At 48.9% G+C, this 57,671-nt stretch carries 51 protein-coding genes and 1 tRNA gene (1 of these 52 only partly in view); 19 read left to right on the forward strand and 33 right to left on the reverse strand.

Annotated features, from left to right (window positions below; genetic code table 11):
- Positions 1 to 1,354 precede the first annotated feature (1,354 nt).
- Positions 1,355 to 1,813, forward strand: coding sequence for a phage integrase Arm DNA-binding domain-containing protein (locus ACJJIC_RS19870; RefSeq protein ID WP_444908802.1), 459 nt, complete (start codon positions 1,355 to 1,357; stop codon positions 1,811 to 1,813).
- Positions 1,814 to 1,888: 75 nt separating this feature from the next.
- The gene (locus ACJJIC_RS19875) at positions 1,889 to 2,317 is read left to right on the forward strand and encodes a hypothetical protein (protein ID WP_444908801.1); all 429 of its coding nucleotides are present in this window, start codon (positions 1,889 to 1,891) and stop codon (positions 2,315 to 2,317) included.
- A gap of 375 nt (positions 2,318 to 2,692) precedes the next feature.
- On the opposite strand, the gene ACJJIC_RS19880 is transcribed toward ACJJIC_RS19875, so the two are convergent.
- From ACJJIC_RS19880 to gltX, 13 genes are all read right to left on the reverse strand, one after another.
- A complete protein-coding gene (locus ACJJIC_RS19880; RefSeq protein ID WP_445357725.1) occupies positions 2,693 to 3,574 on the reverse strand; it encodes a putative selenate ABC transporter substrate-binding protein in 882 nt (293 codons plus the stop codon).
- A gap of 540 nt (positions 3,575 to 4,114) precedes the next feature.
- Entirely contained in the window at positions 4,115 to 4,534 is a 420-nt protein-coding gene (locus tag ACJJIC_RS19885; RefSeq protein ID WP_444908799.1) for a lysozyme inhibitor LprI family protein, read from the reverse strand.
- Positions 4,535 to 4,678: 144 nt separating this feature from the next.
- Positions 4,679 to 5,053, reverse strand: a complete 375-nt coding sequence (locus ACJJIC_RS19890) for a hypothetical protein (RefSeq protein ID WP_444908798.1) — start codon at positions 5,051 to 5,053, stop codon at positions 4,679 to 4,681.
- 71 nt (positions 5,054 to 5,124) lie between these two features.
- A complete protein-coding gene (locus ACJJIC_RS19895) occupies positions 5,125 to 5,580 on the reverse strand; it encodes a DMT family transporter (protein WP_444908797.1) in 456 nt (151 codons plus the stop codon).
- 114 nt (positions 5,581 to 5,694) lie between these two features.
- On the reverse strand, positions 5,695 to 5,985 hold the full coding sequence (locus ACJJIC_RS19900) for a hypothetical protein (RefSeq protein ID WP_444908796.1): 291 nt from the start codon (positions 5,983 to 5,985) through the stop codon (positions 5,695 to 5,697).
- 95 nt (positions 5,986 to 6,080) lie between these two features.
- Positions 6,081 to 6,521: a GNAT family N-acetyltransferase gene (locus tag ACJJIC_RS19905; protein ID WP_444908795.1), complete on the reverse strand. Its 441-nt coding sequence runs from the start codon at positions 6,519 to 6,521 to the stop codon at positions 6,081 to 6,083.
- A gap of 445 nt (positions 6,522 to 6,966) precedes the next feature.
- Complete coding sequence (locus tag ACJJIC_RS19910) at positions 6,967 to 7,263, reverse strand: hypothetical protein (protein WP_252084716.1); 297 nt, start codon at positions 7,261 to 7,263, stop codon at positions 6,967 to 6,969.
- Between the two features lie 104 nt (positions 7,264 to 7,367).
- Entirely contained in the window at positions 7,368 to 7,700 is a 333-nt protein-coding gene (locus ACJJIC_RS19915) for a YnfA family protein (RefSeq protein WP_444908794.1), read from the reverse strand.
- Positions 7,701 to 7,784: 84 nt separating this feature from the next.
- The gene (locus ACJJIC_RS19920) at positions 7,785 to 8,456 is read right to left on the reverse strand and encodes a hypothetical protein (RefSeq protein ID WP_445357726.1); all 672 of its coding nucleotides are present in this window, start codon (positions 8,454 to 8,456) and stop codon (positions 7,785 to 7,787) included.
- Between the two features lie 180 nt (positions 8,457 to 8,636).
- Positions 8,637 to 9,212, reverse strand: coding sequence for a hypothetical protein (locus ACJJIC_RS19925; RefSeq protein ID WP_444908792.1), 576 nt, complete (start codon positions 9,210 to 9,212; stop codon positions 8,637 to 8,639).
- Between the two features lie 345 nt (positions 9,213 to 9,557).
- Entirely contained in the window at positions 9,558 to 9,797 is a 240-nt protein-coding gene (locus tag ACJJIC_RS19930) for a hypothetical protein (protein ID WP_445357727.1), read from the reverse strand.
- A gap of 376 nt (positions 9,798 to 10,173) precedes the next feature.
- Positions 10,174 to 10,249 (reverse strand) — tRNA-Ala (locus ACJJIC_RS19935).
- 142 nt (positions 10,250 to 10,391) lie between these two features.
- On the reverse strand, positions 10,392 to 11,867 hold the full coding sequence (gltX, locus tag ACJJIC_RS19940) for a glutamate--tRNA ligase (protein WP_445357728.1): 1,476 nt from the start codon (positions 11,865 to 11,867) through the stop codon (positions 10,392 to 10,394).
- A gap of 275 nt (positions 11,868 to 12,142) precedes the next feature.
- Here gltX and ACJJIC_RS19945 point away from each other — a divergent pair, with 275 nt between their 5' ends.
- From ACJJIC_RS19945 to ACJJIC_RS19970, 6 genes are all read left to right on the forward strand, one after another.
- Positions 12,143 to 12,670 carry a hypothetical protein gene (locus ACJJIC_RS19945; RefSeq protein WP_445357729.1) on the forward strand — a complete coding sequence of 176 codons (528 nt, stop codon included), beginning with the start codon at positions 12,143 to 12,145 and terminating at the stop codon, positions 12,668 to 12,670.
- A 48-nt stretch (positions 12,671 to 12,718) separates the two neighbouring features.
- A complete protein-coding gene (locus ACJJIC_RS19950) occupies positions 12,719 to 15,235 on the forward strand; it encodes a TcfC E-set like domain-containing protein (RefSeq protein ID WP_445357730.1) in 2,517 nt (838 codons plus the stop codon).
- Positions 15,222 to 16,172, forward strand: a complete 951-nt coding sequence (locus tag ACJJIC_RS19955; RefSeq protein WP_444883876.1) for a hypothetical protein — start codon at positions 15,222 to 15,224, stop codon at positions 16,170 to 16,172. Before ACJJIC_RS19950 ends, ACJJIC_RS19955 begins: the two co-directional genes overlap by 14 nt.
- 406 nt (positions 16,173 to 16,578) lie before the next feature.
- Positions 16,579 to 17,106: a hypothetical protein gene (locus ACJJIC_RS19960; protein WP_444883875.1), complete on the forward strand. Its 528-nt coding sequence runs from the start codon at positions 16,579 to 16,581 to the stop codon at positions 17,104 to 17,106.
- 140 nt (positions 17,107 to 17,246) lie between these two features.
- Positions 17,247 to 19,676: a TcfC E-set like domain-containing protein gene (locus tag ACJJIC_RS19965; protein ID WP_444883874.1), complete on the forward strand. Its 2,430-nt coding sequence runs from the start codon at positions 17,247 to 17,249 to the stop codon at positions 19,674 to 19,676.
- The gene (locus ACJJIC_RS19970) at positions 19,618 to 20,589 is read left to right on the forward strand and encodes a hypothetical protein (protein ID WP_445357731.1); all 972 of its coding nucleotides are present in this window, start codon (positions 19,618 to 19,620) and stop codon (positions 20,587 to 20,589) included. Before ACJJIC_RS19965 ends, ACJJIC_RS19970 begins: the two co-directional genes overlap by 59 nt.
- 256 nt (positions 20,590 to 20,845) lie before the next feature.
- Here the strand turns inward: ACJJIC_RS19970 and ACJJIC_RS19975 are convergent, their stop codons facing one another.
- On the reverse strand, positions 20,846 to 21,529 hold the full coding sequence (locus tag ACJJIC_RS19975; protein WP_444888093.1) for a fimbria/pilus periplasmic chaperone: 684 nt from the start codon (positions 21,527 to 21,529) through the stop codon (positions 20,846 to 20,848).
- 182 nt (positions 21,530 to 21,711) lie between these two features.
- Entirely contained in the window at positions 21,712 to 22,035 is a 324-nt protein-coding gene (locus ACJJIC_RS19980; protein WP_444883871.1) for a hypothetical protein, read from the reverse strand.
- 271 nt (positions 22,036 to 22,306) lie between these two features.
- Between ACJJIC_RS19980 and ACJJIC_RS19985 the strand changes: the two genes are divergently transcribed.
- Positions 22,307 to 22,999, forward strand: a complete 693-nt coding sequence (locus ACJJIC_RS19985; RefSeq protein WP_444883870.1) for a glycerophosphodiester phosphodiesterase family protein — start codon at positions 22,307 to 22,309, stop codon at positions 22,997 to 22,999.
- A complete protein-coding gene (locus ACJJIC_RS19990) occupies positions 22,983 to 24,191 on the forward strand; it encodes a glycerol-3-phosphate dehydrogenase/oxidase (RefSeq protein WP_444883869.1) in 1,209 nt (402 codons plus the stop codon). Before ACJJIC_RS19985 ends, ACJJIC_RS19990 begins: the two co-directional genes overlap by 17 nt.
- 45 nt (positions 24,192 to 24,236) lie before the next feature.
- On the opposite strand, the gene ACJJIC_RS19995 is transcribed toward ACJJIC_RS19990, so the two are convergent.
- Positions 24,237 to 24,665, reverse strand: coding sequence for a GNAT family N-acetyltransferase (locus ACJJIC_RS19995; protein ID WP_444883868.1), 429 nt, complete (start codon positions 24,663 to 24,665; stop codon positions 24,237 to 24,239).
- A 656-nt stretch (positions 24,666 to 25,321) separates the two neighbouring features.
- Between ACJJIC_RS19995 and dusA the strand changes: the two genes are divergently transcribed.
- From dusA to ACJJIC_RS20010, 3 genes are read left to right on the forward strand one after another with little or no spacing between them, the layout of a single operon-like run.
- Positions 25,322 to 26,299, forward strand: a complete 978-nt coding sequence (dusA, locus tag ACJJIC_RS20000; protein ID WP_444883867.1) for a tRNA dihydrouridine(20/20a) synthase DusA — start codon at positions 25,322 to 25,324, stop codon at positions 26,297 to 26,299.
- A gap of 56 nt (positions 26,300 to 26,355) precedes the next feature.
- A complete protein-coding gene (gene tal, locus ACJJIC_RS20005; RefSeq protein ID WP_444888090.1) occupies positions 26,356 to 27,351 on the forward strand; it encodes a transaldolase in 996 nt (331 codons plus the stop codon).
- A complete protein-coding gene (locus ACJJIC_RS20010) occupies positions 27,332 to 27,790 on the forward strand; it encodes a tellurite resistance TerB family protein (RefSeq protein WP_252084695.1) in 459 nt (152 codons plus the stop codon). Before tal ends, ACJJIC_RS20010 begins: the two co-directional genes overlap by 20 nt.
- Positions 27,791 to 27,839: 49 nt before the next feature.
- Here ACJJIC_RS20010 and ACJJIC_RS20015 read toward each other — a convergent pair whose 3' ends face one another.
- From ACJJIC_RS20015 to hrpA, 7 genes are all read right to left on the reverse strand, one after another.
- Positions 27,840 to 28,358, reverse strand: coding sequence for an STAS domain-containing protein (locus ACJJIC_RS20015; RefSeq protein ID WP_252084694.1), 519 nt, complete (start codon positions 28,356 to 28,358; stop codon positions 27,840 to 27,842).
- Positions 28,359 to 28,563: 205 nt separating this feature from the next.
- Positions 28,564 to 29,742, reverse strand: coding sequence for a PP2C family protein-serine/threonine phosphatase (locus tag ACJJIC_RS20020; protein WP_444899001.1), 1,179 nt, complete (start codon positions 29,740 to 29,742; stop codon positions 28,564 to 28,566).
- Positions 29,743 to 29,780: 38 nt separating this feature from the next.
- Complete coding sequence (locus ACJJIC_RS20025) at positions 29,781 to 30,680, reverse strand: MlaA family lipoprotein (protein WP_444908780.1); 900 nt, start codon at positions 30,678 to 30,680, stop codon at positions 29,781 to 29,783.
- A gap of 173 nt (positions 30,681 to 30,853) precedes the next feature.
- Positions 30,854 to 31,636, reverse strand: a complete 783-nt coding sequence (locus tag ACJJIC_RS20030; RefSeq protein ID WP_252084691.1) for an HvfC family RiPP maturation protein — start codon at positions 31,634 to 31,636, stop codon at positions 30,854 to 30,856.
- Positions 31,617 to 32,462 (reverse strand): HvfB family MNIO-type RiPP peptide maturase, encoded by an 846-nt coding sequence (locus ACJJIC_RS20035; RefSeq protein WP_445357732.1) that lies wholly within the window; start codon positions 32,460 to 32,462, stop codon positions 31,617 to 31,619. The genes ACJJIC_RS20030 and ACJJIC_RS20035 overlap by 20 nt, the downstream gene beginning before the upstream one ends.
- Before the next feature lie 81 nt (positions 32,463 to 32,543).
- Entirely contained in the window at positions 32,544 to 32,912 is a 369-nt protein-coding gene (locus tag ACJJIC_RS20040; protein WP_445357733.1) for an HvfA family oxazolone/thioamide-modified RiPP metallophore, read from the reverse strand.
- Positions 32,913 to 33,145: 233 nt separating this feature from the next.
- Positions 33,146 to 37,060, reverse strand: a complete 3,915-nt coding sequence (hrpA, locus tag ACJJIC_RS20045; protein ID WP_445357734.1) for an ATP-dependent RNA helicase HrpA — start codon at positions 37,058 to 37,060, stop codon at positions 33,146 to 33,148.
- A 167-nt stretch (positions 37,061 to 37,227) separates the two neighbouring features.
- Here hrpA and ACJJIC_RS20050 point away from each other — a divergent pair, with 167 nt between their 5' ends.
- A complete protein-coding gene (locus tag ACJJIC_RS20050; protein ID WP_444891251.1) occupies positions 37,228 to 38,721 on the forward strand; it encodes a peptide MFS transporter in 1,494 nt (497 codons plus the stop codon).
- Positions 38,722 to 38,847: 126 nt separating this feature from the next.
- On the opposite strand, the gene ACJJIC_RS20055 is transcribed toward ACJJIC_RS20050, so the two are convergent.
- The 10 genes from ACJJIC_RS20055 to dnaX all read right to left on the reverse strand — a co-directional run bounded on the left by ACJJIC_RS20055 (position 38,848) and on the right by dnaX (position 47,517).
- Positions 38,848 to 40,029: a vWA domain-containing protein gene (locus ACJJIC_RS20055; protein ID WP_252084687.1), complete on the reverse strand. Its 1,182-nt coding sequence runs from the start codon at positions 40,027 to 40,029 to the stop codon at positions 38,848 to 38,850.
- Positions 40,030 to 40,129: 100 nt separating this feature from the next.
- A complete protein-coding gene (locus ACJJIC_RS20060) occupies positions 40,130 to 40,975 on the reverse strand; it encodes an AAA family ATPase (protein WP_445357735.1) in 846 nt (281 codons plus the stop codon).
- 140 nt (positions 40,976 to 41,115) lie between these two features.
- Positions 41,116 to 41,796 carry a YEATS-associated helix-containing protein gene (locus ACJJIC_RS20065; RefSeq protein ID WP_252084685.1) on the reverse strand — a complete coding sequence of 227 codons (681 nt, stop codon included), beginning with the start codon at positions 41,794 to 41,796 and terminating at the stop codon, positions 41,116 to 41,118.
- Positions 41,797 to 42,160: 364 nt separating this feature from the next.
- Positions 42,161 to 42,541, reverse strand: coding sequence for a hypothetical protein (locus tag ACJJIC_RS20070; RefSeq protein ID WP_252084684.1), 381 nt, complete (start codon positions 42,539 to 42,541; stop codon positions 42,161 to 42,163).
- Positions 42,542 to 42,600: 59 nt separating this feature from the next.
- Positions 42,601 to 43,050: a YcgN family cysteine cluster protein gene (locus ACJJIC_RS20075; RefSeq protein ID WP_445357736.1), complete on the reverse strand. Its 450-nt coding sequence runs from the start codon at positions 43,048 to 43,050 to the stop codon at positions 42,601 to 42,603.
- Positions 43,051 to 43,059: 9 nt separating this feature from the next.
- Complete coding sequence (locus ACJJIC_RS20080) at positions 43,060 to 43,347, reverse strand: YcgL domain-containing protein (RefSeq protein WP_252084682.1); 288 nt, start codon at positions 43,345 to 43,347, stop codon at positions 43,060 to 43,062.
- Entirely contained in the window at positions 43,344 to 44,474 is a 1,131-nt protein-coding gene (gene rnd / locus ACJJIC_RS20085; protein WP_445357737.1) for a ribonuclease D, read from the reverse strand. Before rnd ends, ACJJIC_RS20080 begins: the two co-directional genes overlap by 4 nt.
- Before the next feature lie 5 nt (positions 44,475 to 44,479).
- A complete protein-coding gene (gene recR / locus ACJJIC_RS20090) occupies positions 44,480 to 45,088 on the reverse strand; it encodes a recombination mediator RecR (protein WP_445357738.1) in 609 nt (202 codons plus the stop codon).
- A gap of 28 nt (positions 45,089 to 45,116) precedes the next feature.
- On the reverse strand, positions 45,117 to 45,461 hold the full coding sequence (locus ACJJIC_RS20095; protein WP_152451685.1) for a YbaB/EbfC family nucleoid-associated protein: 345 nt from the start codon (positions 45,459 to 45,461) through the stop codon (positions 45,117 to 45,119).
- Between the two features lie 61 nt (positions 45,462 to 45,522).
- The gene (dnaX, locus tag ACJJIC_RS20100; protein WP_445357739.1) at positions 45,523 to 47,517 is read right to left on the reverse strand and encodes a DNA polymerase III subunit gamma/tau; all 1,995 of its coding nucleotides are present in this window, start codon (positions 47,515 to 47,517) and stop codon (positions 45,523 to 45,525) included.
- Positions 47,518 to 47,752: 235 nt separating this feature from the next.
- On the opposite strand from dnaX, the gene ACJJIC_RS20105 reads away from it, so the two are divergent.
- The 5 genes from ACJJIC_RS20105 to ACJJIC_RS20125 all read left to right on the forward strand — a co-directional run.
- On the forward strand, positions 47,753 to 48,280 hold the full coding sequence (locus ACJJIC_RS20105; protein WP_252084678.1) for an RNA polymerase sigma factor: 528 nt from the start codon (positions 47,753 to 47,755) through the stop codon (positions 48,278 to 48,280).
- Positions 48,281 to 48,570: 290 nt separating this feature from the next.
- Positions 48,571 to 49,614 (forward strand): FecR family protein, encoded by a 1,044-nt coding sequence (locus ACJJIC_RS20110; RefSeq protein WP_444908773.1) that lies wholly within the window; start codon positions 48,571 to 48,573, stop codon positions 49,612 to 49,614.
- 112 nt (positions 49,615 to 49,726) lie between these two features.
- Positions 49,727 to 52,636, forward strand: coding sequence for a TonB-dependent receptor (locus ACJJIC_RS20115; protein WP_444908772.1), 2,910 nt, complete (start codon positions 49,727 to 49,729; stop codon positions 52,634 to 52,636).
- 232 nt (positions 52,637 to 52,868) lie between these two features.
- Positions 52,869 to 55,586 (forward strand): TonB-dependent receptor plug domain-containing protein, encoded by a 2,718-nt coding sequence (locus ACJJIC_RS20120; RefSeq protein ID WP_444908771.1) that lies wholly within the window; start codon positions 52,869 to 52,871, stop codon positions 55,584 to 55,586.
- A 1,185-nt stretch (positions 55,587 to 56,771) separates the two neighbouring features.
- A protein-coding gene (locus ACJJIC_RS20125; RefSeq protein WP_444899016.1) for a TonB-dependent receptor plug domain-containing protein crosses the window boundary here: on the forward strand, positions 56,772 to 57,671 show its 5' portion. Its footprint extends 1,842 nt past the window's final position; only the first 900 of its 2,742 coding nucleotides appear in the window; its start codon is at positions 56,772 to 56,774; its stop codon lies off the right edge, out of view.

The raw sequence follows: 57,671 nt of genomic DNA on the forward strand, positions 1-57,671 counted from the left end.
CTGACAGCCTCATCTACCACGAAAAGCCACAATCGCATGAGTCCCGAGGTGGGAGTGAAGCACGTTCCAGGCCGCATTGATATTAACGGGCGCCCAGTATTGTTGATAAAAGCCAAGGATAAGATATCTAGCTGGCGGCATTGGTGGGCGATCATCCAAGCTGTTAACCACCCACGGAACAAAAAAATAAGCAGTCAGTGAGCCTAGCGGTGAAATGGATAGATAAAGCAAAATCAGGCACTGTATAATACCATAAGCTTCGGTAACGGATACTAATTTTGGATCACCAGCCGATCGACTAAATATAATTTTTAAAATTTATTTTACTAAGCTGTAGCACTCCTAAGAACGGAAGTTAGATGAGAATGCCAAGGGGTTGTTGAAGTGTTTCTTCCCAACTAGATGAGAGTGGGCAAGCTCTCGAAAACCAGATTGACCATTAGGTCTTCCGTATCAATGCCCCGCTGAGAAAAGTATTAAATTACTGGATCCCATTAGAATTTTAGCGGGACTGTTGTGGCCCTGGAACTGAACAAATTCAACTTTACCCGCTCAGCCGAGGACAAAAGAGTGGCTATGCCCAGCTCTGTTCCTTGCCCCTACTGGCAGAGATCAGTATTGTCGCTGCCGTTAGGTTTCTAAGCACCCACTGTGAAAAGCAGCAATTGTAACAATCTGGTATACCAATCTCTCCTATAGCAGAATAACCCCCTAAACTCATAGGTATTAAATCTTCAGTATATCAGCTTTCTCGGCCAGGCTATCATCACCTGTATAACGGGCCCTGGTTACGCTATTCGCTTTTAATATCGATGCAACGGTAGCTAAAGGCCCCACAACATAGCTGTAACAGCCCGAAGCAACAAGACCAAGCCAGCCTCCTGAACGAAGAAAAGCAACTATTGACCCAGTCCATCCGCGCCAGCGAATTCGGGCACAAGCCAGTGATGCTCAACATCATTAACGATATGTGTCTCAGACACCCCACTGTTGAACCCTTTTTCGACGCCCTATAACAGACAGGCACAACTACACGCAGCGGCCAGGGGTTTGCCCTAGTACACCATGGAGGGCTGTCCAATGAGTAAGCTGGTAAAAGGAACAGCCTGGGCCAAAGAGCAATTCGAAAAGTCTCCCGCCCCGGCAAAGATAAAATCCCCGAGTGGATTGTGGCCGAGCATATCCCCGGCTAGATCATCACCGAGGAGCCCTATTTGGATGCCGACAGTTCGCCATACGCGATCACAGCGGAAAAACCCCAGCACAGAACACCGCCGCCAACGCTGGTCAGCCCAGAAGCGGGTTAGACCTGTTGGCAGGCTGAGAGCAGATTAAGCAGTAGCCGAGCAAAGAAATGGCCAGACCTAAAAAGTCCCACATATGGGGCGATATACCACTCCCAGAAAACCTCTACCCAGATGCTCGCGGCGGGGAAAAATATTGGCGTTATCGTCGCCCAGACCCGAAGGATAAAGTCTTCTCTGCATCACCTGAAGAAGCAATCCGAATGGCCGAGCAAGCCAATACTCAGCGTGGTTTGAAGGTAGAACGCAAGCCAGCAAAAGCTCCTGATAGAGCTAGCTTTACCTACCACGCTGCATGCTATATAGACTGGCACATTGAAAATTACCAACGCCTATCCAACAAGTCCATCTGGCGCAATCATTGTAGCGCCCTGAAAAGGTTTGTCGGAGACTTCGAAGCCATCTCTATACATAAAGCCAAATTAGTAGATCTACGCAAATGGTGGGAATCTCTCACCTATCACCAACAGCACGCACACCGCGCCTACTGGACGATTAAAAAACGCTAACGCTTAACCCTGGAAGCTTACTGGACCATCTATGAAAAAGCCGAGGAATTAGGCTATGCAGCGCTACAGATTGCTATGGGTATCAGTATGCTACCCACCATGCGCCGCGCCGATATTTGTGAGCTGAACTTTGAGAAACAACTGCAAGGTGACCACCTTCGCAAAACGATTAATAAATCTGAAGCGCAAAGGGGTAGCCTCGCCGCCAGCCATTTGAGTTTTAATTTAAAAACCCACCAACAACTTGACAAACTTATTAGTCGCGCCAGAGAATTCAGCCCAAGAAATTACCGCTGCCACTACATACTGAGTCATATACCTATGCAACGGCGAACGGGAAAAATTAAAGAGCATGTTTGCCAAGTAATACCCGACCGGTTAAGTGATATGCTTACCGAAGCCCGCAACGCTACCGGGCTCTATATCGGCTTCCCCAAAAACCAAACGCCACCCAGCTTCCATGAAGTGCGCAGCCTGGCCTCAGACCGGTTTAAGCGAGTGTGATTCGACGTGCAGTCATTGCAGCAATTGATGGCACATACTGATGAGCGGGTTACTCAGTCTTATTAAGCGCGACACGGTATTGATTATGAGGAGATTAGTATCTATTTGGATAGGCAAGTAATAGGAAGGGAGTTTTAATAGGGGAAATTTTTAACACTAAGATAAATACTAGTCCAGCACCTAGACTAGTTAGAATTATAATAAATTTACTAAAGCTCTATTCTGCCCAAAGTTTCAATATTATTACTGGGCTCTAAGTAGCATATCTTCTTTGATCGGTTCAGCTTGTAATAGCCAAGATTTTTCATGACTCTTCATGAGGCCTCTTAGGTAAACAATACACCGTTCAGAAGGGAAAATTTGAACCCAATTCGCTTACTCATTATTCAACAAGCCAATTTCGTGGGCAATCTCCACGATTGGTTGGTACATTGAGTTATCGGCTTTGATAAACTCTTTACGAGGAAATGCGGCAAGTAGTTTTGGATCACGCATATTCAAAATCGCCTGTTGTACCTTGTCTGTGAATCCATCACCCCAGGTATCATCGACATCTCCACGAATTGTCCAGTTGTAATCTGGATATCCCGGAGTTTTCCAGATCACTTGTACTTTACTCTCATCCACTTTGCCAGCTTTCTTTTCATTCTCCCACACTTTGTGATTCAGGGCTCCAACCTGATATTTCCCAGACTGCACATGATCCAAGGTATTGGAATGGTGGCCACCAAAACCAACGTGGCTAAACACATCGGCTGGAGACTTACCGAATGCCTTTCGGATAAAATATTCCGGCATTAGTCGTCCAGAAGTAGAGTGTTCTGAACCGAAAGTAAACGTCATACCCTCTATACCACGGGGAAAGTCTTCTGACGGTTTGAGTCCGGTGCTTTTATTGGCAATAAAGTAGGAAGTAAAATTTTGATCTTCTTCACCTTGAGCAATGGCTTTGGCGCCAGGATCCGCAATACGAGCCTGCACCCCAGTAAAACCACCGAACCAAGCCAATTGAACTTTATTATTTTTAAAAGCTTCGACCGTATCGCTATAAGACTCTACTGGTAAGTACTTAACCTCAACCCCTAGCGTATCAGATAAATACTGTGCAACTTTGCCAAAACGTTTCTGTAAGCGTACCGGATCCTGATCCGGGATGGCAGTAAAAACAAACGGCTTTATATTTTCTTGGGAAAATATGAGGGATATGCCGAATAGCATTATGAGACTGAGAATAGACACGGTTAAACGTTTTAACATTCTATTGGTCCTCTATAGATCCACAATTCGAAACTTATAGACTAAAAGTAAGGGAGTAAATATAAGTGTTATATATAGGTCAGAAAATGTAACCAAATTGTATGGTGTTATTTAGGTTTATCAAGAGCGAGATATATTTTCACCATTATAAGTATTATCTAAAATGTTAATATAAAGACGGCGGGGAATACTTTGACGGAGGTATACGGAGGCGAAAACCTGCACCACTTTGCGCAGATCCCCTTTCCTCCGTTGATTACCCTGCTGTAATCCAAGCTACCACAGGGGTTTAGCCGGGTTATTTTAAGAATAGCTAACCGTTATAGAAGCGATCGACGATAACGCCCCACTAACGCACAGCCAACCCCGCATGCTTGATGCTTGATGCTTGATGCTTGATGCTTGATGCTTGATGCTTGATGCTTGATGCTTGATGCTTGATGCTTGATGCTTGATGCTTGATGCTTGATAATGTGAGCGAAACAACCTCACATAAAATGTACAATGTTGATCGCCGGCCTACAGCATTTGCATGGCATGTCACCATGGACAACCATTACAGCCCATGGCGTAATTAGTATTGAAGTTTTCTAACTCTTTAAGTCTCTGAATTGTCCTTTCTGACAAACATATATTCATTCGAATTGCCTGCCCATCACTATAAAAATTGCAATCGGAATCTCTAAACTTGACCCAAGTTCTCTGTGTACTTACAAGTCTTTTCTTATGGGTTTTATTCTCTAAGCCATCTAAATATTGCATTAGCTGAGAATATTCTTTATTAAGAAATTTATCACTTTCATTATAAACCTCTGAAAAACAAACCTCAATTTCTGGATAGTTTGTAAATCCTCCGCATTTCGCAAATTCCGACATTAAATTCTCAGATTGTTCGCCAGCATAAATTATTGGCACATAAAATATAAATATGCTAAAAAAAACCTTCAGAAATCGGTGCATCTTATTTTCTCCTTGAATGCCCGGCGCACAGAACAAAAGCCTAAATCGCAGTTTTTTAACACGCAATATTGAATAAATTGGATACATATTGAAACGACCGAAGACATAGGTCTTGCACATCGTTCTGATAAGTCTTACCCATCTTCAACTTTCTCCAAGATTATACATATCTCTAAAGAAAATTAAGTCTTTAACAAAAGGAAGATCAGGTGATTTTTTCTCAAGCTCGTCAAATACCGCGCGCACTTTTTCATAACGCCACTTAAATTCATCCACAATCCAAAGCTCATCTTCACTCTCATAGGAGAGCGTATGTTGATGATTTTCTGCCAATCTCATAAATGCTATATATGATACGACAAACTCTTCATGCTCAGATCCACGATTGATTACATACTCGTCAGCATAGTGCAGAGATTGCCCATCATTAAGTCCCATGTGCTTCTTTGAATAGTCATAGTGAGACTCTAGATCTTTAATAATGCCATTATAAAAATTAGACTTTAAAACAGAGTTCACAAAACCTAACCCCAATAGTTAACACTTTGCTAAACGATAGCCGTAACGAATTTCAGCAACTTGTTATATGCCTACCGACGTGCCACCAATAGTACACCTGCTATTATAAGTAGCGCGCCACACACCCTTGAAATTGACAATTCTATCTTGGGATACCCAAGCCATCCGTTATGATCTAGCACTAGAGACGCTATAACTTGGCCACAAACAATAGAGATTGCCAAAACTAGCGCTCCCAGCTTTGGAGCCAAAAATACAGACATTGCAATATTGAATGCTCCGAAAGCGCCACCAAGCCAAGCCCACCATGGTATGGAAGTAATTGACTCTTTAGTAAACCAGCTTTCACTTTGAAAAAGTGAGATAGATCCTAGTATGAGCGTGCCTATCAAGAAAGAGATAAATGCCGCTTGGATGGGAGTATGGAGAGCTACACGAAGCTGTGAATTCACCCCCGCTTGTGATGCAAGAGAAGCTCCAACAATCAGAGCAAAAACCAGTAAGGTATACGTACTTAAACTATTCAACTTACAATACTCTTTACTACTTATCGCACTAAGCGCTAAGCGCTTATCGTAGGAGCGGAAACTCGTCCAACGATTTTGGGGACCGGGCCTGTAGGGCCGTACTGCCGGTACTTATTATATGCTCTTACTATCATTTAGACTCATTGCTGCTTTTACTAAGATTCTCTCTACTTCCTTGTTTCTACACTCGAAGTATCGATGAACATCAAGGGCAACTAATGCAGGGGCATTTTCTTTAATAGCATCGAGAATAGCAGCCCGTTGTTCTGAGTTTGCGCTTTCTAGCTTGGCAATATTTTTTATAGTAGCAGCAATAGTTCCTTTTCTTACTCTTACCCCTTTAATAGTTTTGTAATCCTCATCATCCTTGAGTAAATCTTGTGCCTTAACTAGTCTTTCATCCATACAGTTCGACTCCTTCATCGCGAAATACTCGCAACACATAACGTCGCCAGCAGGGGCTGGAGCAAGCAGTGCGGAAGTCCCTCTGGCTTGCCTTATTAAACATTGCTTTTCAGTTTTTGAACATACTTGTACGAAGTTTTGGTGAAACCAATACTTTCATAAAACTGTTGAGTCGACTCACGTTTGAGCGATGTTGTTACTTCAAGTGTACTACAACCTTTTGCGGCAGCATTATCTCGCGCGAAATCAATTAGTCTTGTACCCACACCATACCCCCTGACATCTGAATCCACGACAATGGCTGTAATTCGGCAAAACCTTTCAGCTGAAGGAAAATAGTCAAAGTAGATGACAGACATAACGCTTACGACAGATTTGTCTAAAATTCCAACAACCGTTTCATAGCTATCGCAAATGGGATTTGATATCAGCGATTCAATTGCCTGAATGGATGGCTCATATCCTAGCTGTTGCAGCAAGCTCACAACGACTTGAATATCATTTTTCTCAACTTTTCTTATTTCGAAATTAGCCATAACTTTGAGCGATGTTTAACAACCAGCTTTGGGGCAACCAGAAGGCAGTGTAGGCTGTCCTAGCCATGTGGAGCATGGCGACAACAGCGTTTTTTATGTGTTTTTGGCATGTCGCCTAATCAGAACCTTATTGAGTATCATTGCTGATAGCACTAGGGCGAATGACAAGGCTATGCCACATGTAACCCAGAACTCTACGTATTGAAACCCGTGATTATTAGCATACAAATCTGGCGACGGATTCCTAGCCAGTTCCTCCATTATTTTGGAAGCATATATTTCGCCAAGAAAATGAATACTAACAGTTCCCAGAACAATATATATCGCAACACAGATTCCCCTAATCCTCTTACTCATTGTTGCCTCGGATTACACATAACATTGCGAGAAGGGGCGGCACGTATGCGGCGTCCACTGCCTTACCTTGTATGGTTGTTCTTGCCCTCTAAAAATCTTCCGAATCAGAATCTAGTCTGACCTGCAACTCTTCCATCGTACTAAACTTTTCTGTTCTAGGATAAGGAGCTTCCTCCTCCTTACCAGACCAAGTTAGATGAACTATATAGAATGCACTCTGGTCAGTTAAGAGTATATCGTCTTGGTCTTCACGCTTTGCGAGAGCTTGAAGCTCAATCCCATACAAGCAATGATCTTTCGAGAGTTCCTTAAACAACTCTCGCTGTAAAGCCTTGCTATGACTTTCAACGTATTCATTTATATCTGACCAAGGTTCCTTGTACATCACTACCTCTCAAGAGGCATAACGCCGCCAGCAACGGCCGCAATGTAGGGGGGGAAGGTTCCGTAAGCCGTCCCGCCCCGATAGAGACGAACAAGGTGCGCTTTTTAAGCATGACGTGGCCCAAGCATGATGATTGCCATCCCAATTAGGCAGAATATAACACCGATAAAGTCCGTGACTACTGGTCGAGTTGATTCTACTGCCCAAAGCCAAAGTAGCGCGACTGAAACATAGACGCCACCATATGCTGCATATGTACGGCCTGCAGCTTGTGGATGTAAGGTAAGCAACCAAACGAACAATGCCAAGCTTAATGCAGCAGGAACGAGCATCCAAATAGAATAACCTTGACGCAACCAAAGGTATGGGAGATAACAGCCCACAATTTCCGCTATGGCAGTAGCTATAAAAAGAAATAATACCTTTAATATTTCCATAGTTCTTTATGAATGCTTAACGCCTCAAGAAGGGGGCTAGTTACGGCGTCCCGCTTCCTTAATTTGTTAGTACCTTTGACGAATTTAGGGAGCCAAATAATTAGTGATAGTAATACTTTGAATATCAATTAAACCTGAGGAACCATCATAATCACGGATATTATCATTCAACTCTCCAGGTTGATCAGTAAACTCATTCACCCGCGGGTAGTAGTCCCTTGATAAAACAGTTTCTTTATTTGGCCCAGAGAAAAGAATTGCTTCTACATTTGTTAAGACGTTACCGCTAACGAGATTATCAAATGTGCTCTTAGTAAATTTTCCATGATAGCTCATAGTTAAATGTAAGTACCCATCTACATTCGTGAGTTCATACGAAAGGTCGCGCCCTCCAAGAGTGCAGCACCAGCCTATAATATCTCCATAGCTCCAGGTAAAGAAGTAATCTGTCTGATCGCAATCTTCATAGCCGCTTGGACAATCCATATTATAAAATAGGGCAAAGTCCTGCCCCATAATATCACCAGCTCCATCGGTAGCCACCACAACTTTTACTCCTATATCGAGAGCGTCTTCTCGCGATACGTTCTGTGAAAATCGTACAACAACTTCAAAAGAAGGAGGATCAATTGAAAGTATTTCGGAGGAGGTAAAGCTTTCTATTTCAGCGGGCATCTCTACTGGATCAGAACTATCTCCGCCGCTGCCACCGCTGCATGCGAGCAGAAGGCCCGCAAAAGAAGCTAGAGAGATCAAATGTAGAATTTTTTTAGTATATATAACATCTAAGTTTAGGCTAATTTATTTTTGGTATCACTACTAACGCCGTGTTAACTGGCCCAGTGTAGCGAAACCAGCGTGTGGCAACGTGAGCGAAAGCGAGCCACATGCTGGTAGAACGTAGCTGGATCCACGTTCAACACTTAGCTAGAAACATCATATGCCGCTTTCTGGCTTTAATCTCTGCTTATCACTTTCAGCTTTCTGTTGCCACTTAGGCAGATACTTAGATTTCAATTTTTCAATTTCACTTGCTTTGTTTTTTGCCCAATTTAAACCAGTCTCGTTAGGCACAACTTCAGCCGTGCTATTGTACCAGCTATCAATCTGTTGTTGAGATACGTCTCCACTTGCAGGATTTAAACTAAACCTAGCCTTCCATACTCCCATTCTGGGCGACACCAAAACATAGTATGTTTTATTTTCCAAAAGATTCGCTTCAAGAAAATCTGCATTTTCTCCAATTACCATAAACATATGCTTGCCCGGTTCCGCTTGGTAGGCAACTCTTGTTTGCGCTGATACTGTACCTAGATAATTAGAGTCATTATAAATCGTCGACTGAATTGCTCCGCCATAATTGGAAGGCCTCATGAAATGAACCAACGCCTTACCGTCTTCAGGTTTTGTTACAACGGATTCCGGTGTAACTCTTGTCATATGATTGCTTTGGGTTGTACAGCCTGAAAAAAACAAAACCCCAAGAAATACAATTATCAACCTATTAAACATCTATCTTTCCTCTTTCTGTGAATGAAAATTTTTTCTAACCGCTTATTAAAGAGTCAGGGGCTCACTATCCTTTTGGCTACTATTTCTGGGATGGAGGCTTCAAGCTCCACAAAAAAGCCTTTATTTACAGCAGGCTATAAACCACTGTCTAAATAGCAACCAGGGATAGTGAGCCACTGACTCAAGTCGTCCGACTCAACTTCCCGTTCTTAAACACACTTTACCCATAATTCAACCAATAAGTTAGGGAGCACCTTTCTGTAGATGTAAGCCATGGCTCTATAATTCGGGCCCTCACACCGGCGACACGCTTTCTCCACTGTCCAGTTTTTCGCTCGAAAGAACTTATCCAGAAACTAAAGCTACAAGCTTTCTTCTTCCTTCCTTTACACGAACACGAAATAGTTCAGGGTGAGCCTCTGCCAACTCTATCCATGAACCTGCTGATTCTGCTTTTCTTTGAAGCTGTCCCCCCACCCCCTCTTCGCTTCTACTCGTGCCTTTATGATATGCAAGGACTTGTATTAACGACAAAACCTCTCCCAACCGTGCAAGCTCTAAATAAAATGATTTTTTGCCACTCATACCATCTTCCTTAATGCGCAAAAAATTAATTCAATAGAAACTTCGTTATGTGCAAGTATCTTCGCTGCTATAGAACACCTTGAGCCCCCTTAAAAAATCAACTGAATAGCACCTCTACCAGTGAATGGGTGAGTGAAGACGCTGTTGATTCTAATTAACCCAGGCAAAGAGCTTGATGTTGCACATGAGAAGAAATCAATATTTGTCCAGGCAAGCGAGTGACTAAAAGGGATTTTTTGTGAAAAGGTAAAATTTCAGACGAAAAAAAAGGGCCTAAAGGCCCTTTTTTCTTTCTTGTGAGTTTTGTCCGGTTTTTACTCACCGGATAAGAGATCATTACCCTCTTCTCACAACCCCTTGAAGTACAGGGGAAATTTGGTGGAGCTAAGCGGGATCGAACCGCTGACCTCAACACTGCCAGTGTTGCGCTCTCCCAGCTGAGCTATAGCCCCAAATCCTTTTTGCTTAACGTTTCCGTTGAAAGCGAGGCGCATTTTAGCAAGGTTTAGACGCCTGTCAACAGAAAAAATAACTTTTTAATCAATTAGTTAGCAACTTAGCCGGCACAGCCCCCTAGCGGGGGCTGTGGGGTACTTAGGAGAGTGAGGCGTACTCTTTCTCCCAACGTTTGAGGACTTTTTTCCCGGCGCCGCCCAGGGCGTCGATGGCCTGGCGCAAGCGGGCGCGGCTGAGGTCTGGGCCCAGGAGTACCATGGCGTCCATCACAGAGAAGGAGGCGGTGGTGCCACTGATGGCGACAAACAGGGGCGCGTTGAAGTCCTTGAGCTTAATCTCCATGGACGTGGATAGAGTCTTCACTGCCTGGAAAATACTGTCGCGGTCCCAGGCACGCAGGGCTTCCAGACGCCACAAGGCGAATTGCAGCAATTTCTTCTGCTCATCCAGCTCCAACTTATTGCCACTGAAGCTCTCCTCGGTGAGCGGCAGCTTACCGGAGGCAAGGAAGCTCACCAGCGGTGCGAAATCGCCGAAAGTCTCCATACGCTCTTTGGCATGGGGCAGTACTTTGAGCAGATTCTCGCGGTTAAACATCCAGTCCATAAGGCGGTCGGCAAGCTGCTCATTTTCCAACTCACGAATCCACAGGCCGTTCAGCCAGGACAGCTTTTCTACATCGAACACCGGGCCGCCCAGGGAAACGCGGTGGATATCGAAATGTTCGAGCATTTCCTCCAGAGAAAACTTCTCGCGCTCATCCGGCATGGACCAGCCCATACGGCCCAGATAGTTGAGCAGCGCTTCGGGCATAAATCCGGCACGCTGGTAATAAAGAATAGAAGTCGGATTTTTGCGCTTGGACAGTTTGGTTTTATCCGGGTTGCGCAGCAGCGGCAGGTGGCAGAGCACCGGCATTTCCCAACCGAAGTATTCATATAGCAACTGGTGCTTGGGTGCGGAGTTAATCCATTCCTCACCGCGCAGCACATGGGTGATCTCCATCAGGTGATCATCCACCACGTTGGCCAGGTGGTAAGTGGGCATGCCATCGGACTTGAGCAGAATCTGCGCATCAACCTGGGCCCAGTCGATCTCAATAGTACCGCGCAGCAGATCTTCCACTACACAGGTACCGCTTTCCGGTACGTTCATGCGCACTACATAGGGGGCTCCGGCGGCGCGACGCTTCTCTACTTCCTCTTCCGACAGCGCCAGGTCACTGGGCTTCAGTGAGGTGCGGCCGGCTTCGCGCAGTTCTTCGCGCAGCTGCTCCAGCTCTTCGGCGGTGCGGTAACAGTGGAAGGCATGGCCTTTCTGCACCAGTTCATCGCAGTAAGTTTTGTAGATATCACCGCGCTCACTCTGCCGATAGGGGCCGTGGGGACCGCCTACGTCTGGACCTTCCTGCCAGTCCAATCCGAGCCAACGCAGGCTATCGAGAATCGCCTGCTCGGATTCCGGGGTGCTGCGCTGCTGGTCAGTATCTTCGATACGCAACACAAACTGGCCGCCCTGGGCGCGGGCAAAACACTGATTAAACAGGGCAATATAGGCGGTACCAACGTGGGGATCACCGGTTGGAGACGGTGCGATTCGGGTTCTTACGGTCATGACAAACCTGATTGAAGATAAATAAAGGACTCTAAAGGCGCGGGATTATAGCGCTGGCCGCGCGTCGGGCACAGACACAAGCTGGTCGCCAATAAGATCTTTTAGGCGCCATAAATCGAAAATTACCCGCAAATGACGTGACTTGCATCACAAAAAAAGTATGATCCCCGCCATAAAGATGGAATAGCTTGACTAACGCATTACCCCTGACAAGTGCAGGATCTTCGCGAGCGGCTTTTCACAGAACGATAACCAACGGCTCAGGAAGATACGCCATGCACAAAAATGTAGTTCGTTCACTGGCCTCTGCTCTCGCAGCAGGCATGCTTTTCAGCGCTTCGGCCGCCACCATGGCAGCCACCAATAGTGCCAATAGTGATATCACCCTTACCTTTAACCCAAGCATTGTAATTGCCGATGTCGGCGATATCACAATTACCAACCCTGCCCTGGGTACCGATGCCGTTGCCAGCGATGCCTTTTGTATCGGCGGTTTTGGCTTTCCCTCCTTCAGCATCACTTTTGCAAGTAGTAACGGTGCTGCTGATGATGCCTTCATCCTTTCCGGCAACGGCCTAGACGTTCCCTACAGCGTCGGCTTCGACAACAGCACTAACGGTTCCTTTATTGTGGTTAATGAGGGTGAGCCACTAACTGGACTAGATCGTAACGCCGCTTCTTGCAGTGGTTCCGACAATGCCAGATTCCAAATCACTGTTGCCAATAGCGCTTGGCAGACCAATGATGTGCTGGATGGCACCAGCTACACCGATACGCTGCTGATCACTGTAGCCTCAGAATAATTTTGTGGCGTGGCCGGATAGGATTTCCAGCCAAACCCATCGCAGTTTATGGCAGGACGTCTTAACCAATGGCATGCGCTGGCATTTTGTCTGGCGCAGGCCATTCACGCCGATTGCTTTGCAGCAACAGCAGCCACTTTTCTGCTGGAGACCTCTGCACCGGAAGGGTTTGATTCACTGACCGAACCACAGCAGTTATTGGCAGACCTCTACTATGGCGGCCGCCAAATAGGCGCAGCGCCAATTACTGTTAACCCCACCCATATCCAATTCGACGAGCCAGAGCAATTGCTCCCTCTTCTACCTGAATTATTAGATAGAGAGACCGTAATAGCGGCGCTGGCCGAGCCTTTGCCCAGAAATTCACAGTATCTCTGTCGTTCAAGCTGGCAGCGAAAGTGTGGCTATCTAGTGCCTGAGCAGGTGGCGGTCATTTACGATGAAAACCGCTATCGGCTCGATTTATTTTTCTCCGCAAAGTTACTGCCACAAGAAGCCGCCATCAGCGACCCCTATCTCCCGGCCTCCACCAGTGAATTTTCCATTGTTCAAAACCTCAATGGCGCCTGGAGTGGTGTGGAGAGTAATCTCGGTAAAAACAGTCATAACGCCACTTTGAATGGCAACACCATTATCAGCTTTGGCGAGAGCGCCCTACACGCCCAGTGGTCGGCTGCCACTGCGCAGCACAATCAGATTAGCGCCTTACACTGGTCCAGGGATTATCGTGGAAAAGCCTATTCGATTGGCTTACTACAACCCCAAGGGGGCTGGCACTATTTCGGTAACCACAGCAGCCTGTATGGGTTAGAGATGCGCAGCTCCCAGCTCAGCCGTACAGACATTAAATATCGGCAGGGCAGCCCACTGGAAATCAATATGCCGGTACGCGGGCGTGTGGAAATTTACCGGGATCAGCGGCTGATCCACACAGAAATGCTGGAGGCCGGTAACCGGTTGCTAAACACCAGCACCCTGCCGCATGGTTCCTACGAAATTGAGGTGCGAACTTTTGATGAAATGGGGCGCTCGCTGCACAGCCACTCAGAGTTCTTTACCAAAGACTCCCTGCTACCGGCCCCAGGGGAATGGTCCTGGAATTTTTATGCAGGGCAACCCGCGCACAATTACAGTAACTATCAGACGCTACCCGAGCGCTACGAGGATGTGCTGGCTCAGGGATCTATAGCTCGACGCTTAAGTGGCAATCTGGGGTTCTTTGCCTCGGCAGCCTCAACCCGTGAGCAACAACTTTACGAGATTGGCGCCCGCTGGATAGGTGGCTTCTTCGAAGTTTCGCCGAGCATAGTGACTAACAAGGATGGACGCAGTGGTCACAGGGTTCAGGCGCTGTTGAAAACCCCATTCGCCACACTGAGTGCTATTGATACCAGGCTGGATGACGCTGCCGATTTTGATCAAACCAAGGGTCTGCAACTGCTACCACTAGGTTACTCGCAGCGCAGCCTGGCTCTACAGAGCAATCTACTGGGAGGGCAACTCTCTCTGCGCTTGCGTGAGCGAGACAGCGGGTATCGCTTGTTGCCCGGAGAGCAAGTCGACAAATTAGATAATGCGAGTAAGCTCACCAGCCTATCCTTCAAACGCAACTTCTTACAAAGTGCTAAGTGGCTGGGCAGTGCCACTTTCTCACACCATAAGGCCGACGGGCAGCAGTATACTGGCCTGGAGATAGAACTCCGACGCCGCGCCAAACACTGGCAGCACAGCGCCAATCTACACAGTGAGCGCAGTAATCACAGCAATCACGAACAGCGCTTGCTCCTGGAGAGTCGCTGGCACGATAGGGACCTATGGGCAGCGGAATTTGAGCAACAAATCACTGCAGAAAAAAGCACGCATGGCCGTTATCTTGAGAGCAGCAGCCATCTCGCCGGCCACTTCGGATATTTAAACAGCACTCTCAGCTTTAATAACGTTAACCATAGCAAGGCTTTCAATTATCTGGGTGGCTTCAATACCAACCTAATTGTTGCAGAAAATACCTTCGCCTGGGGTGGTGAACGCGCACTGGAAAGTGCTGTAGTTATTGAAATCGATGGCAGCGACCAACAGAATTTTGAAGTATTAGTTGATGGCAACCGGCGCGGCTATGCCAAAGGCGGTGATAGGTCTGTAATCAACTTGCCGGCATTTCAGAGTTATGACTTGTCTCTGCGCCCATTGGATAATGGTTTCTTTGATTACCGCGAACAAAGTAAAACCTTCACCCTATATCCCGGTAATGTTAGTTCCACAACTTATCAGATAGAGCAACAGCTGCTTATTTTGGGGCGTCTAACCGATATGGGTGAGGGATTGCCTAATACCCGATTATTTATCGGTGAACACAGTACCACCACCGATCGGTACGGCGTTTTCCAATTAGGTATAAATACCAACAAGAAGAGCCTGCTTACTCAAGCATTAACTTGGGATCACTGTCAGGTTCCCATAAAAATTCTATCTTCTGGGGATAGCTGGTTGAATCTAGGCAGCATTGAACAATCCAAGGCCAACTGCCACATCGAAACTACTGCGGGGTTAACCAGTGCGCAGCATTAAACACTTAATTGGAAAACTCCTTTGGCTGGGTGTTCTTTTTTTACATTGTCATAATCCGGCCAAGGCACAAAGCTGCTCCAGCAATGACAGCTTGCGCACCTGTAATCTGGGCGGCACACACACCCTAAATTACCAGTCCAATAGCCAAGTAGTTCCCTTCACCTTGCGCAGTCGCAGCGCATTCAGTGGCCGCGCCCTAGCTTACTACGCGGAGCTCACTCCTTTAAGTGGTAGCACTTACTCTCTAACTGCCGACAATGGCGACACTTTGGATATCTCCTTTACATTAAACCCCAGCAATAGTGATGCACAGCTACTCACACTGAACAATCTCGTTGGCCCCTTTAACGGTAGTAGCAATGATGTCAACGCCTCCTTAACCCTGAACATAGACGATACTAAAACGCCCTCCTCTAATCGCTACAATGGTAGTTTTCAAATCACCCTAGAGCAGTACTTCCTTATTTTCCTTGTTGATAGCGAAACAGTAGAGTTTGATATTGTTTTACAGGTAGAGCCCCGTATTGCAATTCGTAACCTGGGGGATATTAATCTCAGCAACTCGGGTATTTCCTTCGGCCAGGCAATTGAAGGACAGGAAGTTTTCTGTATTGGCGGTATTGGGTTTGACCGCTATACCGTAAATTTATCTAGCAGTAATGGAAGCACAGGTGGAACTGGGAATCAGCCTTTTTCCCTTAAAGGTGTTAATGAAAATATTACCTATTCGGTTGGCTTTAGTAATACGTTAAACAGCAACACGTTCAATAGTCCTAATAGTCAGGGTGATATCGCGGGGTCATTTACTAGACAATCAGATGAAGCTTGTACTATTGATAACGCCAGAGTATCTATCTCAGTTGCTCCCTCAGATTGGGAACAGGTCGGGGAACCTGTATATACTGATGTACTGACAATTACGGTTAGTAGCCAATAATAACTTTTACAACTTCTTACTGACCGCCAGCTTTGTAAAACAACTTTAGTATTAAATAAAATAATTACGCCAACCAAAAAAACTCCATTAGCTGGCGCTAATCCATCAAAACTCTTATACACCTCCCTCATTAGCGCTTCTATGGGAATCGCTCTGCTAACACCCCTCTCAAATTCCATGGGCGCCGCATAAGAACTCTTGATTCATATAAAACGGCATTTTAAATACTCTAAAAACCCCTCAAATCCAGGCAAGCAAATATTGTGACAATTCAGGCGCACCATTTATCCAAAAATAAGAAATTATCACTATTTTCTACCGACCCACTGGGAAATTTTCCCTATTCTTTTAGCCGCAAGATCAACTATACCCTTCTCCGCTCACACTTAACAAAAGGACATCAATAATGAAGCACATGTTAAGAGGTTGTGTCATCCCTGTGGCGATGGCTGCTATATCCACCGTTGGGGCACAATTTGCCCTAGCAGCCACTGATCAGGCCAATACAGAAATAATGCTAAAGTTTAATGAGTCGATTGATATAAATGGCCTCGAAAACCTCACCTTTGAAGACCCCGCCCCAAGTACTGATGCCGAGGGCTGGGTGGATTTTTGTATTCGAGGTATTGGATTCACAAACTTCGAGATTCAATTTGACAGCCTCAATGGAGACGGTGCATACATACTAAGTAATGGCTCCACGGATATCGCCTACCAAGTTAGCTTTAGAAATGTTTCGGGAGGAAGCTTTTCTCCCACAAATGAAGGTGTAGCCCTGAACGGACAAATTCTTCAAAATCCTGGCAACTGTAATGGAGCTCCAGATAACTCCACCTTTGAAGTATTAATTCCAAATGCAAATTGGGAAAATCCCAATGTTTTAAGCGGCACTATATATACCGACGTTTTGACAGTGACAGTTACGTCAGAATAACCAATAGAAATAATAAAATATAATTTTGGTCAGGGAACAACCTCCCTATGGTAATGGTAAATAAAAGCAACGTCGGGAAGTTTCCCTGGATGCTCTTACCGCTATGGCTCTGGCATACAACTGCAGTATCAACAGAACCAATGCATCTCGTAAGCACAGATGTACCTGCAGGTTTTGCAGATCTAACCAAGCCCCAAAGGATTGTGGCAGACCTGTACTATGGCGGGCGCAGTTTGGGCTCGGCGCTAATTATTGCCGAGCCTGAATTCGTGCGTTTTGTAGAACCTGAGGAGGCTATCAAGCTTCTCCCTGTCAGCCTAAACCCCGAGCGCCTGCTGCTTTCATTACAGGCTTCACTGGAAAAAAATAGTGATCGAATTTGTCGTGATAACTCCCAAACAGATTGTGGATTTATAAATCCAGAATACTTCGCAGTAATCTATGACGAAGAGAGGTATCGACTGGATGTTTTTTTCTCACCAGAGCTACTTCCTCAACAAGAGGCCCTGACCGACCGATACTTGCCCCCAGCCAGCAATAGTTTTTCCATTGTGCAAAATATCAGTGGTTCCTGGTCGGGAGCACAAAGCGATGAAGTAGACAGCAACACACAAACTACTTTATCTGCTACCAGCATTATTGGATTTGGTGAGAGCGCTATTTACGGGGATTGGTACACAGCCAACGAAATTGGTACTCGTGTCAGTAGCTTGCATTGGGAAAGGGACTTCCGCGGAAAAGCCTATAGCCTGGGATTACTGCAACCAAAAGGAAATTTCAGTACTTTCCAATCATTACATCGTCTCTACGGATTTGAGCTCCGTGACTCTCAGTACAGCCGCACAGACATCGGTTATCAACACTCCGCCCTGGTAGAAATAAACATGCCAGTGCGTGGCCGGGTGGAACTGTACCGAGATGGTCGTATGATTCACTCCGATTTAATGGAAGCTGGAAATCACTTACTGGATACCACCACCTTACCACATGGCGCTTACAACATAGAAATTCGTATTTACGACGAAGCTGGCAGATTAATTAATAATACTACTGAATTTTTTACCAAGGATTCACAACTGCCCGCACCGGGTGAGTGGCGCTGGAGCCTGCAGGGAGGAATGCCAGTAAAACCTGAAATATCCTCCGGAATGCCGGATCATTATCAGCAAGAGTTACTGCAAGGATATATTGCCCGCCGCCTTTCAAAAAATTTTGGCGTTTTCTCTACACTAGCAGCCACAGAAGGTCAGCAATTTATGGAGGTTGGTGGCCGTTGGGTAAGCTCTTATTTAGAACTCTCTCCCTCTATGGCTAGGGAGTCCAATGGTCTAGACGCCTATAAATTACAGGCTCTGATAAAAACGCCCTATGCAATGTTGAGCGCCTATCGGATCAAGATTGATGAGCAGAGAAATGATGTAAAGCCCGATAGATATACCCTGCTAAGCAATAGGTTGTCTCAAAGCAGTATTAGCCTGAGAGCCCCACTTTTTGGTGGAAACCTAACGCTAAGGCGCAGTAAGCGCAATCGAAGTCCGGGAAATTACACTGACTCACTCTCTCTGGACAGTCAATTCAGTGAAGCCCAAGAACTTAGGACCTTGGAATATCGTAGGAATATATTTCGAGGAAGAAAATGGCAAGCTACAGCCAATCTGGCCTACAGTGACGCTGACGGGGAAAAATATACACTGCTGAGTATTGAACTTCTTCAAACCAATAAAAATTGGCAAAACTCTTTTAACCTACGTGGTGAGCGCCAACAAGGAAGCGGTGACAACCAATATCTAGAAGTCCAAACTCGCTGGCGTGATGCCGACCGCTGGGCAGCAGAAGTAAACCAGGAGTTCACTATAGAAGCAACGCCGGAAGATTACTATTTAAGAAGCTATAGTCGACTTGCTGGAAAATATGGTTTTATCAGCTCCACCATTAGTCATAGTGACGTTAACAATAGCCGCTCTACAAATTATATTGGGAGTTTTAACACCAATATCATTGCCACAAAGGACCATATAGCCTGGGGCGGTGAACGCTCATTGGAAAGTGCCATCATTGTAGATATTGAAGGCAGCCAACGGGAAAACTTTGAAGTATTAATCGACGGTAGCCGCCAAGGTTATGCGAAAGGCGATAGTAGGTCCGTGATCAATCTTCACCCATTTAAAAGCTACGATATATCACTTCGTCCTCTAGGGGATGGTTTCTTTCGCTACCGTGAAAATACCGATCAAGTGACACTTTATCCTGGCAGCGTGACCACCGCTACTTACAAGATTCAACCTGTCTATCTGACCATAGGTCGAGTTATGGCTAAGGGTCAGGGGTTAGACAATGTGTTAATTTCCATTGAAGGAGAGTCAACACTCACAGATAGCTTTGGTGTTTTTCAATTGGAAATACCTCTTTCTGACGAGCCCCCTTCACATCTCGAAGTCACCTGGCTTGATTGTAATGCCAAAGTTGAGGTTGTGGAGTCCAGTGAAGATTGGTTAAACCTCGGGGTTATTGATGAAAGTTCAGCCAACTGCCAAATCTCACAGACTGCTAAAACAAATGACACCCAATAAAAAATCAAGAAAATTTATTAATAATTTTTTAATAGTTATTTTTTTACTCTACCTGTCAAATAGCAGCCTTGCAAACTGTCTAGGTGACTCCCATCTACGTGTCTGCAATCTATCTGGATGGCACACAATACATGGAAAAGGGAAGCATCAGGATATCCATTTTACTTTTCGCAGTCAGAAGCACAGCTCAGCCACTCCCTTTTCACTGGAAATTCAACCCGAGCGTGAGGGGTTCTATAGGTTATATGCAGAAAATGGAGAAGCTGTTGATATAATTTTGGCCTTATCAGCGCCACATCATAGATCCTTTACATTCAACCCCGGTACAGTTTATCAAGACATTCCGGGTAGTAATAACGATGCCAATGCAGATTTGAGAGTAAAGCTAGTTAGGCCTAGAAATTTTTCCTCTAATAGCTATCAAGGAAACTTCCAATTATTGATAGCGCAGACAGAGTCTGGAAAAACTCAAAAAATAGATTTTTCGATAGTATTAAAAATCCAACCCAAAATTTATATCAAGCAACTCGACGATATCTTTCTTAGTAATATGGGGGTCTCACCAGGGCAAGATATTGTTGGCCATGAAGACTTTTGTGTTGGTGGCAGCGGCTTTAGTCAGTACTCCGTATCCCTGTCAAGTAGTGGGGGGATCAGTGCGGGAGCCTTTGTACTTACTGGTATCAGTGAACACATGCCCTATATAGCCAGTTTCTCAGATAATATTCACCGAAGTACTCCCTCAATACCCGGTGCATCCGGGCGCATTCCAGGTCTTTTCAACCGCTCAGCGCCAGAAGAATGCCTCAGCAATAATGCCAGAATCACGATTACGGTACCTTCGCCCTTCTGGGAAAGGGCAAATGAATCGAAATACACCGATGTTCTCACCGTGACAGTTACTAGCCAATAGCCACGTGCAATGAAGACTTCGGCTTTTCTATACCAACAGACCCCTGCCGACAGTTCATTTAGAGTTTGAATGATTGGCTTAGATTAAACCCCAGACATAAAACAACAATGAAATTTTTTAATCTGAAAAAGTTCATTGCTCTGAATCAGACATACACTTTCGATATTATAAGAGGGATACCAAACCAGGCCTTAGATATCCCCTTATCGTATTTAATCTATATGCCCAAGTCAGTAAAATCTTAGGTAACTGACTCTTAACCACCCAAGGGAAGGCGCACTCGCTCGCTATCACGCCCTCTGAGTAAGACCTCCAACTCACCTTCTGTGGGAAGGCCCTCTAACGTCAGGCTTGTTCCAGCATAAAGGCGACCTGAAATATCGAGCTTTTGACACTCACCCTCGCTTGGGCAATGGCGAGCCTCAACCACTTCAACATTGATATTTCCGGTATTCTTTAAGTAGCGTTGACTCCCGTCGGCCTGTAACTCCAGCTGGTAACTTCCATCCTCAGGCTGCACAAATACTAATGCCTGGTAGGCCACAAGAATTTTCAGTGCGGTTTGCTCCGATTTAACCTCCCCAACTACCGGCTTGAAAGTAACACGATAGACCTTCTCTTCCTTTAAATCTCTATCCAACGCCATTAGACGAAAACGTTTCCGCTCTCCTGGCGCCAATATGGCCTTGGCCGGACTCACCAACAACCTGAATTCATCCGGGTTAATCACTCGAATGCGCTCTTCGTTCTCTAGCCCGGGATTATCTACCCGAAATATTTCTGTCTGAACATACAGGGTCTCTTTATCCGGATTAGTGATAACCACGTCATCACGCGCATTGGGAGCATCATCAAGATAGAAAATTATTTTATCCAGGGACATAGCTGCCAGTGCGGGCTGCCCCAATAGCAACAAGAAAGAGAGCAGTATTTTTTTCATCGCTCTATCATCCACCTAAATTAACCATTATTTTAAAAACTGCATTCATCGAATTTATATGGCTGTTTGTAATACTCTGGCCATATTTCTGTTCCAACTCAGGGAGTCCTACAGAAATTCACCCCCATACAAAAGAATTAACTTAGAGCTAGTCATTCAAAAATGATTTGTTCTTGAAATGATTACTCCGCTGAAATCATCACTCCCGAAAAGTTCTCAATGGACTTTGTTTCCAGGCACTTATCAGCACCTGAATAATATACACGCTGCTCAGAGGAAGACAGCAGAGCTTCGCTTGTTAAACGAAAATGTTTGGCCGGTATGTTGCGTAGACAAAACCTTGCCGATTCCCTGCTTCGCTCATAACGCCACTGCACCTGAGGTGTAAAACTCAGCACTATCTGTGAAGTTGCCTGGGCAGTCTGTCCTGCAGACTGTACATGCTCCGCTAACGCTAGCACAGTGGTGGAAATTGCCAAAAGCAGAATACGTCTTTTACTACTCACGGGGGCTATATACCTCTTTAACAGCGCAGTTATGCCACAGCTGCACAGACATCTAAAGGGCACACCTTAAGTTTAGCTGGCTATTCCCTAGTCTTGAGGACTGCACTTGAGCATTGAAATTTCCGCCCAACTCTACTTGCAACAACCTCTCCAGGGTCTATTTTTCCTGTAAGACCCAATTCCAGCCTGGGTCATTTGACCCTTGGGTTTCAGAGCGCCTAAGCGCCTATATCCACTCGACAATAACGCCTGCTTTCCGGATTTGACACACATGCTAATCGCGCACCGAGGCGACAAAACCCGCCACCCGGAGAATACCATCGCCGCCTTCGAAGCGGCCCATAATCTGGGCGCCTGCGCCATTCAGTGCGATGTCCGTTTTAGCTTGGATGGCACTCCCTGGTGCTACCATAGCGATACACTGCCTATGCCAAGTGATAAGCGCCAACATTTCTTCCACGATCTAAGGGACTCCCAACTCAACCGCTTACCTATCGACTCCTTTATAAAATTGGTGGACTGGGCCAGCTGTCACCGGCACCTGGATTGGTTTGTAGGCATCTCCGCAGCCAATATCACCAACATGGGTTTTACAGCCGTGGTAAAGAAGCTCATGGAGTTAATGCGTAACGAACGCGAGTCCTTCGCGCTGCTCACAAAAGACTGTCGCAGTCTTCGGGCCGCCCGCAGCATGGGCTGGCATAGAGTGGCCTTGCAAATCAACAGCGTTCCACGCTGCCTGTCTGCCGATATCGTTACTCTCGCCCCGGAGTTTCTGCTGATTCGCGACAGCTTCGTCGATTGCGAAGAATTACCCCCTGGCCCCTGGCAGTGGGTTGTCTATGAAATTAACTCTGCTGAAGAAGCTGTACTCTGGCGAAAGCGAGGTGCGCACCATATCCTCACCGGCAACCTGCCACTATTGATGCGCTCCTGGGAAGCGAGTGATGTCTACGGATTTTGATGTACTGGTAGTTGGCGCGGGAATTCTTGGCGCAGGCACCGCAGAGGCCCTGGCCAAGGAACGGCATTCAGTCGTGATTCTGGAACAGCTCGGTATCGCCGCAGCCACCTCCTCACGCTCATCCAAGCTTATCCATGGGGGCCTGCGCTACCTCGAGAGCGGTCAATTCCGACTTGTCTATGAGTGCCTGCGCGAACGTCACTGGCTGCTGGAAAATAAGCCGCAGCTGGTGCGTATGGTGCCCTTCTATATTCCTATTTACCGTGACAGCAAGCGTCCACCATGGATGGTCAGACTGGGGCTTAGCCTTTACGCGCTCCTCTCGGGCATCGGCAGTGAGGCCTCGCGCTTTCGCGCTTTACCCAAATCCGAATGGGATACCCTACCTGGCCTCAAGCAAGAGGATCTACTCGCAGTATTTCGCTATTACGATGCGCAAACAGACGATGCCGCCCTAACCCGTGATGTAGTCGCCTCAGCAATTGCGCATGGTGCGCAAATCATCTGTCCCGGCAGTTTAGTTGGGGCGGAAGTTACCGAGGAGGGGGTGCGGGTTGATTACGTTGCCGACGGCAAACTCAATACTCTACACACCCGCGCCCTGGTTAATTGCAGCGGCCCCTGGGTAGCGACCACCAACGCGCGCTGTTCTCCCTCTGTAACCCTACCTCCTATAGACCTTGTCGCTGGCACCCACATATTGTTGCCACTGTCGCTCGGCAATAAGATCTTCTATGTGGAAGCCGAGGATCATCGAGCGGTCTTCGTAATGCCGTGGCAAGACAAAACCTTAGTTGGCACCACAGAGCGCCCCTTCTTCGGCGATCCACGAGAAGTGGTTCCCACCATGGAAGAGGAGGCTTATTTGCTACGTACGGTACAGCAGTATTTTTCCCAGACACGCAGCCTACAGGTGGAGGATATATGTGATAGCTATGCTGGATTGCGGGTTCTACCGGAAGCGGAAAAAAGTCCTTTCGCCCGCTCGCGGGAATCCATGATTTGCTGTGATAATGAGCGCAAGCCGCGTATTCTCGCGGTCGCCGGCGGCAAGCTTACCAGCTACCGCGCCACCGCACGCAAGCTGGCCAAAAAATTACAAGCCACCCTGCAAGGTAAGGGCCCCCCAAGCGAAAACTATTCCTCACACATTAATACGTCCAGCACCTCAGAAAGGGAGCGCAATCTTTAAAATTATCTAAACAGCATTTAGAAGTCTGTAAATACCTAGATCCATTTATAGTGTTTTAGATAAATAATGCGATGCTTGCCCCTTGGGGCGACCGGACAAGGTTGCCATGTGCTCATAGCCATTTTTTTCATAAAATGGCTTTGCCTGCCAGCTTGTTGTCTCAACCAATGCTTTCTCACACCCTTTCTCTCTTGCGAAAAGTTCAGCGTTTTTTACAAGTTCCGCACCCACACCTTGGCCTCGGCACTCTTCCGAAAGCCAAAGCAACTCAATATGCAAAGTATTCCAATAACAAGAAGCACGGATACCACCAATTATCTCATTAGAGGAATTTCTAGCAAAAACTGTAAATTTAACCTCATCTTCATTTCGCTCAAGCCCAGGAACACTTGCTTGGTTAAAGTCGATAATACCTTGACTTAATATATTGGATTCATCTTTAGACGGTGACATTGTAATATCTATACTGAACATTTTTCACTCTTATACTTAACAACCAATAAAGCTGGACCAATACCAATTTTCACTTTTTAATTTGCATAAAAAATTGACCATCGAAGATGGTATGGTTTCCACTGTTGCAACCAAGACTTTTAATCACTTGAACTTAGTCTAATTATTATTTTTCTGCTAATACCAATTACTCCCTGAAGCACTACACAATAAGTAACAAGAGGTAGTACTCACAAGTGCGATATGGTTGAAATTTACATGACCAATTATTAACCCATCTCGCACCAAAGTACAAAAAATCCACTCTTTAGAGATTTAAGTCAAGTGTTATATATGACTGTTTCTTAACGTTGTCGCGAGAAGATAAAACCCATTTAATTTCTAAAAGGTACAAATCGATAAGCAACTGGAAGAAAATATTAAATACGAATTTACAGAGTTAAGATATTGATTGAATTACTCCTACCAACTCCCAATTACCTTAATTTCTCACTCTGAGGGCGAGCTAACTTTGTCACTCAGTTTTTTATAAAGCATTCAAGTATATTGAGCCACCCTCTAGCCCACTTCTGCCCCCTCTCTTTTATACAATGTACCCTAACACTATGGGGTCTTTGTTTTACATCCCATATAATGGCGGGCTACTCTGTTTTTATTAGTCTTTTACATCGTAGTTTATGTCTGATTACAGTCCCCACCGCTTTTGCACCGCGCCACTACTCGATTGGAGTGACCGTCACTGCCGCTATATGTGGCGCCTACTGAGTAAATGCGCTCGCCTTTATAGCGAAATGGTGACCACTGGGGCAATTTTGCACGGAGATCGCCAGCGCCACCTGCAATTTGACGCTGCCGAACAACCTGTCGCCCTGCAGCTCGGCGGTAGCGACCCGCGCGAGCTGGCGGAGTGCGCACGAATTGCCGAGGAGTGGGGGTATGCGGAAATCAACCTCAACTGCGGCTGCCCCAGTGACCGGGTTCAGTCTGGACGTTTTGGCGCCTGCCTGATGGCGGAACCAGATGTTGTAGCTGCCGGCTTATCTGCAATGCGTGACTCAGTGTCTATTCCGGTCACAGTCAAACACCGTATCGGTATAGACGATATGGAAGACTACCCTGGCCTGACCCGTTTTGTGGAGGCGCAGGCAGCCATCGGCACAGAGACATTTATCGTCCATGCCCGCAAAGCCTGGCTGCAGGGCCTCAGCCCAAAGGAAAACCGCGAAATCCCACCGCTTAACTACGATATGGTTTACCAGCTAAAAAAGGATTACCCACAGCTGCAAGTCATCATTAATGGTGGCATTAATTCTCTGGAAGAATGCCAGCAACATTTACAGCGGGTAGATGGTGTTATGCTCGGTCGCGCCGCCTATCAGACCCCAGCACTTCTTTCACAAGTGGACAGTGTGTTGTTTGGAGAAAATGAAGGACCCGATGCCGCGCAAGTGGTCGAGCAGATGTTGCCCTATATCGAGCGAGAACTGGCAAGTGGTCAACGCCTCAACCATATTACCCGGCATATGCTCGGGCTCTTTCAGGGCCTGCCCGGGGCACGCCGTTTCCGTCGTCATCTGAGTGAAAATGCTCACAAGAAAGGGGCAGGGCCTGAGGTTGTGGAGCAAGCTTTGTCACTGGTCACCCAAGCGGCTTAACTTGGAAGGCCAGTATTTCATAGGAAGGGAAGCCAAATACTATCGAGGGAATCGCGATGAATAAACTGGATCAACTCAAACAGCGCAGCCAGGTGGTAGCAGATACTGGCGATATTGATGCCATACGCCGCTATCGCCCCCAGGATGCCACCACCAATCCCTCTTTACTCTTTAAGGCTGCCCAACTGCCCCAATACAAGGGCCTGATCCAAGAGTCACTGGACTGGGCAACTCACCACCACAGTGGCGCTAACTCCTCTGAAACAGCGCGGCTGGCTGCAATCAAGCTGGCTGTCAGTATCGGCAGTGAAATATTGCAATTGATCCCTGGGGTAGTCTCTACCGAGGTGGACGCGCGCCTGTCTTTCGATACCCGCGCCACTATTGATTACGCCAGACACCTTGTGGCCCTATACGAGCGCGAAGGCGTAGCCCGGGAGCGAGTACTAATTAAAGTCGCCGCCACCTGGGAGGGAATAGCAGCAGCAGAGATATTGGAACGGGAGGGCATTCACTGCAACCTCACCCTGCTGTTCTGTTTGAGCCAAGCGATTGCCTGCGCCGAAGCTGGAGTAACACTGATCTCTCCCTTTGTGGGCCGCATCCTCGACTGGCATCTAGCCAATGGAGACCGCAAAGCCTTTAGCGGTGAAGAGGATCCCGGTGTACTGTCGGTACGCAATATCTATCATTATTATAAGTCGCGCGACTACTCCACCATTGTGATGGGCGCCAGCTTCCGCAACACGGAGGAGATCGAAGCGCTGGCCGGATGCGATCGCCTAACCATCAGCCCTCAGCTGCTCCAGTCTCTGGAAGAGAGCGAGGGTTTATTGGTTGGTGGGCTTCCCACGGTCAACGAACCGCTGTCACGCCCTGAGGGGCGACTCTGCGAAGCGGCATTCCGCTACCAACTCAACAGTGATGCCATGGCCACAGAAAAGCTCGCCGAGGGTATCCGTAATTTTGTCAAAGATCAGGAGCGGCTCGAAATGCTGCTGCAGAGCCAAGTGATGGGACGCCGGGAAACTGATGCTGCAACAAATCCGTAAGCTGTTTGAACAGATTGGCAACAGTGCCGATGTTGAAATGCACGATGAAAAAGACGTGCGAATGATTAGTGCCGCCTTACTGGTTGAGGTGGCTACTGTGGATCAAAAGCTAGACCCGCGCGAACGTAACACTTTGATCGAACTACTTTGCCAACACTACGCGCTGAGCAGCCATGCGGCGGCAGAGATTATTGATGAAGCCATAGAGCAAAGGGAGCGAGCCACTTCCCTGTTTGAGTTTACCCAGGCCGTCAATGACCAGTTCAGCGAGCGAGACAAGTACCTGCTGGTTCGGCAGATGTGGCAGGTGGCTTTTTCCGACGATGTGATCGAGGCTTTTGAAGAACATCTAATCCGCCGGGTTTCCGAGTTAATTTACCTTCCCCACGGACTCTTTACCCGCGCACGGGCGGAAGCTAGAGACATGCGGAGTAGCTGAAAAGTTTTGCCGGGGCGTTAAAACTTTGAAGGAGGGTGTTTGTTAAATCTCAGTGCAGGTGCGCGGAGGACTTGCTGTGGGAGCCACATTCTAGCTCGAGGGTATGGACCAGATCGCGAAAGGTTTCCGCATTTTGCTCGTTCATACTCATCAGCACCCGGTGTGCCTCTAGTACCTTCTCCCGAGCAGCACATTCATCCGGGGTTTTACAGACCAACGGAGTTGTCTCCACGGAGAAATCACGTTTCTCATCGCTGATTTCCATCAGGGAGTCGAAACCCATCGCATCTAGCAGATGTTGAATGCCCCTATCGGCAAGGAATACCAAGGGCTTCTGGCAGCCACGCTCCTGTGCGCGAATCGCGATCTTGGCCATCAGCCCCAGGGTTGTGCTATCCACACCCTCGGCACCGTGTAAGTCAAAGGCCACACCGGCAAAGTCACTGCTTGCAAACATATTATCGATAAAACTATCGAAAGAAGTGCATAGGTTGAGGCGAACATCGCCCATCAATTTAATGATGTAAACGCCCTGGTGGGCCCCAACCATAATTTGCCCGGACTGCATAACAACCCCTGGCTCACCCGAACACACTCAGTGGATTAAAGTGTACTGGATGGCGAAAGTTCACTGGTAGAGCAAAAATGCTTGCGGCGGTTTTGCCGCCTCGGCACTTTTGTGCATAGGATGGGCGGAGCTTACTCCTGACTGCTGGGACTGACAAGAGTGCTAGGGCATGAAATTCGACTATTTAGTCGCAGAAATGCCACCTCTAAACGTGGGCAAGGGTAAGAATTGTAATGTCATCGGGTAATGCGCCAAAAGTGTCCACTTTCAGGCTCTCACACAGTACTCCCAACTCACCGCCCGTAGCGCTTATCAACTCTAGTAACCGCTCTTCTTTTTGCAGTAAATCGCCTTCGAGTAACTCCAGTACACCATCGGAGCAGGCCACCAACCGCCAACTGCTGGGCAGCTCGGCACACATTACCTGCCAGTCACCCCGCTCAAAAATGCCCAAGGGCCGCCCCTTGCCCGGCAGCCAGTCGGCGCCAGCGACACTGGCAAGCGCCGGCATGGGAATCTGTCCGGCGACGGCATAGTGCAGTTGGCTAGCGGCGGTATCTACCACACCGATAAACATGCTGGCGTGTTTACCCATACCTGTGGATAAGAGCTCGCGGTTAATCAACTCCAAAACTTCCAACAAGTCGGAGTCCAGGGACTCCAGTTGGGAAAACAAAGGGCGCTCACGCAGGCGATGCATCACGCTGTTTTTGATCAGTGCCGTAACCAATGCGGAGGACACCCCATGCCCTGAGACATCCACCAGATAAAACGCCACAAAGCGCTCGCCGAACAAACCGTAATCGACAAAATCGCCGCTGAGATACAGAGAGGGGATCAGGCGGTAGGCGGCCTCAACGCCGCCGGGATAAAAATAGGGACTGCGTGGCAACAGGTGCTGCTGCAGCAAGCGACCGGCCTCCTGATCACGGCGCAATACTTCTACGTGCTCGCGCAGCTCGCTATTGCGCTGCTCCAGGGTGTTGCGGTACTCAATATTCTGCTGGGCGAGGTTTTCCGCGCCGGTGATACGGCAGATTACTTTATCGATCAATGCAGCCTGTTGAATGGGTTTGATCAGATAATCGCAGGCCCCCAGACGCATGGCCTGTAATACTTCGTGAAGCTCACCCTGCTCGGCAATCATTACAACCGCCGTCGCCGGGGAGCGGAGCTTGATTTTGCGCAGTACCTCCAACCCATCCATATCGGGCAGGAGTAGATCGACGATAACCAGCTGAAACAGTTCGGGAGTAAATTGTTCTATGCCTTGCTGGCCACTATCAGCTACAGCAACTGAAAGCCCTTGACGCGAAAGCGCTCCACGCAAGAAATTGCGGGAGCGCTCATCATCGGTCAGTAACAGGCTACTGGGGCCGGCCATGGCAGGCTCTTTTGGAAAGAGGGTTAACTAGCTGTTGCTCAGTAGTCACTGGACTCTTCGACTTCCCCCTGATCGATTGCCTCGGCAGCTTCGGTCGCGGTATCCACATCCACTTCACCATCCACAATCAAGAAGTCGCGGCGCTGCAGGTAGGCGTCGCGCAGCAGAATATAGCGATCACCCTGCAGAAGGGATTCAGCCTTCAGCAGGCTAGCGCGACTCTGGATAATATCGGTAGCCTTAAGCGTATAGCGAGTGGGATCGTGCTCCACATAGGTCAGAGGATTGGTGTAGTAATCCACCACTCTAGCTGGCGTATCCCGCACCGTGGAGGGCCCTAGCAGTGGCAACACCAGGTAGGGACCAGAGGGTACCCCCCAAACCGCTAGAGTTTGGCCAAAGTCCTCACCGTCACCTTTCTCCAAGCCCATATGCTTGGCAACATCAAAAAGACCGGCAATACCAATGGTGGTATTGATTAGCAGACGACCGGCGTCATTACCCGCCTGGCCCCACTTGCCCTGTAACACACCATTAAAGGTATTGGTTACTTCAGCCAGATTACTGAAAAAGTTGCTTACACCTTGCTGTACAAATATCGGGGTAATCTGCCGATAACTCACAGCCGCCGGTTTTAGCACATAGCGATCCGCGCCGTCATTGAAGCTGAATATGGCGCGGTTAAATCCCTCCCAGGGATCGCGAAGAGAAAAGTCTTCACCTTCCTCACTCTCAAACTCTTCCGCGGGGTCAAAGCCATACTCATCCAGTAGTGAACCATTGGACTCACCACTAACGTCATTCTGCTCTACCGCCTCAGGCTGGGCTGAGGGAGTGGCGGCGTCACCAAATGGGTCCTGTGTCGCCAAAGCGCCCATGGGGGAGATGGCCAGTAATGCGGCCATCAACCAGGGCGATAAATCTCTGCGTCCTAGCAAAACCCTGCTCCTCTTCTAACAAATTTCAAGGTCAAGGATTCTAACGCCCCCGCAAACTGTAAACCACCCTCGGCAGCATAGCAGCTGGTATTCATCAAAGATGCCGCAGTTTCAGGCAAGCACACGCTGTCACAGAAAGGTAATTTGCGCCAGAAATCCTAGGCCCGGCCGATCTACTCTGTCGCCTGCGGCCGCAAACCAGCGATCACTCCGTTATCCAGTAATTTCTGGAGTAACTCAATACCGAAGCCGAAAAGGGCTTCGCTATCGACTTGCGGTAGCTCGGCAGCAATTTGTGCCAAGAGCTGCTCCCCTGTGACATCACCCTCTGAGGCCAACTGCAATAGTCGTGCGGTTACTGCATTGATTTCCATAAAGCTGACTTCATCGCTAAGGTCGCGATAGACCAGCAAGAAGGTGGGAGAATCAGCTGGCTCCTGGGGCTGATAGGTAGGACCGATACGGTGCACCGGGAAACGGTAACTGAGACTCCACACCAGCGGTGACACCACCGGAATAGAGGTCAATAAATCTCCCTGGCGATCCAGGTCGGTGGGAATCTCCTCAGTACTCACATCCAGCGCCAGCTCCACCCACTCATAATGAGCCAGCTCCAATAGAAACGCTGGGTCTTCCTCCCGCTGTTCCCTCTCCTGTTGCAGGTAAGTGAGAAACTCCTCACTAATCTGCAGAAAGTAGGGGCTCTTGGAAGTGTGGTGCTGAACAAAATCACGCACCATTTTGTGCCAGTGCTCATCACTGTAGAGGCTGCGTAATACAGGGAAACCACTGGCAATAAAAGATTCGATATTGTTGTAAATCAGGTCCCGATATATGGCAACTCGCCGGTCCTCAATATCCTCTGGCGCCTCAACTTGATCAGGGGCGCGTAGGTGATTGGCTAAAGCCCGCTGTAAGCCTTGGAACCTGGCTGTCTTATCGGCGACTGATGACATAGCTCTCTTCTTCTCGGTGACAGGCCTGAATGCTCTTGATCTGTTCCACTTCCTGAAACAATTGCGGCAGCGGTGGGATATTGAAATCGCGCTCCAGCAAGGTCGGCATGACACCGTGTACCTCGTAGGCTTTGTTCAACAACTGCCACACGGGATCAATCACTGCAGCACCGTGTGTATCCACTTTCAGATCATCCGCCTCATCGTAATGCCCCGCTACATGTACATAACGCATACGCTCGGAGGGAAGCCCGCGCAAAAATTCCAGGGGGTCATAGCGATGATTGATTGAATTCACATAGATATTATTTACGTCGAGCAGAAGGTCGCAGTCCGCCTCTTGCAGGACCGCCTGCAAAAATGCCAGCTCACTCATCTCCTGACCCGGCGCCGCATAATAGGAGACATTCTCCATGGCAATACGTTGCTCCAGGGTATCCTGCACAATGCGAATTCGCTCGGCGACATACATTACCGCTTCTTCGGTAAAGGGGATGGGTAATAAATCGTAGAGATGGCCCTTATCTGAGCAGTAGCTCAAGTGCTCGCTGTAAAGACGGATATTGTGATCGCGGATAAACTGCTTGATCGAAGCAAGCAGGTCCATATCCAGCGGGTCAGACGAGCCAATAGATAGAGACAGGCCATGTAGGATAAATGGATATCGTTCGCTGAGCTGGTGAAACCAGCGGCCATAGCGCCCGCCGACGCCAATCCAATTCTCCGGCGCCACCTCAAAGAAATCCACCGCACCCGATGGAAGTTCTTCACCCATCATAGAGCGACGCAGCCCGAGACCGGCACCCTCCACTGGATAATTACGCACCGCTATTTGCCTCTAGTGATAGTGAAAAGTACTTGGGGCGGCCCTTAACACAGTGCCGCCCCAATCGCGCGTGTTGGGGTATTAGTTACCGCATTTCCCCTCGCCGCACTTACCTTCTTTCTTTTTACCTTCTCCACACTTACCTTCGCCGCATTTACCTTCTTTCTTTTTGCCTTCGCCGCATTTACCTTCTTTCTTTTTGCCTTCGCCGCATTTACCTTCTTTCTTTTTACCTTCGCCGCATTTACCTTCTTTATTCTTGCCGTGGCCGCACTTGCCTTCTTTCTCCTTGTCATCGTGATCGGCCAGAGCCAAGTTATAACCGGAGGTGAGCTCAGCAGCGGCAAACGGGTTAGCTTCAGCGGTGGATGCAGATACATTCATCGCAGCAGTTGCAATAAAAGCAGCACCAACAGCAGCTGCTACAGGGGAAAGATGCTTCTTGTTCATAATGAATCTCCTAACTAATACCCAATGTAATATAACTCTCTATGACTTTTTCTATGTCCCGCAACAGTATAATGATGCGCACTGAAAAACCGTCATATTGTGAAACCGGCTCACAGCCATCACATATTTAATGATGCCGCGTATGCTTACCGACTCTCATTCATCTGTCGGGCCAGTTTGGGAAATATTACACAAGGCCACAAATTTTTTTGTGAACTGTGGCTAAGCAGTACTCAACCGAGCAGCTCCATGCCATCAATTTCTATCCAAACTTTGTGCAGGCGCTTGGCAGAGATCGGCATCAGAGTCTTTAACGTCTGTGCAAACAGGCTCACACGGAATTCCTCAAGCATCCAGCGATACTCTACCAGCGCAGGCTCTGAAGCCAGCTCTCTCCTCGAAAACTTCTCAATCTGATTATCGAAAGACTCGGCAGCCTTGTGGTACTCCACTTGCAACTTGCGGTCGCGGTTTGGATCGAGGGCCGCCTTTTCCAGACGCACAGAAATCGCCTTGAGATAACGGCCATACTGGCGCAACCATTGCAGAGGGGTATCAAACAAGACACCCCGGTAGAAAAGTCCTGCCAATTGTTGCTGGATATCCCCCACCGCCATAGCGACTGCCAGGTTCTTTTGCTGTTTGATCTGCTTGCGCAGGGGGACCAATTGCCCCAGGGCTTTGACCAAAAGGTCGCCAATTTCCTGGGCCACTCCCACCAAATCACCCTCTTTCTCCAGTGCAGATAGAAACTCAGCTTCACTGCGTGGCCAGTTTTCATCTCCCCAGAAGACTTCACGCGCGGCGGCCATCAGAATATCGTCTGCCACTTCTTCGCGGCGGCCCAGATCTGCGGCGGAAAGCCCCAACTCTTTGCCACGCAACAGCTCTTTACGTAGATATTTCACCTTCTCGGGCAAGTGCAACAGAGCCAGGCGGCAGATCCCAGCACGACTCAGGCGACGCGCTTCAGCGGGATTATCCAGCAATTTCAGGGAAACACTTTCCTTAGCTTCTACGAGCGCCGGATAGGCGCGCACCTTGAGCCCTCCCTGATCGAGGGTATGAGTTTCCGGCAGTTCACCAAAATCCCAGCTGGTAATATCATCCCGCTCGAAGCTATCGCCTGCATTTGCCAGTCCCTGCTGTACCCGGTCGCGATAGCGTGCCTGCAATAGCGAGAGATCGCGATCCTGATCCAGCAATTTTCCTGACTCATCCAACACCTGAATATTAAAGCGGTAGAAATCTTCCAAGGAATGTTCCGCAGATTCCCAGGCATCTTCAGGTAGCTTCTGAGCGGTCTGACGTTGCAGCTCCAAGGCCAGCGACTGACATAGGGGAGTATTGTCTGCGCGCAGTCGCGGCAGGGCCTTATCCACAGCCGCCGGTACCGGTACAAAGTATTTGCGCCACTGTTTCGGCAGGGCTTTTATTAGGGCGATACATTTATCTCGTAAAATTCCAGGCACCAACCAGGAGAGTCGAGCGGCAGGCACCTGATGTAACGCCCCAACGGGCACCTGGATACTGACGCCATCATCCACACTGCCGGGCTCGAAGTGATAACGGAGTGGGTAAACAATACCCCCAGCCTGCAGTTCGTTAGGGAATTGCGCCTCACCCACGTGATCAGCACTCTGCTGCATCAACAACTCACGGGGGACAAACAGCAACTGCGGATCACTGGTTTCAGCTTTCTTGCGCCAATGCTCAAACCCGGCCAGGTTGACGATATCTGCGGGAACTAGTTCATCGAAAAAGCGATAAACCACTTCATCGTCCACCAAAATATCCCGGCGACGGGACTTGGCTTCCAACTCTTCCAGGGACTTCAACAGATCAGTGTAGTGCTTATAAAAACGACCCTTGCCGCGATAACGCTGTTCCACTAATGCTTGGCGAATAAATACTTCCCGGGCGATTTGCGGGTCCAACTTGCCATAGGGGATACGGCGTTTTTCTACCAGTACCAAACCGTACAGAGAGACTTTTTCAAAAGCCATTACTTGCCCAGAGCGGACATCGTAGTGGGGCTCAAAATAATTGCGTTTTACCAGGTGCTTAGACGCAGCCAACACCCAGTCCGGTTCTATTTTCGCAACAGTGTGGGCGAACAAGCGGCTGGTTTCTAATAACTGAGCGGAAACCACCCAGCGCGGAGGTTTTTTAAACTGGCCGGAGCCGGGGAAAATATGGAAGCGACGATTACGACAACCGATAAATTCCTTATTCTCATCTCGAGCGCCAATATTACCGAGTAAACCCACGACAATGGCCCGGTGTATTGCCTCGTACTCCGCAGGTTCTTTGTTTTCTTTGACTTCGAGGTCCCGGCAAGCCACACGCAATTGGTGGTGAATATCTCTCCACTCACGCATACGCAGCCAGGATAAGAAGTTTTTCTGGCACCATTTGCGCAGCTGGTTTTGGCTCAGTTCCTGGCGCTGAGTCTCGAAGGCATCCCATAGCTGCACAAAGGATAGAAAATCCGATTGCTCATGCTGCCACTGTCGGTGCTTTTCATCCGCCGCTTGGCGCTTTTCCGCCGGGCGTTCGCGCGGGTCCTGCACGGCCAGGGCGGCGACAATAATTAATAATTCGCGCGCACTGCCATTGTCCGCACCGGCCAGCAACATTCGACTCAATCGTGGGTCCAGCGGCAAACGTGAAAGTGCGCGGCCCAGTTTGGTTACTCTGCCCTGGTCATCGACTGCCTGTAATTCCTGCAACAATTTATAGCCGTCATTGATCAGGCGCGGATCGGGCGGATCGACAAAGGGAAACTCACGGATATCGCCGATACGCAGCTGCAACATTTGCAGGATTACCGCTGCCAGATTAGTGCGCAGAATTTCCGCATCGGTAAATTCTGCGCGCTGTGCAAAGTCCCGCTCCTCATACAAGCGCACACAGACACCGGCACTGACACGACCACAGCGGCCAGCGCGCTGGTTGGCACTGGCCTGTGAAACCGGCTCTATGGGCAATCGCTGGATTTTGCTGCGATAGCTGTAACGGCTGACACGCGCAGTACCCGGGTCAATCACATAGCGAATTCCCGGCACCGTAATGGAGGTCTCCGCCACATTGGTGGCCAGCACGATACGGCGACCTTTATGACCGTGAAAGACCTTAGCCTGTTCTGCCAGACTTAATCGCGCATATAAGGGCAGTATCTCTAACTGAGCTATCTGCGCATCCCGCAAAGCCTTGGCACACTCGCGGATTTCCCGTTCACCACTCATAAATACCAGGATGTCCCCGCCGCGCCGGCTGCTGGACTTTTCCTCATGCAGTAACTCTTCAACTGCTGCGACAACCTGCTCATTGAGGTCGGCATCGCTATCTGCCGTCGGGCGATAGTGAATTTCCACCGGGTAGGTGCGACCAGATACTTCGATAATCGGTGCGTCATCAAAGTGCTGAGAGAATTTTTCTAGATCAATCGTAGCTGAGGTAATAATCAGTTTTAAATCTGGGCGCTTGGGCAGAATGGTTTTTAAATAGCCCAGTAGAAAATCAATATTGAGGCTGCGTTCATGGGCCTCGTCGATAATCAACGTATCGTATTTATTCAAGAACGGGTCGCGCTGAATTTCAGCCAGCAGAATACCGTCAGTCATCAATTTGACATGAGTGTGCTCAGTGCTGTGGTCGGTAAAACGCACTTGGTAACCAACTGATTCCCCCAAAGGTTGCTGCAATTCTTCAGCAATTCGATTGGCCACTGTGCGCGCGGCAATTCTACGTGGCTGCGTATGCCCAATCTGGCCATAAATACCCCGCCCCAGGGACAGGCAGATTTTGGGTAACTGGGTGGTTTTACCGGAGCCGGTTTCACCAGCGATAACAACAACCTGATGCTTTTCGATCAGCTCGGCGATTTCCTCACGCCGCGCCACGACCGGCAACGACTCCGGCCACTGCACTTCGGGCAATTTGCCCTGGCGCTCTTCTGCCAAAGACTGTGAAACCTGCAGCTGCTGTTCCAGCTGGGCCAACATACGATCGACCGGCTTGCCCTCTTTCTGGCGCCGGCGCACATTTTTAACCGTTCGATACAGCTGGTAGCGGTCCCGCCCCATACAGCCAGAGATTCGGGCCTGTAAAGCGCCCAGGCTTTTATCTGCTTCGGTGTGACTCATAATTCATACAGAATTGGTAAACGGGAGATTATACCCGCACTTTGCTAAGGGGCAGAAAATCCCTTGGTGGCGCTCAACTATACTGGTCCAGATAGTGATTTTTTTCACAGGCGCACTGCTTTTGGTGGCAGTGCTGCGCCTTAGGGTCACACCTTGCGAGCAGTACTATGCAAGAGATCAAGCCCAAGCCCCCCGCCAGCGCCGGACAGCTGTTTGGCCACCCCAAAGGGTTGTTTCTGCTGTTTGGCACCGAGATGTGGGAACGTCTCAGCTACTACGGCATGCGCGGTATTTTTGTCTTTTACCTGACTTCCACTGCCACTGCCGCAGTCTTCGGCTGGGAACAGCTCACCGATACTGAATTGCAGTCCAAAGCCCTGAGCTATCTGGGCTGGTACGCCATGTTGGTGTACCTGACCCCCATTATCGGTGGCTGGATGGCTGACAACCGCTGGGGGCAGCGCCGTTGCATCATGTTTGGCGGTACCCTGATGATGCTGGGGCAATTCTCCCTGGGTTTTCCTCATACCTGGCTACCAGACGGTAGTGAGATTTACATGCTGTGGCTGGGGCTGGCCCTACTGATTATCGGCAATGGTTTCTTTAAACCGAACATCTCCACTATGGTCGGGGATCTCTACGAAGAGGGGGACCACCGCCGCGATACCGCATTTACTATTTTCTATATGGGGATCAACCTGGGCTCAATTCTCGGTTATTTGGTCGTAGGCTGGATTGGGGAAAAGGTGGACTACCAGCTCGCCTTTATTGTTGCAGGCATTGGTATGTTGCTGGGCCTGATTCTGCAAATGACTCAAGCCAAACGCTACTTGGGAGAAATAGGCGTAGAACCCTCCGCTCATCTGGAACTGAAAAATAAAAAAGACGAGGAGGAAAATAAACACCGCCCCCTCACACAGGAAGAGCGGGATCGCATTAAAGTCATTCTGGTTCTGGGTGTGTTTATCGTGGTTTTTTGGGCTGGTTTTGAGCAAGCTGCCGGGTCAATGAATCTATTTGCCAAGTACCGCACCGACCTAAATATCTTTGGATGGGAAATTCCTGCCAGCTGGCTACAAATGGTCAATCCCTTGTTTATTATTATCCTCGCACCGATTATGGCCTCTATCTGGGTAGGTATGGGAGATCGCGAGCCGAGTTCACCGGCTAAATTCAGCTTGGGGTTAGTTTTTCTCGGAATCGGTTTTCTCTCTATGTGCGGCGCGGCACTACAAATCGGCGACTCCGAGACCATTAAAGCAAGCATCTGGTGGCTGATTTTCGCCTACATTTTTCACACCATTGGTGAACTTTGCCTGTCACCTATCGGACTTTCTGTGGTGACTAAATTATCTCCCCTGCGCTATTTATCCCTGATGATGGGACTCTGGTTTGCCTTTATTGGTATCGCCAACAAAGGGGCAGCAGAGATCGGTAAATTAGTGGGGGTTTCTGGACCACTCGCCACTTTCGGCGGTGTCGCACTAACTGCCATAGTGGCCGGTTTTATTCTATATTTGATTCGTGAAAAACTAGTGGATTGGATGCACGGTGCAGAAGAGGTGCATGTTACAGTGGGCGAAACCACCAGAGAAGAAATCAGTATTACTGCTGATCACGAGGGAACGCCACCCAAACACTTCAGCGGTAATAAAGAGTAGTACTTGATTAACTCTAAAATTATCTATCGGGTAGTTCGGCACAGGAGTGTGCCGCCTGTGGATAATTCCTTGCCTAAAACTCCTTAGATTAGAGCTTCTTGCAAGGAACCTTCATTGACGCCGCTATTAGCGGCCTTTGACTAAATAGGCAATCGCCCGATCCAATCCCTCAAGGGTCATCGGATACATATGGCCATCCACTAGACGCTGGGTCATGCCGATACTGGGCGTAAACTGCCAATACTCCTCATCAACCGGATTTAGCCAGATCAGATTGTGGTAAATATCGGTGATACGTTCCATCCAGGCTGCACCCGGCTCTTCATTCATATGCTCAACACTGCCGAAACGGCTGGTAATTTCGTAGGGTGCCATAGAGGCATCACCGACAAAGATAACCTTGTAGTCCTTGCCATAGGTACGCAGTACTTCCAACAGAGACGTATTCTCGCTATAGCGCCGCTGGTTGTCTTTCCACACATGTTCATAGACAAAGTTGTGAAAATAAAAATACTCCAAATGCTTAAATTCTGAGCGGCAGGCAGAGAATAACTCTTCACACACACGCACATAAGGGTCCATAGAACCGCCCACATCGAAAAAGATCAGCACTTTTATTGCGTTGTGCCGCTCTGGCACCATCTTAATATCCAACAAACCCGCATTGCGCGCAGTGGAAGAAATGGTGTTATTCAAATCCAGTTCTTCTGCTGCGCCAGTGCGGGCAAATTTACGCAACTTGCGCAGAGCCACTTGGATATTGCGGGTTCCCAGGCTGATACTGTCATCCAGATTTTTAAATTGGCGCTTCTCCCAAACCTTGGATGCCGAGCGATTACGTCCCTGCCCTCCCACCCGAATACCACCAGGGTGATAGCCACTGTTACCAAAAGGGCTGGTGCCACCGGTGCCTATCCAGCGATTGCCGCCACTGTGGCGCTTTTTCTGCTCTTCGAGACGCTTTTTGAATTCCTCCAGCAACTTTTCCAAACCACCCAGGCTTTGGACTTTAGCCTTTTCCTCTTCGCTTAATTGCTTGAGGAATTCCGCTCTGAGCCAGTCTTCCGGAATCATTTGCTCAACGATATCGTCGAGGGTTTCCAAATCTTTGAAATAGGCCTCGAAAGCGCGATCGAACTTATCGAAATGTTTTTCATCCTTCACCAAGCAGACACGAGCGAGGAAATAAAATTCCTCCAGATCTGCAAAAACCAGGCGCTGCTGTAAAGCCTCCAGCAAGGCCAACAACTCGGTGATGGATACCGGTAATTTATAGCGACGTAAATTCAGGAAAAAGCCAATCAGCATAGTAATTCGCAGTCAGCAATGGGAGAAAATGCTCAGTGGTACCGAGCGGAACATCATCAGGGGCAGAAGTTTACCCCTAATGAAAGGCAACAAGGCTTACTCAGCGGTTGTCACGACGCGCCATAAACGCCAAGCGTTCGAGCATATGCACATCTTGCTCATTTTTCAGCAAGGCGCCATACAGCGGAGGAATAGCACTGCTGCTATCGCGATTCTTGAGTACTTCTTCCGGAATATCATCGGCCATCAATAACTTCAACCAATCAATCAGCTCTGAGGTGGAAGGCTTCTTCTTTAAACCCGGTACTTCGCGCAACTGGAAGAAAATATCCATCGCTTCTGCGACCAGTTGCCCTTTGATTTCCGGGTAATGGACATCGACAATTTTGCGCATGGTATCGCGGTCGGGAAAGCTGATGTAATGAAAGAAGCAGCGGCGCAGGAAGGCATCCGGCAGTTCTTTTTCATTATTCGAAGTAATAATGACAATGGGGCGGTGCTTGGCCTTGATAGTTTCTCCGGTTTCGTAAACGAAGAATTCCATTCGATCCAGCTCCACCAACAAGTCGTTGGGGAATTCGATATCCGCTTTGTCAATCTCATCGATCAGCAGTACCACACGCTCTTCCGCAGCAAAGGATTCCCACAGCTTGCCGCGCTTGATGTAATTGGCAATATTGTGAACCTTATCCACCCCCAACTGGGAGTCGCGCAGGCGGGATACCGCATCGTACTCATAAAGTCCCTGCTGGGCCTTAGTGGTAGATTTGATATGCCATTGGATCAATTTCATTCCAAGGCTCTCGGCAACCTGTTCCGCGAGCAGTGTTTTGCCGGTGCCCGGTTCGCCTTTGATCAACAAAGGGCGCTGTAAGGTGACGGCTGCGTTCACCGCCATCTGCAGGTCTTCGGTAGCTACATAGCTATCGGTACCGGTAAATTTCATGCTTACTCCAATCCTGTCATCACGCTATCTTCAGATTTAGCGAATGATAATTGAACAGCGGGGCGGGTGGCGAGGCGGGAACGATCAAATTGGATGACCAGCCCGAGTAGAGACTAAATGAAGGGGTTATCAACTATGGCTCAAGCCATCTGAGTGCTGCGGCGATGTACCACTTGGCGGCCCTTACCGGTGATATACCAACGAATTCCCAGGTGACTGTGGATTTTACCCACCATTTCTAATACAAGCAGGCTGTTAAGGGCACGGGCAATAGAATTGGTCTCCATACCACTATCTTGCACCATACCACTTAGGGAGCGGAATACACACTCACCGTCATTTAGCAGATTGAGTACCTGCAGGGCATTGTCGTCCAGCTTGCGAATTTGGTTGAAATCCAGCACCGGCCCCTGCTCCAGATCCCCTTCTATCTCATGTTCCAGCAAAGGCATCATTTCCAATTGCATAGTGCGCAGTTCCTGCTCCATATTTTCCACTCGAGCACGGGCGATACTGGCATCGCGCAGCTGGCGACGCGCAGCATTAAACACGAACATGCGGGAAGCTATAGCGGCAAGCAGACAATAACCTGTAAAAATCAAAAGCCGCGAAGGGTCGCCTTGGATTTCGATCAGTAAATCGCTTTGGGTAAACTTCAGGAAGATTGGCACCATTAAGGCACCACACAATCCCATAATCAGGCAGCGAGCAAGGCCGGCGGGATCCTCCTCCGTAAACAGCATTTGATAATAGTTCACCAGCCCACCGAGAATGCCCGATACCAGCATTACTGCAGTGAGAATCAGCAGGTGGTCGAGCATCAGGGTTCCTCAGCCATCTGGCAACCTGCGCCATAACAATGGGCGAAAATCTACGCCAAGGGCAATTTATAAACTTTATCTGTCGTGAGTCTGGCTTACCAATAAGTAACCCTCTCCACTGGGATATTCAGGAAATACAATCCATGATTTCCCAACAGGGGCTTGTTTATTGGTCTTTATCAGTAAGCCGGCTCGTCTGGCCTCACGCCAAGTGCGTAAGCAGCCTAATAGATATAGCAGCTGTCACCATCCACAGAGAGGCTAGAGAAAGGAAGGAACGCCTTTGATAAGCAAGGGGAGAAAAGTGAGTGGGCCCAGTTGCGATGAGCCCTGTGATGAGGGAAGATCTGGATGAAAAATCCCGTTACTGTTCCTTGAAGTATGGGTCTTCGTCGAAACGACGGCGGCGACTGCGACGAAACTTAGATAATAGCGAAACCAGTCCCCACACAATCATCACCGCTAAAGCACCACCTGCAGCAAATACCAAATTTGCTGTCACTTCCGGTGCAGCCCCATTTTCTTCAAATAATACCTGGTAGAGATACAGGGGTAGTACGGGCATGGCTACTGACTCGGCCACGGGTATTTTTACCGGCAGCAGTAGTACACCAGCCAAGACCAATAACAAGGTGCGGCGCAGCCAGCTCCAGCGCCAATTGCGCATAAACCACCAGCCGGCAGCTAGTAAAACCAGTGTCGAGCCGGTATATACCAACCAGGCAAGTTGAAAATCTTCAGACATTTTTTATTTACTCTATGTTTCCCGCCCAGTTCAGGAACTAGTGACTATGCCTCACTAGCTCAACCGGCTTCCACCCAGGTGACGATGTGCTCCTCCATATCGTCCGGGTGAACCAGCTCCTCACTGATGACACTGCCGCGCACAGACATACCCGCTTTGTGTACAGACTGGCTATCTCCACTCACAAGCGGATGCCACTCCGGCAAAGGGTGCCCTTCGGCCAAGCGACGGTAGGCACAGGTGCTCGGAAGCCAGGTGTATTGGTCTATATCCTCTACCCGCAACTGTACACATCCAGGCACCAATTCTTTTCGCCTTGAATACTGGCTACAGCGACAGGAGTCTGTATCCAGCAAACGGCAGGCGACATTGGTGTTGTAAAGCTCACCAGTTTCCTCATCTTCCAGGCTGTGCAGGCAGCAGCGCCCACAACCATCACACAGAGCTTCCCATTCAGGTTCATTCATTTGCGCTAGAGTTTTACGTCGCCAAAAAGGCAATTGTGCCATTAATCTAACTCAGCGCTGCAGTTTGCTGTTTTTCAATGCGATCTCACGCATTTCAGAATCGGCCACCGGCGGCATCTGCAAATAGTAACCTTGCACACGTACCTCTTGCAGGACTTTGTCGGCATTTGCACGCGCCAGTTTGCGCTCTGGAGTCATTAGCATGGTAGTGACGTGCTGGGGGCTGCCAAACAACTCCAATAAATTTTTAGGTACCCGCGCAGTCCCCTCACGCTTATCGACGTACAAATACATTTCTTCTTTTTTGGGACTGCGATAAATATCACACAAGACTTTCACTTCATTTCCTCTTTGCGTAAATGTCGCAGAGCTTTAAGCAGGGGCCGACCAACCACTTCGGCGCGCCAACCACAGAGACGCCCCTGCAACTGGGGGTCGCGAGCAAGGACCAGGGCTTCCAACTCTTTTTTGCGAATTAGGATTTCTGCAGGCAGCTTTTCACGCTCTGCAATACTCGCGACCTCTTTACGCAGTAACTTCAGTAACTCCCCCTGTTGTCGGTTGAGCGGCTGCGGTAAACGCGTCGGCAAATCGCTGCGCTCCAGGGCGCGAGAAATCAACTGCAACAACCTATCACCGTGTTCTCGCAGGGCACGGCCCTCGAGACCAGCCTGGCTCAAGGCGCCTTTATGCCGCGGCAACTGCTGGGCCATGGTCATACAGAGATTCTCCTTGAGCAGGTGGTTGCGCGGCATATTTCGGGTTCGCGCCTCACATTCCCGCCAAGTACAAAGGTCCTGTAACACGGCCAAATGTTTGCCGCGCAGGCGCCAGGCACCTTTCACTTTCTGGTAATAGAACTCAGGGGGTTGTGGGCTTCGCGCAGTTGCCACCAAAGTTGCACAGTCTTCAACTAGCCAAGTTTCCCGCTGCTGCTCCTGCAACCGCTTTAGCAAGGCACCATAGAGAACCGGCAGCCAAGCCACATCGAGTGCGGCGTAGGTTTTCTGGGCATCACTGAGAGGGCGCTGCAACCAATCCGAGCGGGTCTCACTCTTCGGCAGTTCAATACTCAATAGCTCGCGCACGGTAGCGGCGTAACCAAGGCCCGCCCCCATACCACTAATCGCCGCGGCGATCTGAGTGTCAAAAATGGGCTCGGGGATTACCCCCAGCAGACGCTCCAGAGTTTCCAAATCCTCGCTGCAGCTGTGCATGATTTTTGTAACAGCCGTATCCAGCAGCAGATCACGCAACGGTTGCAGGTCTTCAATGGCGAGATTATCGATGAGGTAGCAGTGCCTGCCATCCCCAACCTGTACTAGGGCCGGCTGAGGATAAAAGGTGCGACTGCGCATAAACTCGGTATCCAGAGCCACAGCGCGCTGCTGTCGCCACTGTGCGCACAAAGCCGCCAACTGCTCGCAGGAGTCCACCCAGCGCGGAGTAGTATCTATTTCAACCATCGGTATTACTCTGCTGGGGGGAAGAAGGCGGTGCGACTATTGAAGGCGTGCGCCAGGGTACCGCCGTCGATATATTCCAGCTCACCGCCGATGGGAACGCCATGGGCGATACGACTGACAGTCACTCCCTGCGCTTTGGCGCGCTCAGCAATGTACTGGGCTGTCGCCTCCCCCTCTACTGTGGGATTGGTGGCGACGATCAACTCCTGTAATGGCTCACTGGCCAACCTGCATTCCAGCAGGTCCATTCCAAGATCTGCGGGGCCGATACCATCGATCGGAGACAAGTGACCATGCAGCACAAAGTAGCGGCCATGGTAGTTACCAGCCTGCTCAATCGCCAGCACATCGGCGGGAGTTTCAACAACACAGAGAGAGGTTTGTTCGCGGCGGCTGTTGTTGCATAGGGTGCATACGGCTTCTTCGGTCAATGTACGGCACTGCTGACAACGACCGACCTTCTCCACAGCCTGCGCTAGGCTGTCCGCCAGTAATTCTGCAGCGTCGCGATCCTTTTCCAACAAGTACATCGCCATGCGCTGGGCCGACTTGGGGCCCACACTGGGCAGGCAGCGCAGCGCGCGAATCAACTCTTCGATTAAGGGACTAAACATATAAGGCTAAACAACCGGGCTCTGCCCCTTAAAATGGAAACTTGAAGCCTTCCGGCAGATTCATGCCAGAAGCGAGGTTACCCACCTGCTGCTTTTGTAACTCCTGGGCCTTCTCCTCAGCTCGGCGCACAGCATCGTTCACTGCCGCGGCCAAAAGATCTTCCAACATCTCTTTGTCTTCGGACAGCAGGGAAGGGTCGATTTCCACAGAGATAACATCGTGCCGGCCATTCATGGTGACCTTAACCATACCCGCGCCGGATTCACCGCACACGCGTAGCTCATTTAACTCCTGCTGTACCTTCTGCATTTTTTCCTGCATGTCGGCCTGCATTTTCTGGGCCTGTTGCATCAGATCGCCCAAACCTTTCATAGGTAACCTCTATCTCTATTATGTGTGAGCCCGGTTAGACGCCGGGTAACCAAAAACTCTATCAATCCGCCTTCGCCAGGGATTCAACAGTATCTGACACTAACTCAGCGCCCAGCTCGGACTGAAGTTCCTGAACCAGGGGGTCTGAGGTAAGGGCATCCCGCGCTGCTGCTAGGCGCGCATCGCGAGTCGCCGCAGCCAAACGTGCCGGCGTACTGCCTTGTACCTGCCCCACCTGAATCTGTGCAATAACCGGCTGCTGGAAAAAGTCTCCCAGTAAGTCCCCCAGGCGCCGCTGATGCACCTCGTCATAGAGGCTGCTAAAAGATTCGTCCAGGGTAAAGGAAAGTATATTGTCCTGGCGCCCCACTAGCTCCAAATGCTGCGCGATCGAGTGCAATATGCCGCTGACGCCCAACTGCTTATAGAGTGCCGGCCAACTACCTGGTGTGAGGGCATCAAAGCGTGCCGGCGGCGCTTCAGCAACCTGAGCAACCGCTTCCATTCTCGTGGGGGCCTGGTTTTCTACCGCAGGGGGAGAGGCCTCGGCTTCCGCTACGCGTTGGCGAAGTTCAGCCAGAACCCCCTCCCGCGAGCCAGAGGGCTGAGCGCTGGGAACCTCTAGCGGCCGCTCAACTATTGCAGTCTGGGCATCCAGTACTAACTCGCCGGCTTGTTCTGCATGATATGGAGGTTGCTGGGGCGCGGGTTCTTCCAGTTTAGGAGGCATATCCCCTCTAGCCGGCACCGAGTTCTGAACCCGGCTTTCATTCTTCACAGCCGCTATCGCTTCGACATGAGGCCCTGGAGTCGGCACAGCTTCGGCACTCTCAGAGTGCTGAGGCACCACAACTTCAGATTTTTTTTCGGCGGCATTCTCCTGCTCGATAGGTGCCTGCTCTCTAAGCGCCGTCGGAGTTTGTGCACTAGCAGTTGTTTCAGGCAGTTCTGCCCTTGGAATTGTCGCTACGCCCTGCGGACGGAACGCCAGCATGCGCAACAGCGCCATTTCAAAGCCGCTACGGGGATCTGGGGCCAGGGGCAGGTCACGGCGAGCGTGCAGGGTCATTTGATAGTAGAGCTGTATATTCTCTGGGGCTATGCGACTGGCAAGCTGTCGTAGCCGCTCACCATCGCCCAGGGCGTTATCTATCGACTGGGGTAGAATCTGAGCGACCGCCAGGCGATGTAGATTATCGGAGAGCTCTGCCAGGGTGGCGCCAAAGTCTGGAGCCTGTTGAGCCAGCTCAGCAACAGTAGCAAACAACGTCGCCGCATCTTCTTCTGCCAAGGCATGTAGCAGTTTCCACACCAAGCCGGTATCGATGCTACCGAGCATGCCACGCACTTCGGCTTCGCTGATTTTGCCACCGCCAAAAGCGATAGCCTGGTCGGTGAGACTCATACCATCGCGCATACTACCGTCTGCCGCGCGGCCTAACTGCCAAAGGGCGCCTTCTTCAAAAGGCACCTGTTCCTCCCTCAGTACAAAGCGCAGATGCTCGACAATCCGCTCGGGGCTCATATTCTTAAGCTTGAATTGCAAGCAGCGGGACAACACAGTTACTGGCAGCTTCTGTGGGTCTGTGGTAGCGAGCAGGAATTTTACATGGGGCGGCGGCTCCTCCAGAGTCTTCAGCAGGGCATTAAAGGAACTGTTCGAGAGCATATGCACTTCGTCGATCAGATAGACCTTGTAGCGACCTCTGGTCGGAGCATACTGGACATTTTCCAGCAGCTCCCGGGTATCCTCCACCTTGGTGCGGGATGCCGCATCCACCTCAATCAGATCGACAAAACGGCCATCGGCTATCTCATTGCAGGCATTGCACTGTCCGCAGGGCTCAGAGCTGACACCCTCCTCACAGTTCAGGCATTTGGCCAGAATTCGGGCAATTGTGGTCTTTCCCACTCCCCGAGTACCGGCAAACAGGTAGGCGTGGTGCAGCCGGCCGTTATCCAAGGCATTGATAAGTGCCTGGAGCACATGCTCCTGCCCCACCATCTCCTTAAAAAGACGCGGGCGCCATTTACGTGCCAGTACTTGATAGCTCATCCAGTCTCCGGTGCTCGGCACACCTCTGCCAACTTATATCTCAGCGCCTTTGGCGCGGGCGCCATTATACCGGCATAGACGACGAGGCATAGCGAATAGCAGGCTATCATCCCAAGAGATCGTTTCGCGCCACTCGTAGCCCAAGCCAACCTTGTGATATAACTGCGCCAGCTCGCACTAAGAACAAACAATTCACAATGATAAAGCGAGCCTGGGACGGGGAAAGCAATACGCAATGAATAAAGCCAGGAAAACACTTCTGGAGAGGCTATTTGCCGAGCACGGCCAAGCCTTGGTACGCTTTGTCGCACGTATTGTCAAAAGCCCAGACGATGCCGAGGATATTGCTCAGCATGCCTACCTGCGCCTACAAAAACTCAGCGATGAAAAGGAGTTGGAAAACCCTCGCGCCTATCTCTACCAAATCGCAAACAATCTGGCTGTTGACCAACTACGTCGAGGCAAGCTGCATGTGGAGTACCTCAATCAGCAAGTCTCATTAGAGGGGGAGACTCACGGTAACGACCATACCGATCACCAGTCCCCAGAACGGGTTCTCGCTGCACGCCAACAATTACAGTCCATCTATGAGGCAATGGATAAACTGCCACTGAAGTGCCGACAAGCCTTTCTGCTGCATAGAACACGTGGACTCTCTTACAGTGAAATCGCCCATGAAATGAACATCTCTGTGAGTAGTGTGGAGAAATATATTCTACAGGCACTAAAAGCCTGCCGGCGCAAAGTGGATTCCTCCCCGTAAACCATTAGGGCTCATTTCATATCCCCATCAACTTTTGTTGAGGGGGGCACCTCCTTAGCCGTCTCAGTGTGCATGAGTGGAGCTTAAATCCTGGCAGAACCTGAAAAGTGAGGCACTTTCAGAATTATTCGCTGCTATACGAAGCAGTTGCGTTGCGATTATTCTGCAGAGAGATCTTTACCTTCATCGGCATCGCAAAAGTCAGGCAGTTTTGAGTAAGATGCACTGAATTTTGAGACCAAAGTCCCACTCTTATAAGCGCTATTTAACCCTTAACTACTAGAGCAAATATGAACAGCAACCCCCAAAGTCAAACAAGCGATGAGAGCCTGGACCAGGCCTGTGCTTGGGTTGCTCGCTTACGCTCAGAGGCCATGAGTAGCGCGGAAAAGCATGTATTCGAGGCTTGGCTGTCGGCTTCTGAAGCTCATCGCCAGGCTTTCGATGAGGTGGTCGAGCTCTGGGGCGACCTGGGTGCCCTCGCCCATATGCCAATCGACCAACTTTTCCCTGAGAGTGTACCCAGCCCCCACACCCAAAATGGAAAAGCTCAAGAAAAGAAAAGAGTGCAACCTATTCACTGGGGACTACCGCAATGGTTTATCGGTGGCGGACTCGCCACCTGTGGTGTATTCCTCGCCGTCTGGATTGGCCTGCAATGGCTGGGAAACGGCAAGACTGATCAACAAATTTATATCACCCAGCTAGGTGAGATTCGGACCATCAGCCTGCCTGATGGGTCCGAAGTAAAGCTGAACTCCAATAGTGAATTTCGCGTCAGCTTTAGCCGCAAGGAAAGACAAACGCAACTCCTTCGTGGAGAGGCCTTTTTTGACGTGGCTCGCCAAACTGCCCGCCCTTTCACAGTTACCGCAGGCAGTGCAAGTATCCGCGTACTGGGAACCGAATTTAATGTAGAGCTGAACCCAGAGAATACCCGAGTATCAGTAACCGAAGGTAAAGTCTCCGTCAGTGAAACAGAGAAAACACCAGGCCTAACCCCCGACTCCGTTACGCTAATCAAGAACCAAAAGGTCAGCGTATCTGACCAGGGACTCGCCCAAGTCCAGCGCACCTCACCGGAAGAGGCGACAGATTGGACTCGCGGTATCTTGGTATTTGAGAGAACTCCCCTCAAGGAGGCCTTGCAAGAGCTAAACCGCTACTTAGCCACCCCTGTTGTCGCTGCACCACAAATCGAGGGGCGCCTAGTATCTGGTACTTTTGCCATATCCGACCCAGATAACACACTCGAAGCCATTACCACTGCCCTGGACCTTCAGCAGGACCGCAGCAACAACAACCTGACTATCTTGTCTCCCAAGCACAACTAGGTTATAACCGTCTCAAATGGCGGTCGTTTATTAGGCAAATAACCAACTCCCCGCCCACAAACACAATAGATACACCCGCTCAGTTAAATTCAAATTGCTGGGCGCAATAAAAATGGGCAATTTCTTGACGGTAAAGCACTGGGCTACAGCTTTTTTAGCACTCATGCTGTCGGCAAATAGTGCAGCCGATGTACTGTGCCCAAAGCCCAGAATCGAGCTTCCAGCGAGCTCTCTGCCAGAGGCCCTCATTTCTCTGGGAAGGCAGTGCCAAGTCTCTATTCTGGTACCAACCTCCTCAGCTTCGTTATATCAACTACCTAAGCAGACACTGAGCACAGGGCAAAACCAGTTTGAAGCAACAATTGAACAACTACTAGAGGGCCTTCCATTTTCCTATCATCGAATAGGCCCGACCTCCTTCGCGGTGACTCCAAATAAGGAGTCAACCCCTCGATCTGAACAGCAATCCAGCAAAGCACCTGAAGAAATCACAGTTACCGGCCAAAGCCTTACCGGCAGCCATTTGCGCCATTATCAGCTAGACGGCTATGCTCCTATCGACAGACTAACCCGGGAGCAACTTGAACTTACCGGAGCGCAAACTGTTGCCGATGTACTCAAGTTTCTCCCAGCCATTTCGGGAAATTCCACCAGCACCTCAGTCAGCCAACAGGATGACGGCACAGCCACCGTCTCTCTCCGTTACCTTCCTGCCAGCAACACACTAGTCTTGATCAACGGCCGCCGCATAATTGGAGATGGTTACAACGGAGAGGCTACTGACCTCAACACAATTCCTTTATCTTTAGTTGAGCGTGTCGAAATCCTAAAAGACGGGGCTTCTGCAGTTTATGGATCGGATGCCATTGCTGGAGTGATCAACATTATCCTCCGCAAGGACTTCGAGGGCCTATCTATAGATAGCTACTATGGGCAATCAGGAGCTGGCGATCGCGAAACCGAATCCCACCATTTAACCTGGGGGAGACACGGCGAGCGGGGTCATATCATGCTCAACCTGGCACAATACACCCAAGGCTCAATAATGAGCCGCGACCGCAACTTATCTGAGTCTGCAGACAGCCGAAATTTTGGTGGCACAGATAAGCGCTCATCAGCCACCCCGGAAGGATTTATCGCGCTTGATAACGGTGCCACTCTGACCAGTCAAACCTCCAATAATTATCGGGACTGGTCCCTAGAAGATCGCTACAACTATAACGACTACACCTCTGCCATCACTCCACTCAAAAGTAACTCTGCTTACCTATCTGCTAATTTTGACCTTTCAGACAACCTCCTTGTATTTGCCGAGGCAATGGGTCTACACACCTCTGCAGAGTCGACCAAAGCGCCCTCCCCAGTCTTCACACGCTTCGATAACGGTGATTTGACAATAGCAGCAGATAACATTTACAACCCCTTCAATCAAACAATTACAGATGTTAGGAAGCGCATTACGGAGCTAGGTCCACGCATTCAAAAAAACCGCACAGCCACCTGGAGACTCAACACAGGAATCAAAGGGGTCTACAACCAGTGGCACTGGGAATTGAATACCTCCCTGCAAAGGGCAAAAAAATCTGAAAAACTCAGTAACCTTATTAACCCCCTAGCGCTCTCTCAAGGCTTGAAGGGACCTACCAGCTGTAATTCGAGTAACGACTGCACCCCCATCAATCTCCTCGGCCCCAGCGGCAGCATCCCTCAGGAGCAGCTGGATTTTATTCGAGGAACAAGCACCACTAACAGCCGCACGAAAATGGAATCTCTCACCTTTATCTCAGACGGATCCCTAGGGGAAACCAGAGCCGGAGAAATTTTAGCGGCAGCAGGGTTTGAGATTAGGCATGAAGCCCTGACCAGCGACTCGAATGACCTAAACGGCCTTTCCTATATTGGTGGGCACTCCCCAGGAGCAACTCAAGGCTCACGCACCATTAAAGAAACCTTCGCCGAGGTCTCAATCCCAATTAAAGAAGAAAAACTCTGGCTCGATGGGGCAGTCCGATTATCCAGCTATAGCGACTTTGGCAATACATACAATCCAAAGCTCGCCATACGCTGGCAAGCTTTGGAAGACTTAAATCTACGGGTCAGCTATGCCAGCGGCTTCAGGGCCCCCACCCTGACTGATATGTATCAGCAAGGCTATCAAAGTCAGGAGTTTATCTTCGACCCCTGCACCAGCAAGAGCGCAAGCACTTTAACTGGCTGCACAGGGCAATCAGACAGCGCACGAATTCAGTATCTTACCGAGTTTGGAGGCAGCCCCAACCTCACGCCTGAAACTTCAAAAACCCTAACAGCCAGCCTTGCCTGGACACCGGAGCAAATAGAAGGATTAAGTACTGCAGTCGAAATTTTTAACATCCAACAGGAAGATGTCATTGGCAGTAACCCTCAGTTCCTAGTTGAGCAAAATGCCTATGCTGGGCTATTCAGCGATAGAGTACTGAGAGACGAGCAAGGCGAAATCACCAAAATTCTCGCAACAAGAATCAATAAAGGCCGCAGAACCATCCGTGGTTACGATGTTGCACTCCGCTATGATCTCCCCCAGGATGAGCTTGGGCAGTTCAAACTGGCTATGAACATAAGCCATATGCTGAACTATCTCAATCAAGGAGCCGCAGGACTGCCCGAAGAGGAACTGGCAGGCACTTTTGTAGACATCACAACTGGCGGGGCGGGCTCACTGCCAAAATTTAAAGCCAACGCAGGAATTTATTGGAGCACTCACCGATGGAAAGCCGGCTACACTGTACATTTCGTCGGCAACACTAAGGAAACCTACGCTCACAACGATAAAATCGCCACCCATGATATAGGCAGTTGGTTTAGTCATGATGTACAACTCTCTTTTGATATAAAAGATAAATTTCGACTAACAGCCGGGATTCACAACCTGCTTAATGCCTCACCTCCTCTTGCCATTACAGCAATCGACAATAATTTTGACCACCACACCTACGATATGACCGGGCGGTACTGGTATAGTACATTCTCGATAAAACTTTAATTCCAGTCACTATCTATTCCTTTATGGGTTTGCTCAAACCACCCCTCTCAAACCTGTCAATTCGATCTTTAGGAAGTATTAGAAAAAAAATGAGATTTTTCTTTGAGGGATCTTTTACGCCAATCGTTAGAAGATATGTTGGGAGGGAAGCGGCCACTTGGGGGTAGCTGCTTTCATAACTCGTCGATTTTGACAAAAGATTATAAATCCAACGATCAAGAGAGGATTGACAATGAAAAAGAATCTCCTGTCCGCAGCTGTAAAGGGGGCCCTGGGGCTAACTGCAGCGGCGATCATGATTCCTGCTATGCCCGTATTTGCCCAAGAAGACGCAGCCCTAGTAGAAGAGGTTGTCGTAACAGGGTCTCGCATTAAGCGCACAAATTTTGACCAGTCCGCCCAGAATGTCTCAATCGATAGAGAAGACATTGATGCCATCGGCGCCCTGACAGTAGCTGATGTTCTACGCACTTCACCACTCAACTCTATGGGCTCTTTTAGTGAGCGCTCTGGTAGCTCCGCACAGTCTAACGCCACTATTGACCTTCGCGGCCTAGGCTCGTCTCGTACTTTAGTTATGTTGAACGGCAGACGCATGGTTGGCTCCCCCAACCTAGGCGCATCAGCTATCAACATCAACATGATCCCCATGGCCGCAATTGAGCGTGTTGACATCATGGCCGATGGCGGCTCTGCTGTTTACGGATCTGATGCCGTTGCCGGCGTAGTAAACATGGTTATGCGTGAGAACTTTGAAGGCCTAGAATTCAAAGTAACTAGCGCCGACCGCTCCCGCGATGATGGACGCGAAGAAGGCTTTGCTTTAATCACTGGTATGAGTGGTGAACGAGGCAATATTACCGTTGCAGCTGAATGGAATCGTCGCGATCCGATTTTTGATAAGGATCGTGATTACACTGCTCCCTGGGCCAAAGATTTAAATGGCGATGGAGAGATTGAAGCCTACGATGAGACTGACGGCGCCTCAATTTATGGTAAATCCATTTGGTTATTCGATCCAACGACTGGCTTTAACCAAATTCTTGCAGCGAATGGCTGCGCAGCGGGTAACGGCTTCCTTGGCGAAGTTAGTGCTGACTCAGACTGGGGCGCCCCTTCAAATCTGAACAAGCACAGTTACTGCATGTATAACTATGGCGACGTCTCAGCCAACAAGGCAGAGCTCGACAAAGTTAACACTTACGTTAATGCAAGCTATCAACTGACTGACAGCATGGAATTTTTCTCTACCTTGCTGTTTTCTCGCGTAGAGTCCTTTGGCCGCTTTGCACCTCCCGCCGCCACATGGGGTAACTGGCAAGACCCCAGTGATAACATGCCCGCTGACTATGCCGATGTACCCTTTGATATCGATGCATTATTGGCATCTGGTGAAATCAGCGAAAACTACAATCTTACCGGCTATTATCGTTGGACTAATATCGGAACGCGTGACAATCTCGTCACCGACACTCAGTATGATATAGTTGCTGGCTTCCGTGGCGACATCAATGACAATGTCAGTTACGAGACCTACTTACAGAAAAGCTACTATGACGTAAAAGAGTACGGTTACTACTACCTCTCTTACCCTGGTCTAGACTACGTTCTGGCTAGAGGCATCGATCCCTTCTCTGAAGAAGGTGCTGCAGCGATGCGTCATACTGCAACCCAAGACAATTACACTGATATGACTAAGGCCTATGGTCATGTCCAGTTCGACGCCTTCGAATTACCCTCTGGTACAGTAACCATGCTCGCTGGTGCGGAAGCCTTCTCCGTGGACTATGGAAACAAGTACGACTCCCACTCAGAGGCAGGACTAGTTGGCGGTAGCGCCGGTAACTCTTCTTCCGGCGATCGTGATGTTACAGCTGTTTTTGCTGAAGCTATTATTCCTGTAGTTGAAGGTGTAGAAGTAAATGCAGCAATACGCTATGACGATTATAGTGACTTTGGCTCTGCAGTTTCTCCATCCTTGAGCGCCACTTGGAATGTAATGGACGCCCTCACTTTGCGCGCCCGAGTAAGTGAAGGCTTCCGAGCCCCTGGCCTTGACCAACTGTATGGACCAGAGACCTTCTCTGCTGAGAGAGCTGTCGATTATGTTGCCTGCGAGCAATCTGCCATCGCCGCTGGCGAAGCGTATGATCCATCTGATTGCGGCTCTCCAAAGCAAAAAGATACTTACTACGCATCTAATGAAGACCTTGAAGCCGAAGAGTCCAGCACCTTTAGCATCGGTGCAAACTACGAGATCAACGACAATTGGAATGTTGACCTAGGCTACTGGAGTGTAGAGGTTGATAATGTAATTACCCAACCATCCACACAAAGCGTGCTATATGCTGAAGCTGCCGGCATTGAAATGACTGAGGCTGATGGCGTTTATGTAAACCGAGCCGGTGGCTTTGCCGAAGTTTATTCTACTTACAAAAACAGTGGCACATTAAGCGTCACTGGCCTGGACCTAAAAGTTAGCGGATTAATAGAGACTGATTTTGGTCAATTTACCGCTGATACACTGGTATCCCACACCCTCACTTATGAACAAATGCCTTTCTACAATGGCAAGCAACAGGAGACTGTCGGCTTCAACCTTCAGCCTGATCTACGTGCCCAGCTTGCACTAGGTTGGAACTACGACAACCATGCAGTGAACCTAATAGTTGACTATGTTGGTGAACATTCCGAAGGTGATTTCATCGAACCTGTTGGAACTGACGGTTTCCGACTAGCCACTCAAAGTGAGCAGCTAGACAGCTGGACCACTTTGAACCTTTCATACAGCTACGACTTCCAGTCATTTGGAAAAATAAAGATTGGTGCTCGTAACTTGACTGATGAGGATCCTGTTCTTGATAGAGGTGGCAAGTACCCTGGTGAACACGCTGACCTGTATGACGCTACCGGCCGTGTTGTTTATGGTGAGTACACCGTAGCTTTCTAAGAGAAATCAATTAGAAGGTTATGATGATATTGAGGGCCAGTTAAAACTGGCCCTTTTTTATTAACATGACAAAATAATAAGATCTTAAACTATCAAGGTGAGCAGCCCACGTTTTACCCTACAAAACCCCAAAGGACCCGAAAAACTAAAAAATTTCAGCAAGATGGAATCAATACAAACTGCAACATCACTAACGACCCTTCAAAAATCAAGACACCTTAATATGAGCCTCTTTTCTATAACTTGCTAGGTTACAATAAGATCTCCCTTTTTGAAGCAAAACGGTCAATTGATCTATCACTAAATACGCAGAGTAGGCAACTGCCTTTCATACACTTCTAGTCTCATATGGCCAAATATTGTTTTGGGCCTAACTCTTAAGCGGATCATTGCTCTGTTACTTTGTGTGGATACTTACAAACATCCTTAACACCCTCTCAACACCAACACAAAGTATCTACACCACCCACTCCCCCAAAAGCGGTAAACCTATCTTTCCTCCTCAACTAAACAGAAGGCAAGTGATGCAGTATTTTAGTACTTACGAAGTAGAAGTTTTAAGGGGTGCTTTTGAAAAGCAATGGGCATGACCTATTTGAATCTTCATTGTTCCAAAAGTTTAATGTATGGATAGTTACTTATGAGTCACAAATAAAATAAGGCCTATTACCACATAAAGTCCTGTGTAATAACCCAATTCTTCCGGACAATCTAATACCAGCAGTGACAAAGTTATGTAGATGCATCGCCCATCTGATTCGCAAAGGACAAATCTATTTCTCTCAACCATCATCTACGTTGCGGCTCATTACACAAATGGACCCTACTCAGCTTCACACCGTTAACACGCTACCCCATTCAATAACATTCCATATAAGAAAATGGAGGCCCACTAATACCACCTCAAACTCCTAAGTCAGATCGAAAAATATTTTTTTTAATAAACAATGCTTTCATATGACAAGTTTGCGGACCCAAGCCAAATAGAACAAAAAACACCCAGAAAAGACTGTAAAATACGAAAACATCTAGTGTAAACCTAACACTGAGAAACCTTGATCAGGGACTCTAAAAGCCTGTCGGTAGTTCCATATTGGACGATAATGAATTAAAGTCACCTTTGACAGGTTTTCTTATATAAACTTTATAGCCATAAAAGCACCTTAAGTATAAAAAGGTTCCACTATGATCAAGACCAAACTGAGCGTTGCCATTGCAGCACTGGGCACAATCGCCAGCTCTGGCGTTTTCGCCCAGGAATCTATTCCCGGACCAGAGGTTGAGGAAGTAGTTGTTACTGGTTCCCGCATTGCTCGTGACCCACTATCCACTACCGGTCCCATTACTCTAGTTGACTCTGAAGCTATCCAGCGCTCCGGTGTTGGCACCATCGATGAGTTACTCAACCAACTTCCATCCATGGGAACAACCGGTATCAATGCCAATGACAACAACGGTGGTGCTGGTCTGTCATTTGTGGACCTGCGTAACCTGGGTTCTGCCCGTACCCTGGTACTGGTTAATGGTCGCCGCTTCGTATCTTCCAGTTCCGGTGTCGCTTCTGCTGTAGATATGAACAACATCCCGGTTGATATGATCGATCGTATCGAAGTTCTAACCGATGGTGCTTCCGCCGTATACGGCTCCGACGCTGTAGCCGGTGTTATCAACGTAGTTTTGAAAGACTCTTTCGATGGCGTTCGTGTTAACGCCCGAGCAGGTGCCACTGAAGCAGGTGGCGGTGAGAATGGCGAGTTGTCCATCACCTTTGGTAAGGAGTTCGATCGCGGTCAATTTATCGCTAACGTTACCCATAGCAAGCGCGATGAAATTACTTATAAAGATCGAGACTGGGCAGGATTAACAAGTGCTGTAGCTGCCACAGGTTCCTTATTCACTAACTATGGTGATGATGGTGCTTTCACCATAAAGGAAGGCGGTACTGAACTTGGAGATTACACGCGTTACGATATTGGCCAATACATGTGGCTATCTGGTGCTATGGAGCGCACCAGCTTAACAGGAAGTGGTACCTTCTCACTTACTGACTCTATTGAGCTTTACGGTGAAGGCTCCTACACCGTA

The organism is Microbulbifer mixtoriginis (SeqCode) (assembly GCF_052468275.1).

What these genes read in the sequence shown, in the direction of transcription:
- ACJJIC_RS19960 (WP_444883875.1), top strand. Translation starts at nt 16,579, where the DNA reads ATGAAGCACATGTTAAGAGGTTGTGTCATCCCTGTGGCGATGGCTGCT.
- ACJJIC_RS20115 (WP_444908772.1), top strand. Translation starts at nt 49,727, where the DNA reads ATGGGCAATTTCTTGACGGTAAAGCACTGGGCTACAGCTTTTTTAGCA.
- ACJJIC_RS19975 (WP_444888093.1), bottom strand. Translation starts at nt 21,529, where the DNA reads ATGAAAAAAATACTGCTCTCTTTCTTGTTGCTATTGGGGCAGCCCGCA.
- ACJJIC_RS19990 (WP_444883869.1), top strand. Translation starts at nt 22,983, where the DNA reads ATGTCTACGGATTTTGATGTACTGGTAGTTGGCGCGGGAATTCTTGGC.
- ACJJIC_RS20055 (WP_252084687.1), bottom strand. Translation starts at nt 40,029, where the DNA reads ATGCTGATTGGCTTTTTCCTGAATTTACGTCGCTATAAATTACCGGTA.
- ACJJIC_RS19875 (WP_444908801.1), top strand. Translation starts at nt 1,889, where the DNA reads ATGGGTATCAGTATGCTACCCACCATGCGCCGCGCCGATATTTGTGAG.
- dnaX (WP_445357739.1), bottom strand. Translation starts at nt 47,517, where the DNA reads ATGAGCTATCAAGTACTGGCACGTAAATGGCGCCCGCGTCTTTTTAAG.
- ACJJIC_RS19870 (WP_444908802.1), top strand. Translation starts at nt 1,355, where the DNA reads ATGGCCAGACCTAAAAAGTCCCACATATGGGGCGATATACCACTCCCA.
- ACJJIC_RS19905 (WP_444908795.1), bottom strand. Translation starts at nt 6,521, where the DNA reads ATGGCTAATTTCGAAATAAGAAAAGTTGAGAAAAATGATATTCAAGTC.
- ACJJIC_RS19925 (WP_444908792.1), bottom strand. Translation starts at nt 9,212, where the DNA reads ATGTTTAATAGGTTGATAATTGTATTTCTTGGGGTTTTGTTTTTTTCA.
- ACJJIC_RS19945 (WP_445357729.1), top strand. Translation starts at nt 12,143, where the DNA reads ATGCACAAAAATGTAGTTCGTTCACTGGCCTCTGCTCTCGCAGCAGGC.
- ACJJIC_RS20015 (WP_252084694.1), bottom strand. Translation starts at nt 28,358, where the DNA reads ATGCAGTCCGGGCAAATTATGGTTGGGGCCCACCAGGGCGTTTACATC.
- ACJJIC_RS19950 (WP_445357730.1), top strand. Translation starts at nt 12,719, where the DNA reads ATGGCAGGACGTCTTAACCAATGGCATGCGCTGGCATTTTGTCTGGCG.
- ACJJIC_RS20030 (WP_252084691.1), bottom strand. Translation starts at nt 31,636, where the DNA reads ATGTCATCAGTCGCCGATAAGACAGCCAGGTTCCAAGGCTTACAGCGG.
- ACJJIC_RS20110 (WP_444908773.1), top strand. Translation starts at nt 48,571, where the DNA reads ATGAACAGCAACCCCCAAAGTCAAACAAGCGATGAGAGCCTGGACCAG.
- ACJJIC_RS20040 (WP_445357733.1), bottom strand. Translation starts at nt 32,912, where the DNA reads ATGAACAAGAAGCATCTTTCCCCTGTAGCAGCTGCTGTTGGTGCTGCT.
- hrpA (WP_445357734.1), bottom strand. Translation starts at nt 37,060, where the DNA reads ATGAGTCACACCGAAGCAGATAAAAGCCTGGGCGCTTTACAGGCCCGA.
- ACJJIC_RS20060 (WP_445357735.1), bottom strand. Translation starts at nt 40,975, where the DNA reads ATGAAATTTACCGGTACCGATAGCTATGTAGCTACCGAAGACCTGCAG.
- dusA (WP_444883867.1), top strand. Translation starts at nt 25,322, where the DNA reads ATGTCTGATTACAGTCCCCACCGCTTTTGCACCGCGCCACTACTCGAT.
- ACJJIC_RS19930 (WP_445357727.1), bottom strand. Translation starts at nt 9,797, where the DNA reads ATGAGTGGCAAAAAATCATTTTATTTAGAGCTTGCACGGTTGGGAGAG.
- ACJJIC_RS19885 (WP_444908799.1), bottom strand. Translation starts at nt 4,534, where the DNA reads ATGCACCGATTTCTGAAGGTTTTTTTTAGCATATTTATATTTTATGTG.
- tal (WP_444888090.1), top strand. Translation starts at nt 26,356, where the DNA reads ATGAATAAACTGGATCAACTCAAACAGCGCAGCCAGGTGGTAGCAGAT.
- ACJJIC_RS20095 (WP_152451685.1), bottom strand. Translation starts at nt 45,461, where the DNA reads ATGAAAGGTTTGGGCGATCTGATGCAACAGGCCCAGAAAATGCAGGCC.
- ACJJIC_RS19995 (WP_444883868.1), bottom strand. Translation starts at nt 24,665, where the DNA reads ATGTTCAGTATAGATATTACAATGTCACCGTCTAAAGATGAATCCAAT.
- ACJJIC_RS19910 (WP_252084716.1), bottom strand. Translation starts at nt 7,263, where the DNA reads ATGTACAAGGAACCTTGGTCAGATATAAATGAATACGTTGAAAGTCAT.
- rnd (WP_445357737.1), bottom strand. Translation starts at nt 44,474, where the DNA reads ATGGTTGAAATAGATACTACTCCGCGCTGGGTGGACTCCTGCGAGCAG.
- ACJJIC_RS19900 (WP_444908796.1), bottom strand. Translation starts at nt 5,985, where the DNA reads ATGGATGAAAGACTAGTTAAGGCACAAGATTTACTCAAGGATGATGAG.
- ACJJIC_RS20020 (WP_444899001.1), bottom strand. Translation starts at nt 29,742, where the DNA reads ATGGCCGGCCCCAGTAGCCTGTTACTGACCGATGATGAGCGCTCCCGC.
- ACJJIC_RS20120 (WP_444908771.1), top strand. Translation starts at nt 52,869, where the DNA reads ATGAAAAAGAATCTCCTGTCCGCAGCTGTAAAGGGGGCCCTGGGGCTA.
- ACJJIC_RS19970 (WP_445357731.1), top strand. Translation starts at nt 19,618, where the DNA reads ATGAAAGTTCAGCCAACTGCCAAATCTCACAGACTGCTAAAACAAATG.
- ACJJIC_RS20075 (WP_445357736.1), bottom strand. Translation starts at nt 43,050, where the DNA reads ATGGCACAATTGCCTTTTTGGCGACGTAAAACTCTAGCGCAAATGAAT.
- ACJJIC_RS19985 (WP_444883870.1), top strand. Translation starts at nt 22,307, where the DNA reads ATGCTAATCGCGCACCGAGGCGACAAAACCCGCCACCCGGAGAATACC.
- ACJJIC_RS19965 (WP_444883874.1), top strand. Translation starts at nt 17,247, where the DNA reads ATGCATCTCGTAAGCACAGATGTACCTGCAGGTTTTGCAGATCTAACC.
- ACJJIC_RS19915 (WP_444908794.1), bottom strand. Translation starts at nt 7,700, where the DNA reads ATGGAAATATTAAAGGTATTATTTCTTTTTATAGCTACTGCCATAGCG.
- ACJJIC_RS19880 (WP_445357725.1), bottom strand. Translation starts at nt 3,574, where the DNA reads ATGTTAAAACGTTTAACCGTGTCTATTCTCAGTCTCATAATGCTATTC.
- recR (WP_445357738.1), bottom strand. Translation starts at nt 45,088, where the DNA reads ATGTTTAGTCCCTTAATCGAAGAGTTGATTCGCGCGCTGCGCTGCCTG.
- ACJJIC_RS20105 (WP_252084678.1), top strand. Translation starts at nt 47,753, where the DNA reads ATGAATAAAGCCAGGAAAACACTTCTGGAGAGGCTATTTGCCGAGCAC.
- gltX (WP_445357728.1), bottom strand. Translation starts at nt 11,867, where the DNA reads ATGACCGTAAGAACCCGAATCGCACCGTCTCCAACCGGTGATCCCCAC.
- ACJJIC_RS20050 (WP_444891251.1), top strand. Translation starts at nt 37,228, where the DNA reads ATGCAAGAGATCAAGCCCAAGCCCCCCGCCAGCGCCGGACAGCTGTTT.
- ACJJIC_RS20065 (WP_252084685.1), bottom strand. Translation starts at nt 41,796, where the DNA reads ATGCTCGACCACCTGCTGATTCTCACTGCAGTAATGCTGGTATCGGGC.
- ACJJIC_RS20010 (WP_252084695.1), top strand. Translation starts at nt 27,332, where the DNA reads ATGCTGCAACAAATCCGTAAGCTGTTTGAACAGATTGGCAACAGTGCC.
- ACJJIC_RS20070 (WP_252084684.1), bottom strand. Translation starts at nt 42,541, where the DNA reads ATGTCTGAAGATTTTCAACTTGCCTGGTTGGTATATACCGGCTCGACA.